General features: G+C 63.9%; 57 protein-coding genes and 3 pseudogenes (1 of these 60 only partly in view). 32 read left to right on the top strand and 28 right to left on the bottom strand.

Annotated elements, in window-relative coordinates:
- Positions 1 to 355 carry the 5' portion of a histidine phosphatase family protein gene (locus APH33_RS24750; protein ID WP_054887673.1) on the bottom strand. It extends 323 nt beyond the left edge of the window, so the window shows 355 of its 678 coding nt (coding positions 1–355); its start codon is at positions 353 to 355; its stop codon lies beyond the left edge, outside the window.
- A 177-nt stretch (positions 356 to 532) separates the two neighbouring features.
- On the opposite strand from APH33_RS24750, the gene APH33_RS24745 reads away from it, so the two are divergent.
- Together APH33_RS24745 and APH33_RS24740 are read left to right on the top strand one after the other, a co-directional pair.
- Entirely contained in the window at positions 533 to 733 is a 201-nt protein-coding gene (locus tag APH33_RS24745) for a DUF1289 domain-containing protein (RefSeq protein WP_054887672.1), read from the top strand.
- A gap of 53 nt (positions 734 to 786) precedes the next feature.
- Positions 787 to 1,434, top strand: a complete 648-nt coding sequence (locus tag APH33_RS24740) for a LysE family translocator (RefSeq protein ID WP_054887671.1) — start codon at positions 787 to 789, stop codon at positions 1,432 to 1,434.
- Between the two features lie 251 nt (positions 1,435 to 1,685).
- Here APH33_RS24740 and APH33_RS24735 read toward each other — a convergent pair whose 3' ends face one another.
- Both APH33_RS24735 and APH33_RS24730 read right to left on the bottom strand, forming a co-directional pair.
- On the bottom strand, positions 1,686 to 2,555 hold the full coding sequence (locus APH33_RS24735; RefSeq protein WP_054887670.1) for a GyrI-like domain-containing protein: 870 nt from the start codon (positions 2,553 to 2,555) through the stop codon (positions 1,686 to 1,688).
- A gap of 94 nt (positions 2,556 to 2,649) precedes the next feature.
- Complete coding sequence (locus APH33_RS24730; RefSeq protein WP_082433707.1) at positions 2,650 to 2,823, bottom strand: DUF2986 domain-containing protein; 174 nt, start codon at positions 2,821 to 2,823, stop codon at positions 2,650 to 2,652.
- A gap of 116 nt (positions 2,824 to 2,939) precedes the next feature.
- Between APH33_RS24730 and APH33_RS24725 the strand changes: the two genes are divergently transcribed.
- Positions 2,940 to 3,344 carry a tetratricopeptide repeat protein gene (locus tag APH33_RS24725; protein WP_054887668.1) on the top strand — a complete coding sequence of 135 codons (405 nt, stop codon included), beginning with the start codon at positions 2,940 to 2,942 and terminating at the stop codon, positions 3,342 to 3,344.
- Between the two features lie 58 nt (positions 3,345 to 3,402).
- Here the strand turns inward: APH33_RS24725 and APH33_RS24720 are convergent, their stop codons facing one another.
- The 4 genes from APH33_RS24720 to APH33_RS24705 form a co-directional block, all read right to left on the bottom strand.
- Positions 3,403 to 4,464 carry a ferritin-like protein gene (locus APH33_RS24720; RefSeq protein ID WP_054887667.1) on the bottom strand — a complete coding sequence of 354 codons (1,062 nt, stop codon included), beginning with the start codon at positions 4,462 to 4,464 and terminating at the stop codon, positions 3,403 to 3,405.
- A 15-nt stretch (positions 4,465 to 4,479) separates the two neighbouring features.
- Positions 4,480 to 6,111: a GMC oxidoreductase gene (locus tag APH33_RS24715; protein WP_054887666.1), complete on the bottom strand. Its 1,632-nt coding sequence runs from the start codon at positions 6,109 to 6,111 to the stop codon at positions 4,480 to 4,482.
- A complete protein-coding gene (locus APH33_RS24710; RefSeq protein WP_054887665.1) occupies positions 6,108 to 6,587 on the bottom strand; it encodes a hypothetical protein in 480 nt (159 codons plus the stop codon). The genes APH33_RS24715 and APH33_RS24710 overlap by 4 nt, the downstream gene beginning before the upstream one ends.
- A 166-nt stretch (positions 6,588 to 6,753) precedes the next feature.
- The gene (locus APH33_RS24705; protein WP_054887664.1) at positions 6,754 to 7,137 is read right to left on the bottom strand and encodes a hypothetical protein; all 384 of its coding nucleotides are present in this window, start codon (positions 7,135 to 7,137) and stop codon (positions 6,754 to 6,756) included.
- A gap of 257 nt (positions 7,138 to 7,394) precedes the next feature.
- Between APH33_RS24705 and APH33_RS24700 the strand changes: the two genes are divergently transcribed.
- Positions 7,395 to 8,585 (top strand): MFS transporter, encoded by a 1,191-nt coding sequence (locus APH33_RS24700; protein ID WP_054887663.1) that lies wholly within the window; start codon positions 7,395 to 7,397, stop codon positions 8,583 to 8,585.
- Positions 8,586 to 8,595: 10 nt separating this feature from the next.
- On the opposite strand, the gene APH33_RS24695 is transcribed toward APH33_RS24700, so the two are convergent.
- Positions 8,596 to 9,528, bottom strand: coding sequence for a LysR family transcriptional regulator (locus tag APH33_RS24695; RefSeq protein ID WP_054887662.1), 933 nt, complete (start codon positions 9,526 to 9,528; stop codon positions 8,596 to 8,598).
- A gap of 303 nt (positions 9,529 to 9,831) precedes the next feature.
- Here APH33_RS24695 and APH33_RS24690 point away from each other — a divergent pair, with 303 nt between their 5' ends.
- The 4 genes and pseudogenes from APH33_RS24690 (at position 9,832) to APH33_RS24675 (ending at position 13,600) form a co-directional block, all read left to right on the top strand.
- Complete coding sequence (locus tag APH33_RS24690; RefSeq protein ID WP_054887661.1) at positions 9,832 to 10,725, top strand: LysR substrate-binding domain-containing protein; 894 nt, start codon at positions 9,832 to 9,834, stop codon at positions 10,723 to 10,725.
- Positions 10,726 to 10,825: 100 nt separating this feature from the next.
- Positions 10,826 to 11,530: an SDR family oxidoreductase gene (locus APH33_RS24685; RefSeq protein WP_054887660.1), complete on the top strand. Its 705-nt coding sequence runs from the start codon at positions 10,826 to 10,828 to the stop codon at positions 11,528 to 11,530.
- Positions 11,531 to 11,646: 116 nt separating this feature from the next.
- Positions 11,647 to 11,838, top strand: a pseudogene (locus APH33_RS27300) (hypothetical protein); the annotation flags it as partial.
- 136 nt (positions 11,839 to 11,974) lie between these two features.
- On the top strand, positions 11,975 to 13,600 hold the full coding sequence (locus APH33_RS24675; RefSeq protein WP_054887658.1) for a methyl-accepting chemotaxis protein: 1,626 nt from the start codon (positions 11,975 to 11,977) through the stop codon (positions 13,598 to 13,600).
- A gap of 3 nt (positions 13,601 to 13,603) precedes the next feature.
- On the opposite strand, the gene APH33_RS24670 is transcribed toward APH33_RS24675, so the two are convergent.
- Positions 13,604 to 13,900, bottom strand: a complete 297-nt coding sequence (locus tag APH33_RS24670) for a DUF3144 domain-containing protein (protein ID WP_054887657.1) — start codon at positions 13,898 to 13,900, stop codon at positions 13,604 to 13,606.
- Positions 13,901 to 13,985: 85 nt separating this feature from the next.
- Entirely contained in the window at positions 13,986 to 14,837 is an 852-nt protein-coding gene (locus APH33_RS24665; RefSeq protein WP_054887656.1) for a GGDEF domain-containing protein, read from the bottom strand.
- A gap of 119 nt (positions 14,838 to 14,956) precedes the next feature.
- Here APH33_RS24665 and APH33_RS24660 point away from each other — a divergent pair, with 119 nt between their 5' ends.
- The 5 genes from APH33_RS24660 (at position 14,957) to APH33_RS24640 (ending at position 18,658) form a co-directional block, all read left to right on the top strand.
- The gene (locus tag APH33_RS24660; RefSeq protein WP_054887655.1) at positions 14,957 to 15,445 is read left to right on the top strand and encodes an isochorismatase family protein; all 489 of its coding nucleotides are present in this window, start codon (positions 14,957 to 14,959) and stop codon (positions 15,443 to 15,445) included.
- Between the two features lie 88 nt (positions 15,446 to 15,533).
- Positions 15,534 to 16,298, top strand: coding sequence for a hypothetical protein (locus APH33_RS24655; protein WP_054887795.1), 765 nt, complete (start codon positions 15,534 to 15,536; stop codon positions 16,296 to 16,298).
- Between the two features lie 204 nt (positions 16,299 to 16,502).
- Entirely contained in the window at positions 16,503 to 17,024 is a 522-nt protein-coding gene (locus APH33_RS24650; protein ID WP_054887654.1) for a hypothetical protein, read from the top strand.
- A gap of 64 nt (positions 17,025 to 17,088) precedes the next feature.
- Positions 17,089 to 17,934: a DUF692 domain-containing protein gene (locus tag APH33_RS24645; protein WP_054887653.1), complete on the top strand. Its 846-nt coding sequence runs from the start codon at positions 17,089 to 17,091 to the stop codon at positions 17,932 to 17,934.
- Positions 17,927 to 18,658 carry a DUF2063 domain-containing protein gene (locus APH33_RS24640; protein WP_054887652.1) on the top strand — a complete coding sequence of 244 codons (732 nt, stop codon included), beginning with the start codon at positions 17,927 to 17,929 and terminating at the stop codon, positions 18,656 to 18,658. Before APH33_RS24645 ends, APH33_RS24640 begins: the two co-directional genes overlap by 8 nt.
- An 18-nt stretch (positions 18,659 to 18,676) precedes the next feature.
- On the opposite strand, the gene APH33_RS27800 is transcribed toward APH33_RS24640, so the two are convergent.
- Positions 18,677 to 18,811, bottom strand: a complete 135-nt coding sequence (locus APH33_RS27800) for a hypothetical protein (RefSeq protein WP_256218744.1) — start codon at positions 18,809 to 18,811, stop codon at positions 18,677 to 18,679.
- 16 nt (positions 18,812 to 18,827) lie between these two features.
- Positions 18,828 to 19,253, bottom strand: coding sequence for a hypothetical protein (locus APH33_RS24635; protein ID WP_371263272.1), 426 nt, complete (start codon positions 19,251 to 19,253; stop codon positions 18,828 to 18,830).
- A gap of 127 nt (positions 19,254 to 19,380) precedes the next feature.
- Here APH33_RS24635 and APH33_RS24630 point away from each other — a divergent pair.
- Positions 19,381 to 19,560, top strand: a pseudogene (locus tag APH33_RS24630) (ATP-binding protein); the annotation flags it as partial.
- 19 nt (positions 19,561 to 19,579) lie between these two features.
- Here APH33_RS24630 and APH33_RS24625 read toward each other — a convergent pair.
- A complete protein-coding gene (locus APH33_RS24625; protein ID WP_054887650.1) occupies positions 19,580 to 20,281 on the bottom strand; it encodes a DUF3053 domain-containing protein in 702 nt (233 codons plus the stop codon).
- On the opposite strand from APH33_RS24625, the gene APH33_RS24620 reads away from it, so the two are divergent.
- Complete coding sequence (locus APH33_RS24620) at positions 20,280 to 20,483, top strand: hypothetical protein (protein ID WP_054887649.1); 204 nt, start codon at positions 20,280 to 20,282, stop codon at positions 20,481 to 20,483. The genes APH33_RS24625 and APH33_RS24620 overlap by 2 nt on opposite strands.
- A 169-nt stretch (positions 20,484 to 20,652) precedes the next feature.
- On the opposite strand, the gene APH33_RS24615 is transcribed toward APH33_RS24620, so the two are convergent.
- From APH33_RS24615 to APH33_RS24605, 3 genes are all read right to left on the bottom strand, one after another.
- The gene (locus tag APH33_RS24615; RefSeq protein WP_054887648.1) at positions 20,653 to 21,129 is read right to left on the bottom strand and encodes a YMGG-like glycine zipper-containing protein; all 477 of its coding nucleotides are present in this window, start codon (positions 21,127 to 21,129) and stop codon (positions 20,653 to 20,655) included.
- A 134-nt stretch (positions 21,130 to 21,263) separates the two neighbouring features.
- Positions 21,264 to 22,781, bottom strand: a complete 1,518-nt coding sequence (locus tag APH33_RS24610) for an MDR family MFS transporter (RefSeq protein WP_054887647.1) — start codon at positions 22,779 to 22,781, stop codon at positions 21,264 to 21,266.
- Between the two features lie 44 nt (positions 22,782 to 22,825).
- Positions 22,826 to 23,488 carry a TetR/AcrR family transcriptional regulator gene (locus APH33_RS24605; RefSeq protein WP_054887646.1) on the bottom strand — a complete coding sequence of 221 codons (663 nt, stop codon included), beginning with the start codon at positions 23,486 to 23,488 and terminating at the stop codon, positions 22,826 to 22,828.
- Positions 23,489 to 23,750: 262 nt separating this feature from the next.
- On the opposite strand from APH33_RS24605, the gene APH33_RS24600 reads away from it, so the two are divergent.
- The 7 genes from APH33_RS24600 to APH33_RS24570 all read left to right on the top strand — a co-directional run bounded on the left by APH33_RS24600 (position 23,751) and on the right by APH33_RS24570 (position 30,585).
- Positions 23,751 to 24,071 carry a hypothetical protein gene (locus APH33_RS24600; protein ID WP_054887645.1) on the top strand — a complete coding sequence of 107 codons (321 nt, stop codon included), beginning with the start codon at positions 23,751 to 23,753 and terminating at the stop codon, positions 24,069 to 24,071.
- 347 nt (positions 24,072 to 24,418) lie between these two features.
- Positions 24,419 to 25,015, top strand: coding sequence for a paraquat-inducible protein A (locus tag APH33_RS24595; protein ID WP_054887644.1), 597 nt, complete (start codon positions 24,419 to 24,421; stop codon positions 25,013 to 25,015).
- A complete protein-coding gene (locus tag APH33_RS24590) occupies positions 25,012 to 25,656 on the top strand; it encodes a paraquat-inducible protein A (protein WP_054887643.1) in 645 nt (214 codons plus the stop codon). Before APH33_RS24595 ends, APH33_RS24590 begins: the two co-directional genes overlap by 4 nt.
- Positions 25,640 to 27,280 (top strand): intermembrane transport protein PqiB, encoded by a 1,641-nt coding sequence (locus tag APH33_RS24585; protein ID WP_054887642.1) that lies wholly within the window; start codon positions 25,640 to 25,642, stop codon positions 27,278 to 27,280. Before APH33_RS24590 ends, APH33_RS24585 begins: the two co-directional genes overlap by 17 nt.
- Positions 27,281 to 27,308: 28 nt before the next feature.
- Entirely contained in the window at positions 27,309 to 27,845 is a 537-nt protein-coding gene (locus tag APH33_RS24580; protein WP_054887641.1) for a membrane integrity-associated transporter subunit PqiC, read from the top strand.
- 30 nt (positions 27,846 to 27,875) lie between these two features.
- Positions 27,876 to 29,750, top strand: a complete 1,875-nt coding sequence (locus APH33_RS24575) for a diguanylate cyclase domain-containing protein (protein ID WP_082433698.1) — start codon at positions 27,876 to 27,878, stop codon at positions 29,748 to 29,750.
- A 19-nt stretch (positions 29,751 to 29,769) separates the two neighbouring features.
- A complete protein-coding gene (locus tag APH33_RS24570) occupies positions 29,770 to 30,585 on the top strand; it encodes an ABC transporter substrate-binding protein (RefSeq protein ID WP_054887639.1) in 816 nt (271 codons plus the stop codon).
- A gap of 75 nt (positions 30,586 to 30,660) precedes the next feature.
- Here APH33_RS24570 and APH33_RS24565 read toward each other — a convergent pair whose 3' ends face one another.
- From APH33_RS24565 to APH33_RS24550, 4 genes are all read right to left on the bottom strand, one after another.
- Entirely contained in the window at positions 30,661 to 31,674 is a 1,014-nt protein-coding gene (locus APH33_RS24565; RefSeq protein WP_054887638.1) for an XdhC family protein, read from the bottom strand.
- 141 nt (positions 31,675 to 31,815) lie between these two features.
- Complete coding sequence (locus APH33_RS24560) at positions 31,816 to 33,162, bottom strand: cytochrome c (protein ID WP_054887637.1); 1,347 nt, start codon at positions 33,160 to 33,162, stop codon at positions 31,816 to 31,818.
- 18 nt (positions 33,163 to 33,180) lie between these two features.
- Entirely contained in the window at positions 33,181 to 35,430 is a 2,250-nt protein-coding gene (locus tag APH33_RS24555) for a xanthine dehydrogenase family protein molybdopterin-binding subunit (RefSeq protein ID WP_054887636.1), read from the bottom strand.
- A complete protein-coding gene (locus tag APH33_RS24550; protein ID WP_054887635.1) occupies positions 35,430 to 35,885 on the bottom strand; it encodes a (2Fe-2S)-binding protein in 456 nt (151 codons plus the stop codon). Before APH33_RS24550 ends, APH33_RS24555 begins: the two co-directional genes overlap by 1 nt.
- Before the next feature lie 257 nt (positions 35,886 to 36,142).
- Between APH33_RS24550 and APH33_RS24545 the strand changes: the two genes are divergently transcribed.
- Entirely contained in the window at positions 36,143 to 38,329 is a 2,187-nt protein-coding gene (locus APH33_RS24545) for an OsmC domain/YcaO domain-containing protein (RefSeq protein ID WP_054887634.1), read from the top strand.
- A gap of 102 nt (positions 38,330 to 38,431) precedes the next feature.
- Complete coding sequence (locus APH33_RS24540) at positions 38,432 to 39,217, top strand: hypothetical protein (RefSeq protein ID WP_054887633.1); 786 nt, start codon at positions 38,432 to 38,434, stop codon at positions 39,215 to 39,217.
- A 3-nt stretch (positions 39,218 to 39,220) separates the two neighbouring features.
- Here the strand turns inward: APH33_RS24540 and APH33_RS24535 are convergent, their stop codons facing one another.
- A complete protein-coding gene (locus APH33_RS24535; protein WP_054887632.1) occupies positions 39,221 to 39,520 on the bottom strand; it encodes a hypothetical protein in 300 nt (99 codons plus the stop codon).
- A 171-nt stretch (positions 39,521 to 39,691) separates the two neighbouring features.
- Between APH33_RS24535 and APH33_RS24530 the strand changes: the two genes are divergently transcribed.
- From APH33_RS24530 to APH33_RS24515, 4 genes are all read left to right on the top strand, one after another.
- Positions 39,692 to 40,120 (top strand): DUF2231 domain-containing protein, encoded by a 429-nt coding sequence (locus APH33_RS24530; RefSeq protein ID WP_054887631.1) that lies wholly within the window; start codon positions 39,692 to 39,694, stop codon positions 40,118 to 40,120.
- Positions 40,117 to 41,406, top strand: coding sequence for a sorbosone dehydrogenase family protein (locus APH33_RS24525; RefSeq protein ID WP_054887630.1), 1,290 nt, complete (start codon positions 40,117 to 40,119; stop codon positions 41,404 to 41,406). The genes APH33_RS24530 and APH33_RS24525 overlap by 4 nt, the downstream gene beginning before the upstream one ends.
- Positions 41,407 to 41,569: 163 nt before the next feature.
- On the top strand, positions 41,570 to 42,148 hold the full coding sequence (locus tag APH33_RS24520; protein ID WP_054887629.1) for a hypothetical protein: 579 nt from the start codon (positions 41,570 to 41,572) through the stop codon (positions 42,146 to 42,148).
- 141 nt (positions 42,149 to 42,289) lie between these two features.
- Positions 42,290 to 42,796 carry a DMT family transporter gene (locus APH33_RS24515; protein WP_054887628.1) on the top strand — a complete coding sequence of 169 codons (507 nt, stop codon included), beginning with the start codon at positions 42,290 to 42,292 and terminating at the stop codon, positions 42,794 to 42,796.
- On the opposite strand, the gene APH33_RS24510 is transcribed toward APH33_RS24515, so the two are convergent.
- Positions 42,797 to 43,705 carry a LysR family transcriptional regulator gene (locus APH33_RS24510; RefSeq protein ID WP_054887627.1) on the bottom strand — a complete coding sequence of 303 codons (909 nt, stop codon included), beginning with the start codon at positions 43,703 to 43,705 and terminating at the stop codon, positions 42,797 to 42,799. It lies immediately after the preceding gene.
- Positions 43,706 to 43,862: 157 nt separating this feature from the next.
- On the opposite strand from APH33_RS24510, the gene APH33_RS24505 reads away from it, so the two are divergent.
- The 3 genes and pseudogenes from APH33_RS24505 to APH33_RS24495 all read left to right on the top strand — a co-directional run.
- Entirely contained in the window at positions 43,863 to 45,077 is a 1,215-nt protein-coding gene (locus APH33_RS24505) for a YeeE/YedE family protein (protein WP_054887626.1), read from the top strand.
- Positions 45,078 to 45,109: 32 nt separating this feature from the next.
- Complete coding sequence (locus APH33_RS24500; protein ID WP_054887625.1) at positions 45,110 to 45,580, top strand: OsmC family protein; 471 nt, start codon at positions 45,110 to 45,112, stop codon at positions 45,578 to 45,580.
- A 120-nt stretch (positions 45,581 to 45,700) separates the two neighbouring features.
- Positions 45,701 to 46,000: pseudogene (locus tag APH33_RS24495) on the top strand (LysR substrate-binding domain-containing protein); the annotation flags it as partial.
- A gap of 54 nt (positions 46,001 to 46,054) precedes the next feature.
- On the opposite strand, the gene APH33_RS24490 reads toward APH33_RS24495, so the two are convergent.
- Both APH33_RS24490 and APH33_RS24485 read right to left on the bottom strand, forming a co-directional pair.
- Entirely contained in the window at positions 46,055 to 46,384 is a 330-nt protein-coding gene (locus tag APH33_RS24490) for a hypothetical protein (RefSeq protein WP_054887624.1), read from the bottom strand.
- Between the two features lie 74 nt (positions 46,385 to 46,458).
- Positions 46,459 to 47,109, bottom strand: coding sequence for a DUF998 domain-containing protein (locus APH33_RS24485; RefSeq protein ID WP_054887623.1), 651 nt, complete (start codon positions 47,107 to 47,109; stop codon positions 46,459 to 46,461).
- Between the two features lie 144 nt (positions 47,110 to 47,253).
- Here APH33_RS24485 and APH33_RS24480 point away from each other — a divergent pair, with 144 nt between their 5' ends.
- On the top strand, positions 47,254 to 48,003 hold the full coding sequence (locus tag APH33_RS24480) for a FadR/GntR family transcriptional regulator (RefSeq protein WP_054887622.1): 750 nt from the start codon (positions 47,254 to 47,256) through the stop codon (positions 48,001 to 48,003).
- A gap of 169 nt (positions 48,004 to 48,172) precedes the next feature.
- On the opposite strand, the gene APH33_RS24475 is transcribed toward APH33_RS24480, so the two are convergent.
- The 4 genes from APH33_RS24475 to kdgD all read right to left on the bottom strand — a co-directional run bounded on the left by APH33_RS24475 (position 48,173) and on the right by kdgD (position 53,951).
- On the bottom strand, positions 48,173 to 49,753 hold the full coding sequence (locus APH33_RS24475) for an aldehyde dehydrogenase (NADP(+)) (RefSeq protein WP_054887621.1): 1,581 nt from the start codon (positions 49,751 to 49,753) through the stop codon (positions 48,173 to 48,175).
- Positions 49,754 to 49,938: 185 nt separating this feature from the next.
- Complete coding sequence (gene garD, locus APH33_RS24470; RefSeq protein WP_054887620.1) at positions 49,939 to 51,492, bottom strand: galactarate dehydratase; 1,554 nt, start codon at positions 51,490 to 51,492, stop codon at positions 49,939 to 49,941.
- Between the two features lie 79 nt (positions 51,493 to 51,571).
- Complete coding sequence (locus tag APH33_RS24465) at positions 51,572 to 52,936, bottom strand: MFS transporter (protein ID WP_054887619.1); 1,365 nt, start codon at positions 52,934 to 52,936, stop codon at positions 51,572 to 51,574.
- A 103-nt stretch (positions 52,937 to 53,039) separates the two neighbouring features.
- Positions 53,040 to 53,951 (bottom strand): 5-dehydro-4-deoxyglucarate dehydratase, encoded by a 912-nt coding sequence (gene kdgD, locus APH33_RS24460; RefSeq protein ID WP_054887618.1) that lies wholly within the window; start codon positions 53,949 to 53,951, stop codon positions 53,040 to 53,042.
- Positions 53,952 to 54,108 lie beyond the last annotated feature (157 nt).

Below are 54,108 nucleotides of genomic sequence, written 5' to 3'. Positions count from 1 at the left end.
TGAGGATATCGGCGTCGGCCAGGCCCAGGTGGCGGATGCCCTCGCCAACGGCGGTCGCTGCCTGGTTGCCCTCCACGGTGATGCCGGCAGGGTCGCCAAGGCAGGCATGGTTGGAGCGGTCGCAGCGTTCGGCATGACGGATCAGGACAATCACCTGGTCGCTGTTCCAGGCGCTGTAGACGCCGTGCTCGCTCATCAGCTGCGCGCTGCCCAGGTTGCTGACATGTGGACGAAGCACATGCCACAGGCCGAACGCCGTGAAGGCCAGCACCACGGCCAGCAGCCAGGCTGCAGGCAGCTTACGGCCTTTGAGGTGCACAAGGCGCGGGTGCGTCGCAATTACATTTTCCAGCATGCTGCCACTCCGGGGACAAGGCTGGCTGCACCTTATCCTCGGCTTTGTGGCCCGTTGGTGAAGCGGATGTGAAAATTGTCTTAGCCCACAAGCTGGCCGACGCGGAGGATTTTTTCCGCAGGTTGCGGCAGTTTGTGATGCACACGGTATGATTCGCGCCCGCAACCGGAGCCCTCCATGGCCAAAGACATCGAAAACCCCTGCGTCGCGCTTTGCCAGCTCAACAGCGAGTTGTGCGTGAGCTGCGGCCGCACCCGTGAAGAAATCCGCAAGTGGCGCGGCATGAAGCGCCCGGAGAAGATGGCCACCGTGCAACGCGCGGCCACGCGAATGAAGGCCATCAGCAAGAAGAACGCCAAGCGCCAGGGCAACGACTGAAACCGCTGGACTTGTGTAAGATGCAGGCTTCGCAACGTTCGTGAGCTTGCCGTATGGATACCCACTCGCTTCTTGCCTTCACCCTGGTCGCTGCAATCGCCATCGCCAGCCCGGGGCCTGCCACGCTGATGGCCATCAACAACAGCATCAACCATGGCCAGCGCAGTACGCTCTGGTCGTCGCTGGGCAATGGCACCGGGCTGTTCTGCCTGTCGGCGGCGGCCATGCTCGGGCTCGGCGCTTTGTTGGCCAGTTCCGAAATGCTGTTCAACGCGGTCAAGCTGATCGGTGCTGGCTACCTGTTCTACCTCGGTGCCCGGCAGTTGCTCAAGAAGGGCCCGATGCTGGTCGACCAGGTGGCCGCGAAGGTGAGCAAGCCGACCCCGCTGAAGTTGTACAAGTCGGCGTTCCTGACTGCTGTTACCAACCCCAAGGCAACCATGTTCTTCACCGCGCTGTTCCCGCAGTTCATCGACCAGGGCGCGGCGTTGCTGCCGCAGTTCCTCACCCTGACCGGGATCTTCGTGGCGTTGTCGCTGATCTCGTTGACGCTGTATGCGGCGCTGGCGTCGCGGGCCAAGGGCGTGCTCATCCGGCCGGCGCTGTCGCGTTGGGTGAGCCGGGTAGTGGGTACGACCTTCATTGGCTTTGGTGCGGCGATTCTCGCCATGCGCCGCCAGGCCGCTTCGGCGCCACTCTAGTGCCTGCCTGTCGCTGCATGTCAGCGACACGGCTTCCCAGGCAGTGCATGTTCACTGATAGCAAAAGGATTTGTCTTTTACTCTGCATCTATGGCTTCCCTTCGCCTTGGCCTACCTGACGACAACCCTGTCCCCGGGCCCAAACATTCTGTTGGTGGTGCGTAACGCCCTTCGCCATGGCCCTTCGGCGATGGCCGTGACACTACTGGGCAACCTCGCCGCGCAGTTGCTTTTGACCAGCGGCAGGCTACCTACTTCAAAGGCACGTAGACATCCGTTTGCCACTGATCCAGCGGCGTCTCGGGGTAAACACTCAGGTAATGGAAAAACAACGGATGGTCGCGCAGTTCTTCGTTGCTGACGGGTAGCCAGTCGCGGTAAAGCGGGTAGAGGGTTTCGCCGATATGGTCAGGCGAGCCTGCATGGCGAATGACGGCACATCGTCCAGCAGGGATGACCCGCTCCTGCACGCCGAAGCTATTGGGCCTTACGGCTTCAGCTATCTCGCCACAGATTGCGAAGTGGAAATCGTCTTCGGGAACGGTGTCAGGGTTGTTGTATGGAATGCCAAAGGTGCGGCTCTGGGCCACCGGCGACTGACCGCTGTGCAGGCGCCATTGGCGAAAGTGTTCGACGCTTTCGCCAAGCAGGCCCGGTGAGCCATGGTGTTCGAGTGCCGCCACGCGGGTTTCGGCAAATTCCACGATTCGTATTTGCATGCTGATGCTCCTGGACAAGTGAGGAACCACGAATACCGCACTCCAGGCCTGCCAGTTCGGGGCTTTGGCAAACACACTGGGCGCCCTGCCGAAAGCCCGCTTGAACGCCCTGGAAAACGCCTCGGGGCTTTCGAAACCTGCTGCGAATGAGACTTCCAGCACAGGGGTCGCTGGCGAGGCGACCAGTTGATGTGCCGCGCGCCGAAGCCGAAGCAGCTGTACATACCGCGAAACAGGAATGCCTATGTACGCGGAGAACTGCCGATGAAAGTGATACGCCGAGAAGTTGGCGATCCGGCTCAAGGCGTTCACTGACAGGTCGCCTTCAAGATGACTGTCGATGTAGGCGAGCACGGCTTCGAACCGTCTGGCGTAGGCGGGGCTGGGCTGTATGTCAGTCAACGTACGGAGTCTCTGGAAGTGCGGTGAGCACTAGCATCACCCGATCAGCCCTTGTTGTGCCTAGCCGTGATTGCTCTATCGGCACTTGCCTGGTTCAGGCTTGCACGGCAGGGGTATCGACGCCGGCAGCGGCCTGTGCCTCGGCATCCAGCTTCAGCCGGTCGGCCTTGCTGATGTACCTGGGCTTGTTGCTCTTGGGCGCCAGCTTGGCATTGGCCTTCTTCTGGTGGGCCTTGAGCAGCTGTTTGATTTTCTTCTGGCGGTTCATGTCCATCTCTGATGTGCAGCGTAAGACGCGCATTGTACCTCGGGAACTTCAGGCTGCGGGCCCGGTCTGTAGCCTCTCGCCAAATTCACCTGACGCCTCTTCGAGTGCCCACCCCCATGCCAAGCCAGCGCCTGCTGTCAGCACTGTTCCTGTTGTTCAGCACCGTTGCCTGCCAAGGCGTGCAGGCAGGTTCATACTCGGCACCGGCACGCAGCAACAACGCCTCGACCCAGCTGATCGAGCGCGCTTCGCGGCAGTATGAAGAAGGCAAGCTGGACCAGGCCGCCGCCACGCTGGAGCGCGCCCTGCAGATCCAGCCGGGCAACCCGGCCACGCTGCACTATCTGGGCGTGCTGCGCCTGGAGCAGGGGCAGTATGACCAGGCCGAAGTGCTGGCGGTGCGTTCCAACCAGCGGGTTGGCGGCAACACCGCCCTGCGCAATCGCAACTACCAGTTGATCCAGGCCGCGCAGAAGGCTCGCCAGTCTGCAGCGGTGACGGTCGCAGGCAAGGCCCGCTGAGGCTCAGCTGAAAAGCGAGTGCCGCCCTCAAGGCGGCACTCCTGGTGTTGCGCGAGGCTTAAATCGCCGGCGGCACCCATTCGAAAGTGGGCGCACCATGGTGCCCGTCGGGGTCGTTGGCAATCGGCGTGGCGACCATCTGCAGGGCGGTGCCGGTCATGTCGTGCATGCTGTTGAGGATGGCCGTATACATGGCACCGGAGGCGCCGTTGAGCGCTTCGGCGATCTGATACAGCATCAGCGAGTAAAGGCGATTGAACTGCTCGTTGAGTGCCGCCATCTCCGGGTCGCCCAGATAGTCCGTCGCTTTTGGGTTGGCCTTGATTGGGTACACCTCAAGGTAGTCCACCTCGAATGCCGCGCCCGTGGGGGGCTGTCGTGGGTCGTCCCCAGGTCGGTAGTGGCGGGCGAACTGGATTTCGCGAAAGCGGAAGAAATGCGCGACTTCCTCGGGCTGACTGAAATAGCTGTCAACGTCATACACCGCGCCGCGAGTGCCTTCGCCCTGGGTGACGATCACCTCGATCGCTTCCCGAGCCAATGCCAGGCTGGTGATCACGATCGGCTTGCCGCCGCCGCCCCAATAGTAGTTCAGTCCCAGTTGGTGCTGTGGATTGCCGCTGAAGACGGCCCGTTCGCCGTAGACCTCGCACAGGGCTGCCAGCTTATGGGCCAGGGCATCATAGAACTCACCGATGGTGTAGCCGGGCACGTCGATTTCCTGCATGGCCTGCAGTTGCGGTGGCTGGCCCCAGCCTTCGGGCAGTTCGATCTCGGTGAAGACCTCGATGCTGGCTGCACTGAACGGGCCGAGGTTGGCCTCGAATTCACGTTCTCTGAACTGCTTGCCCTGGAACTTCAGGGTCAATGGGAACGATGGCACGTTCTGTTCGCTGAACTGCACGCGGCCACCGATGGCCGAGAGCAGGTTGCCGGCGAGCGACAGGTGCAGCATCTCTTCCATCATCACGCTGCGTATCAGGTTTGCTGCAACCCGGTTCCTGCCGGGCTTGATGCTGATCAGTGCCGTCATGTAGAGGGGGATGGTCGACAGTTCGATGCCCATGGCCGTGTGCAGCCATTGGCTCAGCTCGCTCTTTTCTTGTTCCAGCGTCTTCATGGGTGACCTCCATTGTCAGGGCTTGCGCGCCGCGGCCAGGTGTTCGCCCAGCCGCAGCGCAAGGGCGGTCAGGGTCAGCGTCGGGTTGACCGCGCCGGTGTTGGGGAACGCAGCGTTGGAGCAAACGTACAGGTTGTCGACACCGAACAGCTTGAGGTGCTTGTCGTTCACCCCGTCTTGCGCGCTGTCCGCCATGCGACAGGTGCAGGCTGAGTGGTCGGCTCGCCAGGAGATCGATGGCGGGCCGGCTGGCGTGGCACCCATGCCTTCGAAAATCTTGGCAATGTGGTCGCCAATCTCCTGGATGCGGGTGTTGAAGTCCGGCGACTGGGAGTAGTCGACGATGGTTTCCGGCAGGCCGATACGGTTGCGGATGTCGAGGTTGGTCACCCGGTTGTGGTATTCGCTGGGGATCTCGAGCATGCCGTGGATCTGCACTTGCGCAGGCCCGCGCACTGCAGCATCGATGTCGGCGCGGAGCATGCCGCTCTGCATCATCTGCGCGATGCTCAGGGTCTTGCCGTTGACGAGGCTGGTGTACGTGCTGGGCGGGTTGATCAGGATGAACTTGCCCTTGGCCTGCTCCTGCGGGCTGTCGAAATAGCGGCTGCACAGCGTCGGGAAGTCCATTTCCGGCTGCAGGCGCTGCGGGTTGTGGTCTACCGTGGCGGTGAAAATGAAGTAGGGGTGGGTGATGAAGTAGCGGCCAACCAGGTCGTGGTCATTGCCGACCCCGTTGGGCCAGTAAGCCGAGCGCGAGCGCAGCAGCAACTTGGGCGACTCGATGGCACCGCCGGCAACGATGACCGTGCAGGCATCGATGGTCAGCCGTTGGCCGCTCATCTTGTCCAGGCAGGCAACACCGCTGGCGCGCTGCTTCGAGGCCATCAGCACCTCTTCGACAACGCAGTTGTCGAGCACCCGCAGGTTGGGGAAGTTGCCCCAGTCGAGCATATCGTTCAGGTAGTTAGGGGCGGCATAGCGCGCGCCAAATGGGCAGTACTTGCACGTGCCAGTGGTCTTGCAGGGGGCATGGCGCGAGGTGGTGTCGGTACTGCCGTGGCGCGCGATCGGCACGTGAGCGGTGCTCATCCCCAGCGCCGTCATAGCCTGGTGGGCAGGCTGGTCTTCAAGGGTGTAGGGAAAGGCGGGGAAGGGGTAGTCCGCCGAGCGAGGCGGGTCCTGGTCGCTGGAATCGCCTGACACCCCGATGTAGCACTCGGCCTGGTGGTAGTAAGGTTCCAGTTCGGCGTAGTCCAGCGGCCAGTCGGCGCCCTGGCCGGTATTGCTTTTGAGCCTGAAGTCTTCGGCCTTGAGGCGAAACGACCAGCCGCCCCAGTGGATGGTCGATCCGCCGTAGGTCATCACTCTGGCACCGGCCAGTGGCACCACCGTCGCGCCGACATTGCGGTTTTCGCCGGGAGCATCGCGCTCCGGATAATCAAGATCGTTGTACTTGTAGTAAGGCAGTTTCGCGTAGGCGTTGCCCGAGACCATGAAGTCGTCCCACAGCGCCTGGTCCTGCATCTTGACCCGGGTACCGGCTTCGATGATCAGGATGTCGCGCTGCGGGTCATCCTGCAGCAGGCGGCTGGCCAGCGCGGCGGCGGCAACCCCCGACCCTATGATCAGTACGTCCGTGTTCATCGTGGCGACTCCTCGGTGGTTCTGTAGGGGGCGGGTTCACCGGGGATGAATGCGCCGGCGATGAAGCTCAGGTAATTCACTGCACCGGTGAAGGCTTTGAAGCCCCCTTGCGAGACCTGGAAGGCGATGAACTCGTTGGAGACCTTTTGCCTGGCCAAGGCCAGTGGTGTTTCCGGCGGGCTCTGGTTGGCAGCGGGGTCGGTGAACAGGGTCTTGTAGGCCTGCGCCTTGCCCACTTCGGCGATCAGCGCGTCCAGGGTCTGTCTGGCCTGGGTGTAGATGCTGCGGTACTCAGGGTGCAACCGGATGCGGTTGTCCATGAACACGAACAACCTGGACTTGTACTGCTGCGGGGCGGGCAGGTTGCCCCAGAAACTCGATATCTGCTCGAAGACTTCGAACATCGCCTCGTAAACCTCGGTAGCCAAGGGCTCGGCGCCAAGGTTGGCCGGATGGTTGACCTGTTGCTGGTACATGTGCGGATTCTCCCTGACAACATGCGAACGAACGCGCCGCAGTGCACGGCCGGCAAATGCCCGTGCACACGGAAACCGCGCCAGCGGGCGAGGGGCGTCAGCCCTTCAGGCCAGGTGACGTGCGTACTGTTGGCGCGTGGCTAGATCATCGGCGTGACCCGGGCGGTCACGTAGGCTTCTGCTGAAGGTTGCCGGCAAGGGACACGCTCAGCGTGTAGTCGTAGCGGTTCTCGCCACTCCCTTGCGGGCTGCCGATTTCACAGTTGAGGCCAGCAGCCTGAGCCACAACGATGTAAGGCTCCCAGGTGCCTGGCTGAGACCCGGAGTTGATCACGCAGTTGATCTCGGGGTTGTCCGTCAGGTAAAGGGTGAAGAACACATTGCCATCACTGTCCCACAGGCCAGTGGTGACAGGGCCGGCAGTGGCTGGGGTGAAGATACTGATCTGGCCACCGTAGCTGGCGCCGCCATTGTCGCTGGCGAACGAGACACCCAGGTCGAGGCTGCTGGAGATACTGAAATTGCACGTGAGGCTGGAGCTGGCGGGCATGATTCTCTCCTTGTAATCATCAGACGCTAAGGCCCTACATTATTCGTGGGCAAATGCAGTGTAGTAGCCATTTGCCAAATGCCAATGGCCAGCCATCTGCCCGCTTGTCGCCCTGGACCTGCGCCTCAGGTTGAGTGCAGCTTACTGGTCAGTCACTGCTCTATTGATGAATCTGATTCCATTTTCATGTGATCATTTGCCAGTAATTGATTATTTGGGAATGAATAAACTGGGAGGCCATTAACAGGAGCTTCCCAATGTCCGTTTACGAACCAACCGCACAGGTTGCTTCCACTTCCAGAAACGCAGGAATCAGCATCGCGATCCTGGCCTTTTCCGCCTTTCTCATCGTTACCACCGAATTCCTCATCGTAGGGCTGCTTCCCGCGCTGGCCAGGGACCTGAACATTTCGATTGCCGTGGCCGGGCAACTGGTGACGCTGTTCGCCTTCACAGTGATGGTGTCCGGTCCGCCGCTGACGGCGACGCTGTCACACCTGCCGCGGAAAAAACTGTTCATCGGCATCTTGCTGCTGTTCGCCGCGGCCAACGCGGTGGCCGCCGCTTCAAGCAGCTTCTGGCTGCTTGCCGTGGCCCGTGTCGTGCCTGCCTTGGCTTTGCCGGTGTTCTGGGGCACAGCCAGCGAGACAGCCGGGCAACTGGCCGGGCCGCAGCGGGCTGGGCAGGCTATTTCAAGGGTGTACCTGGGGATTTCGGCGGCCATGTTGCTGGGCATTCCGCTAGGTACCGTGGCGGCCAGTGCGGTCGGCTGGAGAGGGGCTTTCTGGCTGCTCGCCGGGCTGTCGTTGCTCATGGCTGTGGCCATGTGGATCTACATGCCGAGCGTGGCGCGCATGGCCAAGGTGGATTTCCTCCAGCAGGCACGGATTTTCAGGGAGCCGCGTTTCCTGGCCAACGTACTGCTTTCGGTGGTGGTGTTCAGTGCCATGTTCATCGCCTACACCTACCTGGCCGACATCCTCGAGCGTGTCGCGGGCGTGGCACCTGCCGATGTGGGCTGGTGGATGATGGGCTTTGGCGCCATTGGTCTGGTGGGTAACTGGATGGGTGGCAAGGCAGTCGACCAGTCGCCGATCAAAGCCACCCTCGGCTTTCTCGTGCTGCTTGCGCTGGGCATGGCCGCGGCCGTTCCGCTGGCTCAAGACGGCTGGCTGTTCTGTGTTGCGCTTGGGCTGTGGGGCATCGCCAACACGGCGCTTTACCCGGTCAGCCAGGTACGGGTCATGCGTTCGGTCAACCACGCACAGGCGCTGGCGGGCACCAGTAATGTCTCGGCGGCCAACGCCGGTATCGGTGTGGGGGCCATCGTCGGTGGCATGACCGTGGCGAACCTGGGTATTGGCTACCTCGGCTACGTGGCTGCTGCCGTTGCGGTGCTGGCGCTGTTGCTGGCGTTGGCCATTCGCAATCTGGCGCCTGAGCGCTAGGGCAGGGCAGTCAGCTGTCGCCGGCCCGGCTGCCGTGGGGCGTCAGCCGCGGCAGCAAGTAGTCCAGCAGTGCGCGGACCTTGGGCTGGTTCTCGCGGCTTTTCAGCCAGACCAGGTTCATGGGCAGGCCGTCCGTTGCCAGTTCTGGCAGCACCTCGACCAGCGTGCCTTGGTCGAGGTGCCGTTGGGTCAGCCAGGTCGGCAGCTGGCCAATGCCATGCCCGGCGAGCACAGCGGCCACTTCACCCTCGCCATCGCCGACTGCGATGCGTGCCTGCAGTGTACGCCGCTCCATCTCTCCCGGCTGCCGGCCTTTGAAAAACCACGGGCTGACCTGACCGTCGCCGTGCCCATAGCCGACGCAGTGATGCTGATCGAGATCACCTTCGCTTTGCGGGGTACCGTGCTGTACAAGGTAGCCGGGTGAGGCGCAAAAGATCAGGCGCTGGGCGCCGAAATACTGATGGCCAAGGCTGGCTGGCCAGGCATCCGCGCCGCCGATGCGCACGACGATGTCGATGCCTTCGTGCTGCGGGTCGATAAAGCGGTCGGTAAACGAGATGTGCGGTCGCAGCAACGGATGCTGGTGGATGAAATCCAGGATCAGCGGCAGCACATGCAACCGGCCATACGAGGCTGGCAAGTCTATCCGCACCTTGCCGTGAGGCTCGTCGCCCTCGGCGCTGAGCGCATGCTCGACCTGCTCCAGGTCGGCCAGGACCGACGTACAGGTGCGGTAGAACGTAATACCCGCCTCGGTCAGCGCCAAGGTGCGGGTGGTACGGTTGAACAGCCGTACCCCAAGGCGTTCCTCCAGGCGCGCGACACTCTTGCTCACAGCCGATCCGGTGAGGTTCAGCCGTTCGGCCGCGGCAGTGAAACTGCCCAGGTCAGCGACCGCGACAAAGACGTCGAGACCTTTCAGCCGTTCAGATGAAAACATTCGCATCTCCCGTTGAGCGCCATGGAACAGGAATTGCTGGCAATGCTTTAAAGCTGACCAGGCGGGGGATACGCCAATGCTCGTGGAAGACCACTGCTTCATGTTCCTCGTGGTGATGATCGTGCTGGCCGTGGATGCGGTGGCGCTCACCCTTTATTGGCGCAGCAAACCCTGACCCCAGCCTCGGGGGCAGGATACCCCCTGGTCGGGGCCTTTGCGATGAATGATCGACTGGCACCGCTTCCAAACCCGAGCTGACGGCGGTAGCCTCGGTAGACCTTCGCCGATAGAAATTCCATTCCCATGCCTGCTGGTTTTCCCGGGTTGCCGTCACTCAATGCGCTGCGTGTGTTCGAAGTGGTGGCGCGTCAGTTGAACTTCCGCCTCGCCGCCGAGGAGCTGGGCGTGACCCAGGCGGCTGTCGCCCAGCAGGTGCGCGGGTTGGAAGCCAGCCTGCAGGTACGCCTGTTCGAGCGCCTGCCACGGGGTGTCAGGCTGACCGATGCCGGGCGTGGCTATGCAGCGAGTATCCGCAGTGCCTTGGGCATGATCGACGAAGCCACCCGGCTGCTGCGCCCGGTGCCTTCCCAGCTCACGGTCAGCGTGACGCCTACCTTTGCTTCGAAGTGGCTGATTCCAAGGCTCGGCCACTTCGCCGAGGCCTACCCCGACATCGATCTGCGCCTGCTGGCCAGCGAACGCCTCGCACACTTCCATACCGATGGCGTCGACATCGCCGTGCGCTACGGGCAGCCGCCGTTCGCTGGCGGGCTGAACGCTGAGCTGCTGATGGAGCAGCGCATCGTCGCGGTGGCGAGCCCGGCACTGGTGGCTGAGATGGGCAGGCCAGACAGCTTTGCCGCCTTGCAGCGATATGTCGCGTTGCACGATGGGCACAACTTCTGGCCGCAGTTCACCGCCGCCTTGTTCCCTGCGCATCCGAAGCCGACGGCCAAGAGTGTGCGTTTCAACCAGACATCGCTGGCCATCGATGCTGCCATCGGCGGGCAGGGTGTAGCACTCGCCAGCCATGCCTTCGTCAAGGACGACATCGCTGCAGGCAGGCTGCAACAGGTGTTGGCTCTGCAGCTGCGGCTGGACAAGGCCTTCTACCTGGTCTGGCCACGCAAGGCGCAGGAGGCGCCAGCGCTGGGCTTTGTCAGAGCGTGGCTGAAAAGCCAGGTAGACGATAGTTAATCTACTGCATGCGCAAACCTTGGCTGCCTCCCTCGGCCAGTGGGTGACTGCTAGTGTAATGGACTCGCAACTGCACGGTTCCATCACCCCAGGAGGCAACATGTCTGTAGAAAAAGTGGCAATCATCACCGCCGGTGGCAGCGGCATGGGCGCAGCAGCGGCACGTCGTCTGGCCGCTGACGGGTTCAAGGTTGGCATTTTGTCCTCATCGGGCAAGGGCGAGGCGCTGGCCGCCGAGCTTGGCGGCATTGGCGTCACTGGCAGCAACCAGTCGGTCGAGGACCTGCAGCGCCTGGTAGAGGCCGTGGTCGAGCAATGGGGGCGCATCGACGTGCTGGTCAACAGCGCCGGCCACGGCCCGCGCGCTCCCATCCTGGAAATCAGCGACGAGGACTGGCACAAGGGCATGGACACCTACCTGCTCAATGTCATCCGCCCGACGCGGCTGGTGACGCCTCATATGCAAAAACAGCAGGGCGGGGTAATCATCAACATCTCCACCGCCTGGGCGTTCGAGCCGGTTGATCTGTTTCCTACATCGGCTGTGTTCCGTTCAGGCCTGGCCGCCTTCACCAAGATCTTCGCCGACCATTACGCCGGGGATAATGTGCGCATGAACAATGTGCTCCCCGGCTGGATCGACAGCCTGCCGGCCACCGAGCAGCGCCGCGACAGCGTACCGCTCAAGCGCTACGGTACCAGCGAGGAGATCGCCGCCACCATCGCCTTCCTCGCCAGCGATGGCGCTGCCTATATCACCGGGCAGAACATCAGGGTTGATGGTGGCGTGACGCGCAGCGTCTGAGCAGGTTGTTTTGGGGGCGGCCGGGAGGTGTTCGCCGTGGCAGTTCCGGCGCTCGATCACCTAAGCGCTGCACGCCTCGCGGCATACATCTGTAAGCCCTGATCGGCCTGAGTTGAACCTTGGCGATTGTGGTGGCCGCCGCGTTCGGCCTGCTGGGTGCAGCGGGTGCGATGATCGCCGCGCTGCTGCACAACCTCAGTATGCTGTTGGTGCTGACCAACGCCGGGCGCCTGTTGCGTCATGCCGAACGGCTCGGGCCTGGCAATGCGGTGCCGGCGGTGAAGCTCTCGGCCGAAGCGCACGGCACGCAACATCTGTTCGGTTACCGAACACAAGCCGTGTGGGCGCGCTCAAGCCTGCGGCGCAGACTCCGATAGCTGCTGACCCACCGTCGAAACCTCGACCAGAAGTGGCGTCAACCAGCACAAAAGGAGTACCGCACGCATGTTTGCCGACCTGAAGATCCGTACCGGAATGTTCTGGGTGCTGTTGTTGTTCAGCCTGACCTTGTTGTTCTCCACCGTCAGTGCCTGGCGGGCGGCGCTGGGCAGCGACGAGCAGATCACCGAACTGGATCAGACCGCGCACCAGTCGGACCGGCTGAACAATGCCCTGCTGATGGCGATCCGCTCCAGTGCCAACGTGTCTTCGGGCTTCATCGAGCAGCTGGGTGGCCACGACGAGAGTGCGAACAAACGCATGGCGATGTCGGTCGAGCTGAACGACAAGAGCCAGAAGCTGGTCGACGAGTTCGTCGAAAACACGCGCGAGCCGGCGCTGCACGCAGTGGCCAGCGAGCTGCAAGCCACCTTCGCTGAGTACGCCAAGGCGGTGGACGGGCAGCGCGAAGCCACGCGGCAACGCTCGCTGGAGCAGTATTTCAGGGTCAACACCGACGCCGGCAATGCCATGGGCCGGCTGCAGGCGCTGCGCCAGCAACTGGTTGCAGTCTTGACCGAACGCGGGCAGCAGATCATGCAGGAATCCGACCGTCGCCTGGAGCGTGCGCAACAGCTGAGCCTGGGGTTGCTGGCGGTGACATTGTTGCTTGCCGGCCTGTGCTGGGCCTTCATCGCCCAGCGTGTGCTGCACCCGTTGCGTGAAGCGGGCCAGCACTTCCAGCGCATTGCCAGTGGCGACCTGAGCGTGCCGGTGCAGGCTCAGCAACGCAACGAGATCGGCCAGCTGTTCAATGAACTGGAGCGTATGCAGCAGAGCCAGCGCGATACCTTGGGCAAGATCAGCAGTTGCACCCGGCAGCTGGCCGATGCGACGCAAGCGTTGAATGCCGTCACCGAGCAAAGCGCCAACAACCTGCGCCAGCAGGGCCAGGAGCTGGAACAGGCGGCCACCGCCGTCACCGAAATGACCACGGCCGTGGAAGAGGTCGCACGCAATGCCGTGACGACCTCCCAGGCGACCCATGAATCCAATCAGCTGGCGGAGAAAAGCCGTCAGCAGGTCAGCGACAACATCGATGGCACCCAGGCCATGACCCGCGAGATCCAGACCAGTAGCGGCCATCTCGAGCAGCTGGTGGGGCAGGTGCGCGATATCGGCAAGGTGCTCGAGGTGATCCGTTCGGTGTCCGAGCAGACCAACCTGCTGGCACTCAACGCAGCCATCGAGGCGGCCCGCGCCGGGGATGCCGGGCGCGGTTTTGCGGTGGTGGCCGATGAGGTGCGCACGCTCGCCTACCGTACCCAGGCCTCGACCCAGGAAATCGAGCAGATGATCGGCCGCGTGCAGCAGGGGACCGAGGCGGCGGTCGCCTCGATGCAGGCCAGCACCAGCCGGGCGCAGTCGACACTCGACGTCACCCTGGCTTCAGGCCAGGTGCTGGAGGGGATCTACAGTGCCATTGGCGAGATCAACGAGCGCAACCTGGTGATCGCCAGTGCGGCCGAAGAGCAGGCGCAGGTGGCGCGTGAGGTGGACCGCAACCTGCTGAACATCCGCGAGCTGTCGAGCCAGTCGGCGGCGGGTGCACAGCAGACCAGCGAGGCCAGCCAGGCGTTGTCAGGGCTGGTAGGGGAGATGACGGCGCTGGTGGGGCGGTTCAGGGTCTGAAGCTCAACTTTGCTTGCCCAGCACGTAACGGTCGAACTGCTCGATGTACTCGTCGACGTTGTCTTCCAGCATCATCCGGTATTGCTCGCTGAAGTACTTCAGGATTTCTTCGCGAGCGGCGGCCATTTCGGCGCCGGACTTGAAGTTGCGGGCGCTGAGCCAGGCACTGAAGCGGCTGGCGGCGAAGGTCATCGAAGCGCTGACCTTGCCGATATCGGCGAGCGTGTCGAGCTGCTGGTTGGCCAGGTCGATGTGCGCATCGGCGCGGTCGTAGAATGCCTGGTCGGTGGCTTGGGTCATGGCGGTATACCTGTGTGGGCCGGTCTTGCGGGGCGCAAAGGATGCCACAGCGGGCGCCTGGCCGGCAGCCATTACCGGCGCCGGCTCACCCGGTTACGGAGCGGCGCCGCTTGTTGCGGTACATGTCGTCATCGGCGCAGTTGAGCAGCGAGTCGATGTCTGCGCCGTCAGTGGGATAGCAGGCCACGCCGATGCTGCAGGACGGCATGGGCAGCTGCCGCTGGCCGCTGGTCAGCGGCACGGCCATGGCGGTGAGGATCTGCGCCATCTTTTCAGCTACCGCGCCCACTGCGCTCAGCCCGGTCAGCAGCACGGTGAATTCGTCGCCGCCCATGCGCGCCACCGTGTCCTGCGGGCCGACACAGTCCTCCAGGCGGCGTGCGACGGTGCACAGCACCTGGTCACCTATGGCATGCCCGTGCACATCATTGATGCCCTTGAAATCATTGATATCGAGGAACAGCAGCGCAAACGGGCGTTGCTGGCGCAGGGCGCTGGCCAGCCGCTCGTTGAACAGCGAGCGATTGCACACCCGGGTCAACGGGTCGTGGTGGGCGAGCCAGCGCAATTCCAGCTCGGCCTGGGTGAGCGCCGTAACGTTGCGTGCCACGCCGATGCGCGCGCCCACCTCTTCGGACCAGAAGGCCGACCAGAGGATGTGCACCACGCCACCGTCCTTGCGCAGGTAGCGGTTGCGGAAGTCACTGTGGGAGTGGCCATTCATCACCCGGATGATCGAAGCTCGCGTGGCTTCCAGGTCTTCGGGGTGCATATAGCGGGTGATCGGCGTGCCGATCAGCTCCTCGGCGCGGTAGCCGAGCAGCGCCTCACAGGCATTGCTGACGAACACGATGGTGTTGTCCCGGTCGACCACGAATACTGTGTCCAGCATCAGCTGGATCAGCTTGGGGTAAAGTGCTTGCAGGTCAACGGGCATAGGGGCGTCCGGTGCATCGGGCTCGGGCGTGGCCAGCATACACAGAGCAGGGTTGGTTCCACCAGCGGCCATTCAAACAGATATACTCCGCGGCCGTTTCGAGCATTCAGGAGTCGTTCATGCAGCAGGTTCTGCTCATCGTTGATGTCCAGTCCACCTTCAGCCCCCCCGAATGGCTGGTGGACGGGATTCGTCTGCTGTCAGCGAGGATTCCGTCGTTCGCCTCGGTCGAATTGCACGATGAGCAGGTAACGCCGTTCCAGCGCCAGCTCGGCTGGCACCCGGCAGCCGAGGACGAGTGCCTGATCGAGGTGGACCAGGTGTTCATCAAGCATGGCTATGGCCAGACTGCCGAGACCATCGCCCACCTCCGCCAACTGGGCGTGGAGCGCGTGCTGGTGTGCGGCATGCAGACCGAAACCTGCGTACTGGCAGCAGGCTTTGCGCTGTTCGATGCCGGGCTCTGCCCGACACTGGTGACTGACCTGACCGTCGGCTCATCACTGGACCGCTCTGGCAAACTGGGGACCGACCTCTGGAAGCACCACTTCGGCAACGTGACCACGCGGGCCGAGGTGATGGCCGAACTCGCGCAGTCGGTCGCCTGAGAAAACCGCGAAAAGCCAGCGCGCATCGTTTAGCATGGGGGCGCCGATGCACCTGGCCCCTTTTCTTGTCGACATGCTCTGGCTTGCCATGACTGCCTTCTACCTCAAGTTTCTCATCACCCCCACGCTCATGTTGGCCATCTCGCTGGCGGCCAAGCGCTGGGGCGCGCAAATCGGCGGGCTGCTGTCCGGGCTGCCGGTTACCTCAGCCTTGGTCGTGCTGTTCCTGAGCCTCGAGCAGGGCCCTGGTTTTGCCTTGCAGGCAGTGCCTGGAGCGTTGGCCGGCCTGGCGGCGGTGCAGGCGACGTACCTGTTCTACTACCAGGCGACGCGACGGATCGGTGCATTGCCCGGTTGCATCGCCGCGATGGCGGTTTACGCGGCCATGGCAGTCTTGATGAGCCACCTGGGTTGGCTCGCGCTGTCAGTGGTGGTGACCCTGGCACTGCTCACCCTGATCATCATCGTCACCTCGCAACCGGCGCCGGCCGGTGCTGCCAAGGTGGTGCAACTGCCGCGCTGGGTGATCCCGATGCGCATGCTCACGGCCACCGCGCTGCTGGTGGCGATCACCGCCAGCGCCGAATGGCTCGGGCCGGTGGCCAGCGGCCTGCTGGCGCCGATCCCGGTGATCGCCTGGCCGCTGGCGGTGTTCGCCCATGTTCAGGGCGGGCACCATGAATTGGGCGCGATCGTGCGCGGCAACGCCATTGGCGGCGTGGGCGTGTTGGGGTTCTACCTGACAGTGAACAGCTTCATCGAGCAGTGGGGCAGCGTGCCGGCCATTGCCGCCGCCGTGGTGCTGGCCGTGGCAGCCACCTTTGCCCTGGCCAGGCTGTTGGACCGCCGCTGACCTCTGCACCCAGGCAGGCGCTTGTATCGTTCTGTATCAAGGCGCCTGCCACGCCTACTTGCTTACAAATCCTTCGCTCTGCTGATACGCCCGGGATACATCCCTGGGGCCAAATGAACCAGCCCGAACGAACAAGCCCTACGGCTCGCGTTCCCTGGCTCTTCGCCCTTGAGGCATGACCGTACGACTATCAGGAGAAACACCATGTCCCGTATCCAGTTCCCCAACAAGACCCGCCTCGGCCTGCTGAGCATCGCCCTGGTGGGCGGAATCAACCTGGCTTCCTCGGCATTTGCCGTCGAGCCACTGGCGCAAGGCTACCAGCTGGCGGCTGCGGAAAAGGCCGGCGAGGGCAAGTGCGGCGAAGGCAAGTGCGGTGCCAGCGGCGCCAAGACCAAAGCCACCCAGGCCGAAGGCAAGTGCGGCGAGGGCAAGTGTGGCGCCAGCGGGGCCAAGGCTACCCAGGCTGAAGGCAAATGCGGTGAAGGCAAGTGCGGCGATGCTTCGTTCGCCCGCACTGACACCGACCATGACGGCCGCGTGTCCCGCGCCGAACTGCTGGCGGTCGCGCCGAAGGCCGGTGCTGAGTTCGATGCCATCGATGCCAACCACGACGGCTACCTTTCCGAAGCCGAGGTCTACCAGTTCCGCAAGCATCAGTTCGACGCCAACGGCAAACCCTTCCCGACCGACCTGTACAGCAAGCTGAGCCAGGCAAAGCACTGACCCGCAGCGGCATCCCTCCCCAGGCTGCCAGCCGGGGAGGGCGCTGCACCACAAGGAGCCTGCGATGAGCACTCATTCCAATCTGCAGGGCGCCGGCCTGGGCCTGCGCCGTGCACTGCTGCCAGAGCTGCTGAGCATGGACAGCACAGCCGTGGACTTTCTCGAATGCGCGCCAGACAACTGGATCGGCGTCGGCGGCGCCTTCGGCGAAGGCCTGGCGCAACTGGCCGAGCGCCATCCGCTGGCTTGTCATGGCCTATCGTTGTCGCTGGGCGGCCCGGCACCGCTGGATCATGGCTTCCTGCGCCAGATTCGAGCCTTTCTCGACCGTCACCAGGTGCCGCTGTTCAGCGAACACCTGAGCTACTGCGCCGATGACGGCCATCTGTACGACCTCATCCCCATGCCGTTCACCGAAGCAGCCGTGCGCCATACTGCCCAGCGCATTGCTGAAGTCCAGGATGCCCTGGGTCGGCGGATTGCCGTGGAGAATATCTCTTACTACGCCGCACCGTATCAGGCGATGAGCGAAATCGAGTTTCTGCAGGCGGTGTTGAGTGAAGCCGACTGCGACCTGCTGCTGGACATCAACAATATCGTGGTCAATGCCTGCAACCATCGCTACGACGCTGCCGGGTTCCTGGCCCAGGTGCCGGCCGAACGGGTGGTCTGCCTGCATGTGGCCGGGCACTACGACCAAGCGCCGGACCTGAAGATCGACACCCATGGTGCCAGCGTCAGGCCTGATGTCTGGGGCCTGCTGGCCAGTGCCTACCAGCACTTGGGGCCGGTGCCGACCTTGCTCGAGCGCGACTTCAACCTGCCACCGCTGGCCGAACTGCTGGTCGAGGTGGAGCACATTCGCAGCCTGCAATCTTCAGCGCAGGCCTTGGCGGTGCGCCATGGCTGATTCACTGCATGAACAGCTGCTGCGCATGGCTGGCCATATCCGCGATCCGCAGGCCAATCCGCCACCGCCTGGTATCGAAGCGCGGCGCCTGGCGGTGTATCGGCAGCTGTTCTTCGGCAATCTGCAGGCACTGCTGGCCGGCAGCTTTCCGGTGCTGCATGCCAGTCTCGCTGCCGAGCACTGGCAGGGGTTGTGCGAAGACTTCTACGCCAGCCATCGCTGCCACACGCCGCTGTTCACCGAAGTGGGCAGCGAATGGGTCGAGTACCTGCAAGGGCGAGGCGAGCAGCCCGGGTGGATCGCCGAACTTGCCCATTACGAGTGGATAGAGACGGCATTGTTGCTCAGTGATGCCGCCGAACCTGAGCATGCCCCGGAGGGTGATCTGCTGGTTGGCGTACCGGTGCTGTCCAGCCTGGCTGTGCCATTGGCTTATGCCTGGCCGGTCAGCCATATCGGGCCGGAACATCTGCCGGGCGAGGCGCCCGATGAGCCCACCTTGCTGCTGGCTCATCGAGGTAAAGAACACAAGGTGGTCTTTTCGCGCCTTGCGCCGCTGGCCCATGCGCTGTTGCAATCGTTGCAAGACCAGCCCGTGAGCGGGCGCGAACATCTGGCGGCATTGGCCGCAGCTACCGGCGTCGAACCCGCTGCCATCGCGGCACCTGGCCTGGCGTTGCTGCAAAGCCTGAAAGCCCAGGGCGTCGTGCTCGGCACCCGATAGGTGCGAGCGGTGAAGCATTTACTGATACTTGATCACGATCGCCTTGAGCTTGTGCCCCTCGACACTGCGGATATCACGGTCCCCCAATGGCCCTTCGACACAGGCTGCCAGTGGCTGGCTGCAATGAACGTAGTCGAAGGGACTGGAGCGCACAAATTGCCACTGAGGGTCAGCGGCGGTAGTAGCGATGGTCGGCATCGTAATGGTGGGCCCGCTCGTGTCGGCGCTCCCAGTCGCGGCGGCGCTCCGCCTCACGTCGCGCCTCTTCCCGGCGCCATTGGGCCCGGCGCCATTCTTCGCGGCGGCGGTCTTCGCTGTGGTAGTGCCAGCGGCCGTCGCGCCAGTAGCGGTCATCATCATGGGCGAGCAGTGGCCCTGGCTGGCCATCGGCGATGCGGGCCAGGTTCGGCCAAGGGCTCTGGGCCGGGTTGGCCGGCGACGGGGCGATGGTTTCAGTGGCCAGGACCGCATTCGACGCGTGGATCGGTGTCGCTGAGGCAGAGCCCATGGCTACCAAGGCGAACAGGCCGGCAAAGAGGATTCTCGGGATATGGCATTTCATCGGCGTAGGCAACCCCAGGTTGTCATTGAACATGCGATTGGGCAGCACCGTAAGGCGGCGCCCACCGCGAACGTGAGCATGTCCAGATAGACAAGTAATTGGGGAAAAGTTCTGTTCGTTCAGCGCCTTGGCTTCTGCACGTCGCTGGGCCAGAGCAATGGCCCGCCTGCAGAGCATCTTCGAGCCGTTCGTCCGGGGCGGGCAGAGCGGCACCGATGGCTTCGGCCTGGGCCTGGCCATCGCCCGCCGTGCCCTCGGGCTGCACCAGGGCAGTATCAGCGCGAAGGCGGGCGGCGCGGGGGGCTTGTGCGTGACAGTCCTGTTGCCACGCCTGGGTTGATGCGTCTGAGCGACTGGGGTCAGCGGCCGAGCATCACGGTCTGCAGTTGCGCCTGAGCCTGCTGTACGGTCTTCGCCTGAGCCGTCAGGTCTTGCAGCAAGGCATTCAGTTCAGCCTGCACCTTGGGGTCGTTGACCTTGACGATCGGCCCGTTGATCTCGATCTGGGCCTTGTGGGCGTCCACGTAGTCGGCGACTTTCAGGCTGCTGTCGAGGGTGCCGTTGATCTGTGGCAGCACCTGCAGGAAGGTCTCGGCCGGGACGCTGACGGTGCGGTCGTAGGCCTTGTCGTAGACCACCTTGAGGTCATCGGGCTGCTTGAGCTGGGCATGGGCGCTGTCGGCCTTGGCCTTCTGCTCCTGCAGCTGGACACCCATGTCGTTCAGGCCGGTCTGTACCGCCTTGATGTCGTCACGGCGACTGGTGATATCGTTCAGCGACCGCACCGCACCTTTCTGCAGCAGGCTGCCCAGCGGTTTCACCGCGCTATCCATGGCGCCGTTGAAATCGGTGATCACCGCGTAATGGTCGTTGTAGGGGCCAAACGTCTTGGACTCGTCGGCGCTCGGCTTGGGCACGTGAACGCCGGGCTTGTCGATGATACGGGTTTGCAGGAATTCGCTGAAGGCAGCGCGCTGCTTGGGTTCATTGTCGCCACAGGCGGCAAGGGCGAGGGGCAGGGCGAGGGCGAGTAACCAATTGCGGCGGAATGAGACGTTCATGTCGATGAAACTCCGTAGGGGGGTGAGGCGCGCCAGCGCTATGGCTCGCGCGGCGGGCAAGGGTAGCGCTTTTTCCGGTCTGGATCCAACTTGCGCTGTGGTGTTCGCCGCGATATTTGCAGCGAACACCCGCAAGCCATCACTCAACGCACCGGAATTAAATCACCCGAGCCTGATGCAAGGCTTCCAGCCAGTCGAATGAAGGGGGCGCAATCACTGTGGGAGCCGGTTGACCCATGCATGCCGCGCGGTAGATACCGACGCATTCGCGGGTGAACCTGCTCCCACAGGCTACATGGCTGGGCGCCTGGACTGTTTGCAGCTGTACTTTCTGTTGATCGGCTGTTGCCGTGCAGACAGTGCCAGGGGCTTCAAGGGTTGACCTGATAGCCACGCCCCTGCAGGCACCCGCTGTAAGCACTGGCGTGCGCCGAACTTTGCGCCTGGCCCTGGTTGCGCCGGTCTTCGCGGCGCTCCTGCCGTTGCCGCGAGGCACCTACCGCAGCGCCGGCAGCGGCCCCTTGGCTTGCACGGTTCTGCCGGTATTGCTCCTTGGCATTGTCGCCGACCCGGTCATACACCTCGTCGTGCTGGTTGCCCCGCACCTGGGCGCCAACCGCACCCGCTGCGGCACCGGCCGCCGCGCCCTTGACCCTGCCGCCGACATGGCTGCCAGTGGAACTGCTGCTGGCGCTGTTTGCGGCGTTGCTCGCCACGCTGTTGCATTCGTTGATGTCCAGCTGCATCTGTTGGCTACTCTGGCCCTTGAGCGGCACCACCGACTGGGCCTGGGCTGCAGACGCCGCGCACAGCAGCATCAGCCGGTAACTCCACTTGAACGCACGCATCGCACACCTCCAGCGGATGGGGATTGCATCTCACAGGATAGCCGGGGCTACGGTAGCTTGTGGTGTGCAACTGCCGGTTGATCAAGTACCGTTTGCCGGTACTGGCCTTTTTGCGGATACCGGCTGTGCAAGGCTCAATGGGCAGTACGCAGTGGCACCTCGCGCAACAGCCACGACAAGGCGAAGGCCACACAGGTAACGATCGCCGCCAGCAGAAATACCCCATGCATGGCTGCGCAGAACGCCTCGAGATAGGCCTGCTGCTGCGGTGCCGCCAAGGCGTGCACCGCCGTTGGCGAAAGGCTTGCGGCACCGCCACTGCTGGCCGCGAAATCACTCGGCAGGCCGTCGAGCAGGGCATGGGAAAACAACGCGCCAAACACCGAGACGCCCACCGAACCACCAATCGAACGGAACAGCGTGGCCCCTGATGTTGCCACCCCCATGTGCCGGCGTTCGACACTGTTCTGCACTGCCAGGATCAGCACCTGCATCACCATGCCCAGGCCTGCGCCAAGCAGCCCCATGTACAGGTTCATGCGCCACATCGACGTGTCCAGTTCCAGACGGCTGAGCAGCCCCAGCGCGACCACCTGCAGCAGCGTGCCGACGATCGGGAACACCCGGTAGCGCCCCCAGCGGCTGATCAACCGCCCGGTGATTGCCGACACCACCAGCAAGCCCCCCATCAAGGGCAGCATCTGCAAGCCGGCGCTGGTGGGCGAGGCGTTTTTCACCACCTGCATGTACAACGGCAAGAACGTCACCGAACCGAACAGCGACACGCCGACGATCAGCCCGATCAACCCGGCCAGCACGAAGGTGCGGTGGCGGAACAGGTGCAGCGGCATGATCGGTTCGGCCGCGCGGCGTTGTTCGAACACGAAACCGACCAGGCCGATGACCGCGAACAGTGCCAGGCACAGCACATCCAGCGAGGCCCACGGCAGTAGACTGCCGCCCAGGCTAGTGATCAGCACCAGCGCGCCCAGGGTAACGGTCAGGAAGAACGCGCCGATGTAGTCGACCACATGCTTGACCGGTGCCACAGGGGGACGGAACACGCTGCCGATCACCAGCACTGCCAACAGGCCCAGCGGCAGGTTGATGAAGAAGATCCAGTGCCATGACAGATGTTCGACCAGAAACCCCCCGATCAACGGGCCCACCACGGTGGCCAGGCCGAACACGCCGCCGAACAGGCCCTGGTAGCGGCCCCGTTCGGCGGGTGGAATGACGTCGCCGATGGCCGCCATGGCCACCACCATCAGGCCGCCGCCGCCCAAGCCCTGCAGCGTGCGGAACAGGATCAGCTGGGTCATGTCCTGGGCCAGCCCGCACAGCGCCGAGCCGAGCAGGAACAAGGCAATCGCAATCTGCAGGACGCGCTTGCGCCCGTAAAGGTCGCCGAACTTGCCATACAGCGGCACGACGACGGTGGAGGCCAGCAAATAGGCGGTGACCACCCAGGACAGCCAGCGTAGCCCGCCGAGGTCGCTGACGATGGTGGGCAGCGCGGTGGAGACAATGGTCTGGTCCAGTGCCGCGAGGAACATCACCAGCATCAGGGCGCCGAGCAGCAGCGGGATGGAGGCTTGAGTGCCGGGTTCGGCCTGTACGCAGGAGGGCGCGTCAGCAGATGTCGGTTGCATGCGGTTGCCTTGAGCCTGTGGATGCGATTGAACGTTCATGTGCGTCAGCAGCCTTTGCTCTGGGCATGCTGGCGGCCGGCTTCCTGCAGGCCGGCCAGGGCGAAGCTGAACAGCTGGGCAGAGACGTCTGCGGCTGGCATGCCGAGTATTTCGTGCAGGGTCCCGGTGGACCCGCGTGGGCCAATCAACAGCATCGCCCAAGGCGCGGTGACACAGAGGATGCAGCGGGTCAGTGCCGGGTCGCTCTGGGGAATGCCTGTGATTTCGCTGAACAGGCCCTTGAGCAGCGACAGCTTCAGCGGTGCCTCAGCCTGCAGGTGCGCCTGGCCGTGCGGGCTGGGGGCGAGGATTTCCGCCGCCAGCACGCGCAGGTGCCAGATGTCGCGGCGCTGCGTGGCCTTGCGTACGACCAGATCGACCAGCCCTCGCAGCTTCTCTGCTGCCGGTTGCTCGCCGAGGGTGATCCGCTGCAGGTCGCTGATGTCCAGAAAGCGCCGCCGCGCTTCATCGAGCACGGCCAGGTACAGGCCACTGCGGCTACCGAAGTGGTAGTTGATCGAGGCCAGGTCTACCTCGGCCTTGGCGGCGACGGCTTTGTTGCTGGCCTCGGCATAACCCACAGCGGCGAACAGCTCGCCGGCGGCCTGGAGGATGCGCGTGCGAGTCGCTTCGCCGTCCTTGCGCGGTTCGCGTTGAGTAATGGCCATGGGTGGGCTCTCGGATCGGTGGAATGGCAGTCAGCCTGATCCAGGCGGAATCTAAATTCAATTTAAATTTAATGATTGCCCCGGGCGGCCGACAGAAGGTGTCGCTGCACTGCGCCCGGATGGCGCACGCCACTAGGGAGAGCGCCCTCAGTTGTGGTACAACACGCTAGTTGACACCAGCTTCGCAGGCGCCCGGATGCGTCGCGGCTAGCTAGTGATTCCCTTGTCCCTGCTCCTTTTACTGTGAAACGGAGATTCGAAGATGACCGCCACCGACCGTCTGAGCCTGCTGCAGTACGAGCATCTGGGCCTGGACGATGTTGCCGCTGCCGAGTTCAAGGTGGCTCTGGAGGAGCTGCGTAAACTGGCGCTCGAAGACCGCTATGAACATCCCGCCGCCCTGCACCTGGGTGATATCGCTGACGCCGAGAACCGTCAGGAACTGGCTGAAACCAAAGGCTGGGGAATCGGTTTTCTGCAGGGGCTGACCTGCGCCAAGGCACTTACCCAAGAGCAACTGGAAGCACTGCGTCGGGTGTTCCAGGCCGCGGCGGAGCGGGCGATCAAGCGCATGTGCAGGTAACCACCGCTTTATCGAGCTTGCCGCTCTTCGCAATGAACAGCGGCAACCTGCCCATACATGACTCAAAGGTTAACGCTTTCTCGCTAATGCCTTATGTAATCGGCTAACTCCATGTTTTTCATGCGCTGTCGCGATCGCCTTCAGAACCGCGCAAGAAACGCTTCAGGGTCAACCAGATAGGCCGCCCAGGCCGAACTTTCGAAACAGGCTTTTCCCTTCCGGTGAAGACGAGCGCATCCGCCGTTTATCGACTTTACTGGTGAGGCGCTGCTGTCAGATCTTCATGTATCAAGCGCGTTGAGTATTGGCTTTGAGTGACGGAGTGACGCGGGCCTTTGGGGTAGACCATGAGCCAGAGCCAGACACTGATCATCTGTGAATATTGCGACGCGGTGTATCAACGTATGCCAGTGCACAAACATCAACGTGCATTGTGCGTGCGTTGTGGCGGCGTGCTGTATCGCCATGCAAGTCTGACCCTCCAGCAGCGCCTGGCACTGAGTGTTACCGGCGCGATTTTGCTGGTATTGGCCAATGCCTATCCGGTCATGACCATTGGCATGCAGGGGCTGACCAACTCTGCGACGCTCTGGGATTCGGTGCTGATCCTCAGCAGCGGTAGCATTACCTTCATTGCCCTGGTCATGGCCTTGGCCATCATCTTCGCGCCAGTGCTGCAGATCGCCTTGCTTTGCTGGGTGCTGAGCTTCGCCGTGGCCGGGCAGCGGGCGCCTGGCTTTGCCATGTGCATGCGCTGCCTGGAAGGGCTGCGGCCCTGGAGCATGCTGGAAGTCGGCCTGCTGGGCGCGCTGGTGGCGGTGATCAAGCTGGCCGGCCTGCTCGATGTGATCCCGGGCATCGGCCTGATCGCACTGGCAGCGCTGAGCATGCTGATCATCTACATTGCCGGGCGTGATATCCGCGACCTTTGGGACGCGCTATGAGTTCGCCCGCGCTGGCAGACGAACTGGGCCTGTGCCTGTGCCATGGCTGCGGGTATGCCTGCGAGCAGGAGGGTCATGTGCACACCTGCGCGCGCTGCGGCGCGCCCCTGCACCGGCGCAAGACCAATGCCATCGCCCGTGGCTGGGCCTTCCTGGTGGCCGCGCTGGTGTTCTACGTGCCCGCCAACCTGCTGCCGGTGATGCATACCGAAATGCTGGGCAGTGGCAGCGACAGCACCATTGGGGGCGGCGTGGTGGAGTTCTGGGAACACGGTGCCTGGGACATCGCCCTGATCATCTTCATCGCCAGCATGGGCGTACCGGCCATCAAGTTCTTCTCCCTCGGCTTGCTGCTGTACACCGCCCAGCGGCGTTCGGGCTGGGCTTGCCGGCAGCGCTCGCAACTGTATCGCGGCGTCGAGTTGATCGGTTACTGGTCGATGCTCGATGTCATCGTGGTCGCACTGGTGGCCGCGTTGGTGCAGTTGCGCGGGCTGGGCACCATCGAGCCGCGCCCGGGCATCCTGTTTTTCGGCATGGTCGTGGTGCTGACCATGTTTTCGGCAATGAGCTTCGACCCGCGCTTGATCTGGGATCACCCTGGCAAAGATGGAGGCCGCACCGATGGCGCAAGCGAGTGACGCGCGAAATGGGGCCGGGCAGGCAGAGGTACGCACCCGGCGCTGGAATGTTTCACTGGTGTGGATCGTGCCGATCCTGGCGATCCTGGTCGGGGCATCGCTGGTGGTACGCAACTGGATGCAGCAAGGGCCGGTCATTTCGATATCCTTTCGTTCCGGTGAAGGCCTGGTGGCGCACAAGACTCAGGTCAAGTACCGCAGCGTGGTGATTGGCGAAGTGACCACCGTGGACCTTGCCGAGGACCACAACAGCGTCATCGTCAAGGTGCAGCTGTCCAATGACGCTCGCTCGTTCGCCACCCAGGGCGCGCGCTACTGGGTAGTCCGCCCGCGGATCGGCGCGGGCGGGGTATCCGGGGTCGATACCTTGCTCTCTGGCAGCTTCATCGGTGCCGATGCCGGTGAATCGAAAGCCGCTGAAAAGGACTTTACTGGCCTGGAGCTGCCACCGGCGATCACCTATGGCGAGAAGGGCAAGCGTTTTCTCCTCAGCGCCGATGACCTCGGTTCGCTGGATATCGGCGCCTCCATCTATTACCGCAAGATCCCGGTGGGTGAGGTGGTGTCCTATGCGTTGCAGGATGATGGCAAGGGCGTGGATATAGGCATATTCGTACAAGCGCCCTACGACAACTTTGTCACTGGCGATACCCGGTTCTGGAATGCCAGCGGCGTCGACATGCAGATCGGCGCCAATGGCCTGAAGGTCGATACCGAGTCGCTGTCGTCCATTCTGGTCGGCGGGCTGGCATTCGGTTCTCCGGACTTCAGCGCCGATGCTCAGCCGGCCGCAGACCAGGCGCGCTTTCAACTGTTCGCCGACCGCGACGCTGCCCTGGCACCGCCTTTCGGCAAGGGTCAGTACCTGCAGCTGCGCTTCGACCAGTCCATGCGCGGTCTGTCGGTGGGGGCCCCGGTGGAGTTCAAGGGCGTCGAGTTTGGCCGGGTCACGGCGATCAAGCTGGATTACGACCCGGTGAAGCAGATATTCCCGGTGGTGGTGGATGCAGTGGTCTACCCGCAACGCCTGGGCCCTGTGCATAAGCAGATGCTTGCAGTGTTCAAGCACACCGAGGGTGACCTCGATGGTGCCCGGCAGTTGATTGGTACCTTCGTCGAGCATGGCCTGCGGGCGCAGGCGCGCAGCGGCAACCTGATCACCGGGCAGATGTTCGTCTCTCTGGACTTCTACCCGAACGCCCCCAAGGTCGCGTTCGACCGGGAGGCCAACCCTATCGTCATCCCGACGATGCCCGGCAGCCTGGAGATGCTGCAGGAGCAGTTGCAGCATTTCGTCGAGCGCATCGGCAAATTGCCGTTGGAAAGCATTGCCAGCAACCTCGATGGCACCCTGCGTGACCTGCGCGCCAACCTCAAGACATTCAACAGCCAGACGCTGCCTGGGGTGAAAGCCACCCTCGACGATATGCAGCAAACCCTGAAGGCGGCCAACGCGACCATTGCCGACAACTCACCGGAGCGCGAACGGCTGGGTGAAACACTGGATGAGCTGGAGCGCATGTCGCGTTCGCTGCGCGACCTGACCGACTACCTAGGGCGCCACCCCGAGTCGCTCATTCAAGGCCGGCCGAAGGCGGCCGGGGCGCAAGACTTGAGACCTTGAAAGTGGAAGGCCAAAGGAGTGTCAGCTGATGCATCGAGTGCGCAACCTGTGTAGGGCCAGCCTGCTGATCTGGCTGGGCGGCTGCAGCAGTACCCCGAACAACTACCACACCCTGGTCCCGGCCCAGCCGGTGCAAGGGGGTAGCCAGCATGTGCTGGTAAGCCGGGTCAGCCTGCCGCCGCAAGTGGACCGTCCGCAGCTGGTGGTGCGCCAGGGCAGCAGCGGCCTGGCCATCCTGGAAACGGAGTGGTGGGGCGCCAACCTGGTGGATGAGTTTCGCAGTGCCCTGCAGGACATGCTGGGCGGCCCGGTGTCTGGCCCCAGCACTGTGTTGAGGGTCGAGGTGCAGCGCTTCGACAGCGTGCCCGGCCAATACGCCTCGCTCGATACCTTGTGGCGCCTGAAACGGCCAGGCGAGCCCGCAATCACCTGTCGGACGTCGGTGCAGACCGCTGCCGACAACAGCATCAACAACCTGGTCAACGCCCACCAGGCCAACCTGCGCAAGCTGGCCGACGCGGTGCGCGCAACGGCGGCGCCAGGCAGGCCCTGCCCAACCACCTGATGCAGATGAACAAGGGTACGGGGAGCCCGCATGAAGTTACGCACGAGATTGCTCTGGCTGTTCGTACCGCCGTTGCTGCTGGTGTTGTCGCTTGTCTACTTCGCAGCCCAGGGCATGCTGCTGGCACGGCTGGACAAGCAGGACGAGCGGCTGCTGGTGGCCGAGGCCGAGCGCCTGCGTGCGTTGCTGGGCAACAGCTTCGAGCGCGACGCCAACCGCCTGCGGCAATGGGCCCAGGCGATGCCGGGTACGGTGCCGTCGGCTTTTCCGCTCGATGCCGCCACGCTGGGCCGCAGTGGTTTCGACTTCATCCTTTACTTTGCCAATGGTGAGCAGCGGGTGAGCTGGCGTCCGCTGGACCTCGCAGCGCTTGAGCGCCCGGCCGGCGCGCCGGCACTGAACCTGAAGGCGCTGCATGAGGGCGTTGCCCGGCAACTGGCGCGCCTGCTGCAGTCTCAGGATGTGGCGCCGCCTGCGCAACTGCTGGCCGTGCTCCGGGTGCCGCTGATTCTGGTCGCCGTGGATACCGCGCGCAGCGGCGACAGGGCCAGCGGTGTGCTGCTGGCGGGCACCTTCCTGGACAGCAAGCGCATCGCCATGCTGCAGCAACAGCTGGGCGGAGAGCTTACCTGGTTGCCGTCGACCGCTGGGCAGGAACGGCCCGTGCTGCAGGCTGAACTGATGAGCATCGGCAACCGTCGCGTGGTCGATGCCCGTCATCAGAGTATCGACCTGCTGTTCCAGGACAGCCTGGGCGAGCCTCAGCTGCGCCTGCAACTGACCCGCGAGCGCCATCTGTTCCTGGAAGGCGAACAGCAGCTCGATGTATTCCTCGGCGTGACCGGCGGGCTCATCGGCCTGGCCTGGCTGCTGATCTACCTCGCCCTGGACGTCACCTTGCTGCGGCGCATTGCCCGCTTGCATCACGAGCTTCTGGCCATTGGCCCGGCTGCGGCAGGGCGGCGCCTGACCGACGACGGCCGCGATGAGCTGGGCCAGCTGGCGCGTGAGGCGAACCGTGCGCTGGACCGCCTGGAGCAGAGCGAAACGCGCGACCGGGCGATCCTCGATGCCATGGAAGACGGCTACTTCGAACTCGACGATCAGGCCAGGATCGACTCGGTCAACCCGGCTTTCTGCAGGCTGCTGGGGTATTCGACGGCGCAGGTGCTGGGTCGCACCTTTGCATCGCTGCAGGAACAACCAGAGCCCACCCCGACGACAGAACCGGTGATCGCCGAAACCGAGCCCGGCGCGCCACTTTCGGCTCGCCTACGGCGTGCCGACGGTAGCATCGGTCACTTCGAGACGCAGATATCCAGGCGCCACAACGCCGGAGGGCGGCTGATCGGCTACCGTGGCATCCTGCATGACGTCAGCGAGCATGTGCTGCATCAACAGCAACTGTTTGACCTGGCCTATCAGGATGCCCTGACCGGGTTGGGCAATCGCAAGGCGTTTCATGAGGACCTCGCCCGGTACATGCACAGCGCCAGCATGCCGCTGGCGCTGATCTTTCTAGATCTGGACCGCTTCAAGCAAGTCAATGACCGCTTTGGCCACGACGTCGGTGATGCCTTGCTGGCGTGCATGGCCGAGCGTCTTCGCAATGCGCTGCGTCAACCGAGCAAGGCCTATCGTTTGGGTGGAGACGAGTTCACCGTGATTGTCCCGGCACCCGGGTTCCAAGGGGCCAGCGCGCTGGCCCAGCGCTTGCTCAAGGTGTTGGGCGAGCCGGTCAGCGTCAGCGGAGTGAGCATCGACTTCGTCACGCCAAGCATCGGCGTTGCCTTCGCGCCTGCCCATGCCAGCGAGGTGGATGCCCTGATCAAGGCAGCCGATCAGGCGATGTACGAGGCCAAGCGTGAGCGCGGGCGGGTCTGCGTGTACCAGCCAGCCGAGTGATCAGCCCAGGAGGGTATCGATGGTCGAGCGTTGTCGTTGCCAGTCTTGGCTGTTGCCGCTGTTGATGCTCCTGCTGCCCGACCTCGCGGTGGCAGAGCCGTCGTGCGGCCAGCTCACTGCAACTGGCAATCCGGAATACCCGCCATATCTCTGGCGTGACCCGAGCAACCCTGAGCAACTGATCGGGGCCAATGCCGACTTGCTAAAGGACGCCGGCAAGGCACTGGGGCTGGAGGTGAAGGTGGTCTATGGCGGGCCTTGGTCAAGGGCTCAGGAAGAGGTGCGTACCGGGCGTATCGACCTGATGGCGGGGTACTTCATGACCCAGGAGCGCCAGCAGCGGATGGACTTCATCAGCCCGCCGTTCCTGTGGACCCGCAGTGTCGTCTGGGTCCGCCAGGACGCTGCATTTGCCTATCAGGGTTGGGCGGACCTCAAGGGCCGCAACGGCGGTACGCTGGTCGGTAACAGTCACGGCCAGCAGTTCGACGATTACGCCAGGACCAACCTCCAGCTTGAAGCGGTGCCCAGCGCCAGGCAGGCGTTCGAAAAACTGTTGCTCAGGCGCAATGATTACCTGATCTACGAGCTGCATCCCGGCATGGCCCTGGCGCGGACGCAGGTTTGGGATACGCAGCTGAAGGTGCTCGACCCGCCAGTGTCCAGCGAGGGGTTGTACCTGGCGCTGTCACGTCAATCGAAGTGCAATCGACAGGAGCTGCGCGAGCGGTTGGCGCAGGCGATGAAAGCGCTGGTTGCCGGGCCGGTGCCGGAGCAACTGGTTGAAAAGAATCTGGAACTATGGAGGCAACAGCAGGCAGTGGGGCAGCCTTAGCGCCTGCGGGACCTAGCGCCGCGCCGGTGGCGCTCGATGTCACAGGCGCAAAAACCTCAAAGCGAACCCGCCAGCTTACCCATCAACCTCCAGCGCCCGCTTGGCCTCGCTCACGGTGACCTCCCCGGGCAAGGCGACGCCGTTCTTGGTCGCCAGGATCTCGGCCATCACACTGACGGCAATCTCTGCCGGCGTCTTGCTGCCGATATAGATACCGATCGGCCCGTGCAAGCGTTGTAACGAGGCCTCGCTTACCCCGAAGTGCTCGATCAGGCGTTCCCGGCGCGACTGGTTATTGCGCCGCGAACCGATCACCCCGATGTAGAACGCCGGGCTGTGCAAGGCTTCGAGCAGGGCCAGGTCGTCCAGCTTGGGGTCGTGGCTGAGGCCGATGATGCAGCTGCGCAGGTCCGGGGCGAACGCACGCACCACGTCATCCGGCATGCCAACGATTTTCTCCACGCCCGACACGTTCCAGCCATCCATGTATTCGGGGCGCGGGTCGCAGACTGCCACCTTGAAGCCATTGAACAGGGCCATGGTCGCCAGGTACTCGGCCAGCACCCCGGCGCCGATAAGCAGCATGCGATAACCCGGGCCCAGGGTATTGAGCATGTGCCGGCCATCGAAACCGAATTGCTCCGGTGCGCCGGTGGTGGTCAGGTGAACCTGACCGTTGTCCAGGTCCAGTTCGCGGCGCACCAGGTTGCCGCTGTCCAGCAAGGGCAGCAGTTGCTCCAGGCTTGCCAGCGCCGGTTCGAATTCGAGGATCAGCTCGAGGGTGCCGCCGCAGGGCAGGCCGAAGCGCTGCGCTTCATCGGCGCTGACGCCATATTGCACCACTTGCGGCAGGCCATGCGGCATGCCGCCGCCCTGATAGGCCGTGGTGTAGCGGTGGATGAGGTCGTCCTCGATGCAGCCGCCGGAGACGCTGCCGACCACCCGGCCGTCGCCGCGCAGGGCCATCATCGAACCCACGGGCCGCGGCGATGAACCCCAGGTACGGGCTACGGTGGCCAGCAGAACCCGTTGCCCGGCCGAGAGCCAGTCACGGGCGGTGCGCAAGACCAAAAGATCAATGCTTTCCATGGGACCTCTTCAAAAGTAAATACCTGTACCGGCCTCTTCGCGGCTAAAGCCGCTCCCACAGGGTCATCACAATGCTCAAGGGCTGCGCATTACCTGTGGGAGCGGCTTTAGCCGCGAAGAGGCCGGTTCAGGCAACATCCTCTATCGCATGTGCAAGATGATCGGGCTGCTGCTGGCCGGGTCGGTGTGCCCGCGCAGCTTGCCGACCGCTTGCGCATCTACCTTACCGCCCGAGTTACCCCAGGTGCTGCGCACGAAACTCAGCACATCTGCGATTTCCTGGTCCGACAGCTGTTCGCGGAACGCTGGCATGCGGTAGGCATCCGGCATACCGGCGGCGACGACGCGTTGCGAACCATTGAGGGTAATGTTGATCGCCGAGGCGTCTTCCCTGGCCAACGCCGAGGTGGCACCGGCCAGCGGTGGCATCCACTCGGCCTGGCCCTTGCCGTCCAGGCCGTGGCAACTGGCGCAGCGGGTGACGTAGATATGAGCGCCAGTGCTGTCCAGGCGCGTGGCCGCGGAAACCGGCTGATACTGCCAGGGCGCACCGTCACGCTGTGGATCTCCGGGCAGCGACTTGAGGTAACGGGCAATGGCGCTCAGGTCTTCATCGCTCATGAACTGCGTGGAGTTGTTGAAGGCCTCGGTCATCGACCCATACACCACGGCGTGCTGGTTGCGCCCGGTCTTGAGGAACTGGACGATCTCGGCCTCGCTCCAGCGGCCAAGCCCGGTGTTGTGGTCATTGCGCAGGCTGGGCGCGTACCAGCCATCGAGCAGGGCACCGGCGAGGAATGGCGTACCCGCTTCATCGAGTGCCTTCTCGTTGAAGGCCAAGCCCCGTGGCGTATGGCAGCTGCCGCAGTGGCCAGGGCCCTGGACGATATAGGCGCCGCGGTTCCACAGCGCGTCTTGCCCGGTCTTGGCCGCGTAAGGCGTGTCGGCGGCGAACACGCCGTTCCACAAGGCGATGGGCCAGCGCAGGTTCAACGGCCAGGGAATATCGCTGGGGATGTTCGGCTGTTGTGCCGGCTGCACACCCTTCATGAAGAAGGCGTACAGCGCCTTCACATCGTCATCGCTGAGCTTGGCGTACGAAGGGTAGGGCATTGCCGGGTACAAGCGCCGGCCACCCGGCGCGACGCCATGGCGTACGGCGCGGTCGAAGTCGGCCAGGCTGTAGTTGCCGATGCCGGTCTCGCGGTCGGGTGTGACGTTGGTGGCGTGGATCGTTCCCAGCGGCGTGGCCATCTGCAGGCCACCCGCGAACGGCTTGCCGTCGGGCAGGCTGTGGCAGGCTACGCAGTCGCTGAGGCGGGCGACATATTCGCCCCGGCTGACCACTGCGGGGTCAAAGCTGGGGGGCTGTCCGGCAGCAAATGGCGAGGCGGGTTCGCGGGTCACGTACCAGGCCAGCAGGCCGGCCGCGACCAGGCACGGCACGGCCAGCCAGCCCGCAGTGCGGGCAAAACGGCTGTGGGTCATGGGGCAGTCCTTGTCCGGTCAGCTGAAGGTGTGGCGGCTAAGCGGCAGGCTACGCACGCGCTGGCCGGTGAGCTGCGCCACGGCATTGGCCACGGCAGGCGCTACCGCGGGCAACGGAGGCTCGCCAATACCGCCCATCTTCGCCCCGCTCTCGACAATGCGCACATGCACCCGGGCCATGCGCGAGGGCGGCAGGATCGGGTACAGGTCATAGTTGCGCGCGCGCGGCTTGCCGTCGATGAACACCGCTTCTTCCACCAACGTCTGCGACAGGCCCAGGGCTACCGCACCGTTGACCTGATGCTCGATGATCGCCGGGTTGACGATGCTGCCAGGATCGATCGCCTGCCAGATGTCGTGCACTTTGACCTGGCCATTGTCGATCGACACTTCGGCGATTGCCGCGGCCTCGGAGCCGAACGGTGAGGCCATGGCAATGCCCCGGGCACGCTTGCTGCCGTCTTCTGCGGTGAACGGCCCACGCTTCCAGCCGCCAGACAATTCGGCGACCGCATGCAGCAGGTTGGTCAGGCGCTGATTGTCACGCAGCAGGTGCAGGCGCAGTTCGTAGGGGTCCTTGCCACCCTTGTCGGCCAGCTCGTCAAGGAACGACTCATAGAAGAAGTCGTTCAGCGAATTGCCTACCGAGCGCCAGTAGCCAAGCATGGCCGGGCCTTTGACGTAGATCTGGGCGATGCGTTTGTTGGCAATGGCGTAGGACTTGCCCGACAGCCCTTCGAGCGCCGTGGGGTCGATCTTGTCGCCTTGCTTGCCGGCCAGGGCTTCGGTCGGGCCTTCGGTGGCGCTTACCGCTTCGATGGCCACCGGCAGGCCGTCGGCATCGAGCCCTGCGCGGAACTTGACCACCGCGACGGGGCGCAGCACGTCGCGCAGGAACTCCTCCTCGCGGCTCCAGATCAGCTTGACCGGGCGGCCGACGGCCTTGGCCAGGGCGATGGCCTGGGGATACGGATTGGCCGAGTCATAGAGGAAATGGCGGCCGAAGAAGCCGCCGAGCAGCGGCGAGTGCAGGGTGATTTGCGTGGCATCCAGGCCGGTGCGCTTGGCGATGTCGTCGCGGAACATGTCTGGCGCCTGGTTGGGCAGCCAGACCTCCAGGGTGCCGTCCGGGTTGAAGCGAGCGAGGGCAGACGGCGGCTCCAGCTGGGCATGGTTGAGGTACTGGTTGTGGTAGCTGGCCTCGACCTTGGTCTTGGCATTGGCCAGGGCACCGGCGATGTCGCCTTGGTTTTCTTCGTCGCGGGCCGGCCCCTCAACGCTGGCCAGGTGCTCGCGCCAGCCGTCGCTGGAAAAATCTGCCGGCATCGGCCGGACCTTGCTGTCGGCGCCCGGTTCTTTCCAGTCCACCTGGATCGCTTCCACTGCGCGCTTGGCGTGCCACCAGCGTTCGGCTACCACGGCCACCGCGCCCGGCAACTGATGCACCGAGTGCACCCCTTTCATGCCCTTGACCTGCTCCTCGTTGCGCAGGCTGCCCACGGTCATGCCCAGGCGGGGCGCGTGCTGCACGGCGGCGTGGAGCATGCCGTCGACCTTGAGGTCGATGCAGTATTGGGCCCTGCCGGTGGATTTGTCATAGGCGTCCAGGCGCCGCACCGGTTTGCCGATCCAGCGGAACTGGCTGGGGTCGCGCAGCTTGATGCTGGCAGGGTCCGGTACTGGCAGGTCCATGGCACGGCTGGCCAGCTCGCCATAGGCCAGCGAACGGCCCGAGGCAGCGTGAATGACCTTGCCAGGCTCGGTGGACAGCTCACCGACCGGTACCCCCCATTGTTCGGCCGCTGCCTGCAGCAACATGGCACGGGCCAGGCCGCCGAGGCGGCGCATGGTCGGGTAGCTCATGCGCACCGACATGCTGCCACCGGTAATGCGCATGCCGTTCTCCATCACCACGTAGGCTTCACCGGGCGGCGCGCTTTCCACCAGGAAGCTGGCCGGGTCGAAGTCGAGTTCTTCACCGACGATCTGGGCCATGGCCGTGAACGGGCCTTGGCCACCTTCCATGAACGGGCTGAGCAGGCGCACCGTGCCGTCCGGGCGGATCTCCAGGAATGCCGGCACCTGGGTGCCGCGCTCAGGGGTGGCTGCCGCCGCTGCCTGCGCGCGGGGCGCGCCCATCGGCAGGCCGAAACCCAGCACCAGGGCACCGACCGCGGTGCTGGCAAGAAAGCGTCGGCGCGACAGGTTGACGGTTTCGCCCAGTTGCAGCCTGAGCAGTTCTGCGGGGGTGTCGACGGGCGTGTTCATCAGGCCTGCTCCCCTTGGGCCAGCGCATGCACGGCGGCGTGGATGGCGTTGTAGGTGCCGCAGCGGCAGAGGTTGACCATCGCCGCGCTGATCTGTTCGTCGCTGGGCTTGGGGGTGTGCTTGAGCAGCGCCGTGGCCGCCATCACCTGGCCGGACTGGCAGTAGCCGCACTGGGCCACCTGGTGCTCGACCCAGGCCGCCACCACGCGCTTGCCCACCGCGTCGGCCTCGACCGCTTCGATGGTGGTGACCTCCCGCCCGACCACGCCGGCCACCGGAGTGACGCAGGCGCGTACGACGTTGCCATCCACCAGCACCGAGCAGGCGCCACACTGGGCCAGGCCACAGCCATACTTGGTGCCGGTCATGCCCAGGTCGTCACGCAGCACCCATAGCAGGGGCGTGTCGGCATCGGCGTCGACCTGATAGGTCTTCTGGTTGATATGAAGTTCCATGGCTCACCTGCTGATCATCGGTTGACGGCGTTCATTGTCTGCTGGGGAGTCCGTTGTTCCCCAATCCAGAAACGCTAGCACAGTGATACGACCACTGGTCCGGTGGCGGGCACAGGTTCAGAGGATCAGGCAAGTAATTCGGTGGAATGCGCAATATCCAGGCTGGCGCCGACTTTGCGAGAGAGGACTTGCGCGGCGAAAACCCGGATAATGCCGGCCAATTTCGTTTTGCACGCTTAAATCACGGTAATCCCCGCATGGAAATCAAGGTCAATTTTCTCGATAACCTTCGTCTGGAAGCCAAGTTCGACGACTTCACGGTGATCGCCGACCAGCCGATCCGCTACAAGGGCGACGGTTCGGCCCCGGGCCCGTTCGACTATTTTCTGGCCTCGTCAGCCCTGTGCGCGGCGTACTTCGTCAAGCTGTACTGCCAGACCCGCGATATCCCCACCGAGAATATCCGCCTGTCGCAGAACAACATCGTCGACCCGGAGAACCGCTACAACCAGATCTTCAAGATCCAGGTCGAACTGCCCGAGGATATTTCCGAGAAAGACCGCCAGGGCATCCTGCGCTCCATCGACCGCTGCACCGTGAAAAAAGTGGTGCAGACCGGCCCCGAGTTCATCATCGAGGAAGTCGACAACCTCGACGCCGATGCCCAGGGCCTGCTGATGCCGGTGGCCGACACCACCACCTACATCCCCGGCAAGGACCTGCCGCTGGAGCAGACCATCGCCAACATGTCCGGCATCCTTGCCGGCCTGGGCATGAAGATCGAGATCGCCTCGTGGCGCAACATCGTGCCCAACGTCTGGTCGCTGCACGTGCGCGACGCGCAGTCGCCCATGTGCTTCACCAACGGCAAGGGTTCGACCAAGGAAGCGGCACTGGCCTCGGCGCTGGGTGAGTTCATCGAGCGCCTGAACTGCAACTTCTTCTACAACGACCAGTTCTGGGGCGAAGACATCGCCAACGCGCCGTTCGTACATTACCCGAACGAGCAGTGGTTCAAGCCAGGGCCGAAGGACGAACTGCCGGCCGAAATCCTCGACCAACACTGCCTGGCGATCTACAACGCGGACGGCGAGCTGCGCGGTTCGCACCTGTACGACACCAACTCGGGCAACACCGGGCGCGGCATCTGCTCGCTGCCGTTCGTGCGTCAGTCCGATGGCCAAGAGGTGTACTTCCCGTCCAACCTGATCGAGAACCTGTTCCTCAGCAACGGCATGAGCGCCGGCAATACCCTGGCCGAAGCCCAGGTGCAGTGCCTGTCGGAAATCTTCGAGCGCGCGGTGAAACGCGAAATCCTCGAAGGCGAGCTGGCCCTGCCGGATGTCCCCCAGGAGGTGCTGGCCAAGTACCCAGGCATTCTCGCCGGCATCCAGGGCCTGGAAGAGCAGGGCTTTCCGGTGCTGGTCAAGGACGCCTCGCTGGGTGGTGAGTTCCCGGTGATGTGCGTGACCTTGATGAACCCGCGCACGGGTGGCGTGTTCGCCTCGTTCGGCGCGCACCCAAGCTTTGAAGTGGCGCTGGAACGCAGCCTCACCGAACTGCTGCAAGGCCGCAGCTTCGAAGGCCTCAACGACCTGCCGCAACCGACCTTCGAAAGCCATGCGCTGACCGAGCCGAACAACTTCGTCGAGCACTTCATCGACTCCAGCGGCGTGGTGTCGTGGCGTTTCTTCAGTGCCAAGGCCGATTTCGAGTTCGTCGAATGGGACTTCTCCGGCCAGGGTGAGGACTCCAATACGCAAGAAGCCGCGACCCTGTTCGGCATCCTCGAAGACCTTGGCAAAGAGGTGTACATGGCCGTGTACGACAACCTTGGCGCCACGGCCTGCCGCATCCTGGTGCCGGGTTACTCCGAAATCTATCCGGTCGAAGACCTGATCTGGGACAACACCAACCGCGCCCTGGAGTTCCGTGCCGACATCCTCAACCTGCACAGCCTGGATGACCGCGCCCTGCGCGCGCTGCGCCGGCGCCTGGATAAATGCGAGGTGGATGACTACACCACCATCACCACCTTGATCGGCGTCGAGTTCGACGAGAACACGGTGTGGGGCCAGCTGACCATCCTTGAGCTGAAACTGCTGATCTGCCTGGCGCTCAAGCGCTTCGAAGATGCCAAGGAACTGGTCGAGGCGTTTTTGCAGTTCAACGACAACACCGTCGAGCGCGGCCTGTTCTACCAGGCGCTGAACGTGGTGCTGGAGGTGCAGCTGGATGAGGAGCTGGAAATGGCCGACTACGAGGCCAACTTCCGCCGCATGTTCGGCAACCCGCGGATGGACGCGGTGCTGGGTTCGGTCGACGGTAGCGTGCGCTTCCATGGGCTGACCCCGACCAGCATGAAGCTGGAAGGGCTGGACCGCCATCTGCGGCTGATCGAGAGCTACAAGAAGCTGCATGCAGCGCGGGCGAAGTTTGCCTGACCCATTTTGGGGCTGCAAAGCAGCCCCAGATAGCCTGACGTTCTTGCTTCTATCTGCTGGGGTAGGATGGCGGGCGTCCGTACACGCACAAGGAAGTCATTGGTGATCAACCTTTCCCACCTGCCGCGCAACAGAAGGGCGCCCGAACCACTCGACCTGCCGCCGCCGCAGTGCCCGGAGCTGGGCCTGGCCGGCCAATCACTGCAACAGCGTTACGCGGCCTTTATCGCGCAGGCCGCGGAAACACTGCCGCCGGTGCAGGCTGCTGCACTGCGCGAGGTAGGCCAGCCGCTGGCCAGGGAGCTGCTGTCAAAGGCGTTCGACCTGGGCAGCAGCAAGGGCCACGAACTGTCGGATGAGATCTACTGGCTGGTGCAGTGTGCGGCGATTGTCTCGTTGTATGCCGACGGCCCGCTGTCTGCGGCGTTCGCCGGGTACAGGAAGCATGTCGATTATTACCAGGACATGGGGCGCTTCGGTGCCCAGGTCGAGGCATTCCAGCACTATGTTGCCGCCAATGGCTTGCCCGCAGACGAGGTGGAGATTCAGTCGCGCTCGGCAGACGACCGCTACCGGCTGCTGGTCAACCCGTGGGAGGCGGGAAACACACACTGGGTCTATCGGCCGCGGATCATCGATACCCGGCAGGGGACCCGCCTGCTGGCGTTCGAAGACAGGCGCTGGTCGGCGGACAGCAGCACCTGGCTCAGTGCCTGGCAGGTCGAGCTGACGCTGCGCAAATACCCGGGGAACCAGGCACGTCGGAGCGTGCAGGTAGTCATCGACTGTGACCAGCGCCTCGCGCAAGCGGGGGCGCAGACGGAAATCGAGCTCTCGGAGCTCGAAAGCGTTGTTGACGCGCTGCTCAACGGCGCAGACCCGACCTAGGGGTCAGTTCTTGCACTTGGCCAGCACCACCTGGCAGGTGTCTGGCGTGCCGCCTGAGCGGCCGGCATAGCGGATGCAGTTGTTCAGCGACTTCTGCTTGGCAATGCCCAGTGTGTTGCCCCAGGCCAGGCCGCCTTCGCCGGTGCTCGGAAGCGCCTTGGCGTAACAGTTGGAGCCCGGGGCGGCGGCGTAGTAGCGCGCCTTGCTGCTTTTGCTCGAACAGCCGGCATTGAGTGCCAGGCTGATGGCCAGCAAGGCATGCGCGGTCCAGTACGCGTAAGGTCGTGTGCTGCAGATGCTCATGGTATCCCTCATTCCGACGCGCAAAGTCTTTCAGGATATTTCTATCAAGCCAAGCGGTGAACTATCCGAACGTCAAGGTGATCCCTTCTTAAGCGCACCCTGCGCACGCCTGATGGACCAGGCCCTGTGCCAGTCCTTCAGCCCCGGGTCACCGACTGATAAGGAGGCGCCGTGACCGCTACTGAGCAAACCCTCTACCGATGCACGCCCGGCCCGCTTCACGGGATACTGCTGGCCGGCACGGTTCCGCTGTTTCTCGGCGCGCTGCTGAGCGACATTGCCTACTTCAAGAGCTACCAGATCCAGTGGAGCAACTTCGCTGCCTGGCTGATTGCCGGAGGCTCGCTGTTCTGCGGGCTGGCGCTGCTGTTTGCCCTGGCCAACCTGATCCGCGCCCCGCGCAAGGGCGGGCGGCCGACGCTGTACTTGCTGCTGTTGCTGGCGACCTGGGTGTTGGGGCTGATCAACGCCTTCGAACATGCCAAGGACGCCTGGGCGGTCATGCCGGCGGGCCTGGTGCTGTCGGTGATCGTCACCGTGCTGGCCTGCGTGGCGGCATGGCTGGGCATGAGTAACCTGGGTTCGGGAGGTGAGGCATGAAGCCATTGCATGGAATGTCGCTGCTGAGCGTGGCACTGCTTCTGGCCGCCTGTGGCGGTGACGGTGAGCCGACCCAGGCGCTGGGCCCCGACCCGAAACTGCCGGCCCCGGAGCGCGGCCTGCTGCCGAGCATGAAGATCGCGCAACCGGCGCAGTGGGGCGAGCGCAAGCCCACCGTGCCCGAGGGCTACAGCATCACGGCCATCGCCACTGACCTGAAGATCCCGCGCCAGAGCCTGGTGCTGCCCAATGGCGATATCCTGGTCGCCGAAGGGCGCGGCGGCAGCGCCGCCAAGCTCAAGCCCAAGGACGTGATTGCCAGCCAGATCAAGGCCAAGGGCAATACCCAGGTCAAGGGTGGCAACCGCCTGACCCTGCTGCGCGATGCCGATGGCGATGGCACGTATGAGCTACAGACGGTCTTTGCCGAAGGCCTCAATGCGCCCTACGGCCTGGCCTTTGCCGACGGCAAGCTGTACGTGGCCAACCAGGATGCGCTGGTACGTTTCGACTACCAGGACGGTCAGACCAAGGCGGGTGGCCCGCCGACCAAAGTCACCGACCTGCCGGCCGAGATCAATCACCACTGGACCAAGGCACTGACCATCAGCCCTGATGGCCGCTACCTGTACGTGGGCATCGGCTCGAACAGCAACATCACCGAGCGTGGCATGGAGGTGGAAATCGACCGCGCCATGGTCTGGCAGATCGACGCCGTGACGGGGGCGCACAAGCCTTACGCCACCGGTTTGCGCAACCCGACGGCGCTGACCATTCAGCCGGATACCGGGCAGTTGTGGACGGTGGTCAACGAACGTGACGAACTGGGGCCGGACCTGGTGCCGGACTACCTCACCTCGGTGCGAGAGGCCGGCTTCTATGGCTGGCCGTACAGCTACTGGGGGCAGAACGTCGATGAACGGGTGAAACCGCAGAACCCGGAAAAGGTGGCGGCCGCGATCAAGCCGGATTACAGCCTGGGGTCGCACGTTGCCGCGCTGGGCGTGGACTTCTCCATCCCGGCCATGGGTGAACGGTTTGCCGACGGGGTGTTCGTGGGCGAGCACGGTAGCTGGAATCGCCCGAACCCGGTGGGTTACAAGGTGATCTTCGTGCCGTTCAAGGCGGGCAAACCGGCGGGTGAGCCGATTGACTTTGCCACCGGGTTCCGCGGGGAAGATGGCAAGACCCGAGGCCGGCCTGTGGGCGTGACGGTGGACCCACGCGGGGCGTTGATCATTGCCGATGACCTGGCCAACACCGTCTGGCGTGTGACGCGTAACTGACGGCCCTACGCGGCTCCGACGGTGATCGCGCCTATTGACGCCAAGGGGTTGAAATGTGCAGCAGTGCGGGCGTTTGCCTGCAGAGTGGCGGGCAATGGCTATGCTTCTTTGCGCGTAAACATTTCACGCGCAAACCCGGTCTTGAACACATGGAAGCAGGCCTATGAATCCTATTAGCACGCTCGCTCGCGCTGTTGCCCTCGCCACGCTGATGTCCGCTGCCACCTTCACGGTGCAGGCTGCCGAGATTCCGATTGGCAGTGAGGCGCTGGAAAGCCACGTCAAAACCCAGGTCACTGCCATCGACCTGGCCAACCGCCAAGTCACGGTAAAAGGGCCGAACGACAAGGATGTCACCCTGCAACTGACGGAAAAGGCCAAGGCACTGCCCAACCTGAAGGTCGGTGACAACGTCGATATCTATGTCACCCGGGCAATCGCCTACGTGCTCAACAGCAATGTGGGCGGCGCGCCTAAAGCGAGTGAGGAATCCGGCACCATTCGCGCCACCAAGGACAATCCCAACCCGGGCGGCGAAGCGTTCCGTCAGGTTCGAGTAACCTCGCAGATCAAGAAAATCGACCTGAAGACACATGAAGTGACCCTGTTGCCGCCAGAAGGCAAGCTGCAGGTGGTCAAGGTCGAGAACCCGGACCTGCAGAAGCGGATGAAGAACCTCAAGGTCGGCCAGACCGTCGATGCGATCTACACCGAAGTGCTGCGGGTCGATACCTGGCGTTGAGGTCTGACTGCGGGAACGCTTCGGCAGGCCCGCATTCGCCAGCATGCGTGTGACGAATACATCATGTGCACCCTTTCGATTTCCATAAACACTGTCGATTTGCCGATCATGGTCTCATCCTGACTTCAGATGAGACTTATCATGTCCTTCAAGACCCTGCTGCTTGCATTCCTTCCCGTGATGATGGCCCTGCTTGCGGGCTTCGTACTGCCGTATCAGGCCGCCAGCAACGCTGCCGTCGGCCGTGCGCTGGGGCACTGGTTGTGGGGCGCCTTCACCTCGTTGACGGTCAGTTCGGTGGTGATCATCACGGCGTTGCTGATCCTGCGGGTGCCCATGCCTGACCTGAGCAAAGCGCTGCAGGGCCCATGGTGGCTCTGGATCGGTGGTGTGCTGGGCGCCCTCTATGTGGCGGGTGCCGCAGCCTTGACACCTAAGCTGGGTACGGCGGGTTTCCTGGTGCTGGTGGTGGCAGGGCAGATCCTGACCTCGGTGATCGTCGATCACTTCGGGCTGATGGGCGTTGCCAGCAAGCCAGTGAACCTGGCCAGGGTTGCCGGCGTGCTACTGATCCTGGGTGGCGTGTTGCTGGTGCAGGGCGGCTGGACCTCGACCCCGTCGTCCGGCCAGGCCGTGATCGAGCGCTGATCAGTGCCCGGGCTGGCTGCACGCCCAGACCGCCTCACGCAGCCAGCGATGGCCGGGGTCGCTGTCCTTTCGCCCATGCCAAGCCTGTTGATAGGCGAGGGCAGGCACCGGCAGTGGCGGCGTGAACTCGCGCAGTGACGGATGCTGGCGCATCGGGCCTACCGCACGGCGGGCAACGGTGAGGACCAGGTCGGTGCCCGCGAGCACCTCGACGGCAGCGCTCCAGTGCGGCAGCGCCAGGGCAATATGCCGGCGCAGGCCTTGCTCGGCCAAGGCCCGCTCGATCTCATCGTGGGCATCCGGGTGCATGGCCATGAGCACGTGCGGGCGTGCCAGCCAGTCATCCAGCGTAAGCCCGCCCTTGGCCGGTAGCACCTGGCGATCGGCGACGCTGATGAAGCGGTCTTCGAACAAGGTCTGGGCGGTGATGTCGGCAGGCAGTTCCGGGAAGATGCCCAAGGCCAGGTCGAGTTCGCCATCGAGCAACTGCGCGAGCATGGTTTCGCGGCTGGCCTGACTGATGGCCAGATCGACGCCGGATGCGACCTGGCGCAGGTGGCGCACCAGCGGCGGCAGGATGATGCGCGAGGAGTAGTCGGACAGCGACAGCCTGAAGCGGCGCCGGGCTTGGGCAGGGTCGAATTGTGGCGCGGCCAGCAGGCCGTTCAGGCTGCCGAGGGCATCCTGCAGCGGTTTGGCCAGGGACTGGGCGCGGGCGGTCAGGGCCATCTGGCCGTGCTGGCGGATCAGCAACGGGTCGTCGAAGTGTGCACGCAGCTGCGCCAGGGCATGACTGACGGCGGGTTGGCTGCGGTGCAGGCGCAGGGCGGCGCGGGTCACGTGCTTTTCGCTGAGCAGGGCGTGCAGGGTGAGCAGCAGGTTGAGGTCGATCTTGCGCAGTTCATCCATGGGGCGAATGCTTTTGATGGCTTTGACAGGTGACTATCAGCCTAACAGATGTACCGGCCCCTTCGCGGGCTTGCCCGCGAAGAGGCCGGTACAGGCCACACAAAGCACCTGACGGGGTTATACTCGCCCCCCGTTTCACTGTAATCCGAGTATTTCAATGGGTCTTTCCGCAACCGCCACACCCGAACCGCGCCGCCTCGGTGCGCCCTTGATCGCCCTGGCCCTGCTGCTGGCCGGCGCCTGGTTCCTCAACCTCAACGCCGGCTTCAAGCAGGTGCTGCTGCTGATGGTCGGCGCCGCCCTGGGCCTGACGCTCTATCACGCTGCCTTTGGCTTCACCTCGGCCTGGCGCGTGTTCATCAACGAGCGCCGGGGCGCCGGCCTGCGTGCGCAGATGGTCATGCTGACCCTGGCCGTGCTGTTGTTCTTCCCGGCGCTGTCGGCCGGCAGCCTGTTCGGCATCCCGGTTACCGGCCTGGTCGCGCCCGCTGGCGTATCGGTGGTGTTCGGCGCGTTCATCTTCGGCATCGGCATGCAACTGGGGGGCGGCTGTGCCTCGGGCACGTTGTTCACGGTCGGCGGCGGCAATGCGCGGATGCTGGTGACCCTGCTTTTCTTCATCATCGGCTCGGTCAGCGCCACCCAGCATGCCGACTGGTGGTTCGCGCTGCCGTCGTTCCCGGCCACTTCGATTGTCCAGGCCTGGGGCGTGGTGCCTGCGCTGCTGGTCAGCGTGGCCGTGTTCGCGCTGATCGCCTGGGCCACGGTGGTGCTGGAAAAGCGTCGTCATGGCACCCTGGAAGCACCACCGAGCAGCGAGCATCACGGCCTGCGCCGCTTCCTGCGCGGCCCTTGGCCGCTGTTGTGGGGCGCGATTGCCCTGGCCTTGCTCAACTACGCCACCCTGGCTCTGGCCGGGCGCCCGTGGGGTATCACTTCGGCCTTTGCGCTGTGGGGCGCCAAGACCCTTTCCAGCTTCGGCGTGGACGTCGGCAGCTGGGTTTTCTGGCAGGCGCCTGCCAATGCCAAGGCGCTGGCTGCGCCGCTGTGGCAAGACATCACCACGGTGATGGACATCGGCATCGTGCTCGGCGCACTGATGGCGGCAGGCATGGCAGGCCGCTTTGCGCCCAGCCTGAAAATCCCGCTGCCATCGCTGATCGCCGCGGTGATCGGTGGCCTGCTGCTGGGCTATGGTTCGCGGCTGGCCTACGGCTGTAATATCGGCGCCTACTTCAGCGGTATCGCGTCGGGTAGCGTGCATGGCTGGCTGTGGCTGATTGCGGCTTACGCCGGCAACCTGATCGGCGTGCGCCTGCGGCCGATGTTCTTCGCCGGCGAACGCCGCCCAGTGGCGCTCAGCGGCTGCTGAAATCAATCGATCAATTGAACAAGGAGGTTCGAATGGCGCAATACACCGCTCATGTGGCTTGGGCTCGCGAAGGCCAGGATTTTCTCGGTAACCAGTACAGCCGCCGGCACCTGTGGCGCTTCGACGGCGGCATCGAGGTGCCCGGGTCGTCGTCGCCCCATTTAGTGCCGTTGCCCATGTCCGATGCCTCGGCCGTGGACCCGGAAGAGGCCTTCATTGCCGCGCTGTCCAGCTGCCACATGCTGTGGTTCCTGTCGCTGGCGGCCAAGCAACGCTTTTGCGTCGAGCACTATGCCGACGACGCCGAAGGGGTGATGGCGCGCAATGAAGCCGGGCGCATGGCAATGACCGTGGTCACCCTGCGACCGCGGGTCGAGTTCTCCGGGGAGCGCCAGCCGACGGCGGAGCAGCTCGATCAGCTGCATCATCTGGCCCACGACGCCTGTTTCATCGCCAACTCGGTGAAGACCGAAGTGCGCTGCGAACCGGTCTATCCCGGCTGAGCATTGCTTCACCAGGTGCTGCAATCATCTGCACCTGGTCCGATTGTTCGAATTCCGCCTGCCGACCATAACTGTTTCTAATTCAGTGACTTACGATCATTTCCTAAATGGCGGCTTAACAGTGGAAAGCAGGAGGTGAGCGTGCGGGTCAGCGGCTCGTTACGCGGCAACGACAACGAGGCACTGCTTGAGGCCGCGCGGCGTGGCGTGGGCATTTTTGCAGGTGGCGACTGGCTGATGGGCGAGGACCTCGCGGCCGGGCGTCTGGTGCGGGTGCTGCCGCAATGGCAGCTGGACGTGGCAGCGGGTATCTACCAGGTGCACCCCTCGGCGCGGCTGAACAGCGCCGCCATGGGGGCGTGCAAGGCCTGGATCGAGGAACACTTCAAGGACGGCCCGCCCTGGCGGAACCAGGGCTGACTGATTCTCGAAAATACATTATTAAGATATTTCAACTAATTGAAATATATAGATTTATCGTTTGGCCATTGCGTGCTGAACGCATTGCTCGTAATACGTCTGCTTGATCGCTGCCGGCTTCAGCTTCGAACGGCTGTTGTAGGTCTGTTCGGTGATGCCGAAGGCGGTCATGCGCATCCATGGCTTGTCGAAACGGCGCACCTGCAGCTTCTTGCGCGTGGCATATAGGGTGACCCCGGAGAGCTTGGCCTGCTGGGCCTCGGCGGCGATCTGCGAACCCCAGCCACAGACGCTGCGATCGTTCTGGCTCAGCGCCTTGGCCTGGGCGCCGAAGCCGACAGTGGCCAGTAGGCAGCCGGCCAACGTTGCTAGAATTGTTCGCATGTTGCTGTCCTAAGCATATGAAGATGAACGGAGTTTGCCTTCACTGGCGATGCCTGGGGGCCAGCATTTTCCTATCACGTAGTGGCGATGGAAAAGCGATTTGCCAGTGCGGGGCGCAGGCTGCTCCACGCCAGGCCGGCAACCCACGTGACCGACACGCCGTAGTTCAGCCGTTGGTACAGGCCAAACAGCTGGCCGCTTTGTGCGGCCTGGGCCATGAGGACGACGCTGACCAGCGCAGCAATCAGGCACCCCAGAGAAAACCAGCCCAAGGCCTTTGAGCCGGCCAGGCGCTTGCCGAGCCAGGCCCATAGCGCGCTGGCAAGCGTCAACGACAAAAACATCAGCAAACCGCTGAGGTTATGCAGTTGCTGCGAGGTGGACGGCTCGGCGGGCGCACAGCCCTGGTCGCAGGGAAACAGGCCGGTGCCGAGGCTGCCAAGGCCATGCAGCAGGACCAGCGCAGCACTCAGCAGCGCCAGTTTCGAGGCACGCCAGCGCCGCGCCAGGCCCAGGGCGAACAAGGCAAAGAGCAAAGCCAGGGGGAAGTTGTTCAGCAGCGGTGACCAGTGTTGCGTCGGGGCACCTGTGGCGCCAAGTTGGCTCATGGCCTGTTGCAGGTGGTCATAGCCGGGGTAGGCCTGGGCGGTGAACCAGACACCTAGCAGCAGCCAGAAAGGGATCAGCAGGCCGCAGGCGAGCAAGGTACGGTCGAGCGGTTTCATACAGGGCTTTCCTTCCATGGAAAAGGCTTACTGTACCTGAATTCACGGCTGCTGGCCCTGGCAAGAAATACCGCGTCGGGTGTATGTGATCGTACAACTGCTTGCGTTATGATGACGGCTGTCTTTCAAGGTGAAATACAGGGCATGACAGAGCAGCAGGTACAGGCTAGGACCCGGCGCAAGCCGCGCAGTCTGGCCCAGGAACTGGTCACGGTGCTGACCGAGCGCATTCGCAGCGGCCAGCTCAAGCGCGGCGACAAGCTACCGACCGAGTCGCAGATCATGGCCGAGGAGGGTGTCAGCCGTACCGTGGTGCGTGAGGCGATCTCCCGGCTGCAGGCGGCCGGGCAGGTCGAGACGCGCCATGGCATCGGCACCTTCGTGCTGGATGCGCCGGCGACCGGGGGTTTCCGTATCGACCCGGCGACCGTGGTGACCTTGCGCGAGGTGCTGGCGGTGCTGGAGCTGCGCATCGCCCTGGAAATCGAGTCGGCAGGCCTGGCGGCACAACGGCGCAGCGATGAAGAGCTGGCTGGCATGCGTGCGGCGCTGGACGAGCTCAACGAAGGCGCGGCGCATGCCACCGATGCAGTATCGGCGGACTTCCAGTTCCACCTGCGCATTGCCCAGGCCAGCGGCAACCATTATTTCGCCGATATCATCAACCACCTGGGGACCAGCATCATTCCGCGTACCCGGTTGAACTCGGCGCGCTTGGCCCATGATGACCAGGCGCATTACATGAGCCGCCTGATGCACGAGCACGAAGCCATCTACGAAGCCATCGCCCGGCGCGACAGCGAAGGGGCGAAGATGGCCATGCGCATGCACCTTAGCAACAGCCGCGAGCGCTTGCGCCAGGCCCATGAAGCAGCCGAGGCGCAGGGGGCCTGAGGCCTCCATGACTTGTGCCGGCCTCTTCGCGGGCGCGCCCGCTCCCACAGGGATATCACCAAGCCTGAGGGCGGCGCCGAACCTGTGGGAGCGGGCATGCCCGCGAAGAGGCCGGGACAGGCGATAAAGAAAAGCCCCGCTGATGCGGGGCTTTCTTGCTTCAGGGTACTCAGACCGTCCCTTCACTCCACTGCCCGTTGACCAGGCGACGCAGCCCCAGCGGGTTGCCGTCACGCAATGCCTCCGGCAACAGCGCCTGCGGGTAGTTCTGGTAGCACACCGGGCGCAGGAAGCGGTCGATGGCCAAGGTGCCGACCGAGGTGCCACGCGCGTCGGAAGTGGCCGGATACGGGCCGCCGTGGACCATCGCGTCACACACTTCCACACCGGTCGGGTAGCCGTTGACCAGAATACGGCCGACTTTCTCTTCCAGCAGCGGCACCAGCCAGGCGAAGGCCTCGAAGTCCTCCGGCTCGCCGATCAGCGTCGCGGTCAGCTGGCCGCGCAGGCCGAGCAGGGCGTCACGCAGTTGCGCATTGTCCTTGACCTCGACCGCCACGGTGGTCGGGCCGAACACTTCTTCCTGCAGCAGCGGGTCGGCCTCCACCAGCAGGCGGGCATCGGCCTTGAACAGCTGGGCACGGGCCTGGCTGCCTTCCTGGGCCTGGCCGGCCAGATGCTCGATACCGGCGTGGGCGCGCAAGTGCTCCAGGCCGCCAACGTAGCTGCGCAGGCCACCCGCATTGAGCATGGTCTGCCCGGCCTGCTGGTCCAGGTGCTGGCCAAGGTCGCTGAGCAGCTGGCTGTACTGCGCTGACTGCAGGCCGATCACCAGGCCCGGGTTGGTGCAGAACTGCCCGGCACCCATGCACACGGAGCCGGCCAGCTCGCGGGCGATGGCCTCGCCACGCTTGGCCAGGGCACCTGGGAGGATGATCACCGGGTTGATGCTGGACATCTCGGCGAACACCGGAATCGGTTGCGCGCGCTCGGCCGCCATGCGGCACAGGGCGTCACCGCCCTTCAGCGAACCGGTGAAGCCGACGGCCTGAATGGCCGGGTGCTTGACCAGCGGTTCGCCGACGCCAGCGCCAAACACCATGTTGAACACACCTTTGGGCATGCCGGTGCGCTCGGCGGCGCGCTGGATGGCACAGCCGACCAGGTCAGCGGTGGCCATGTGGCCGCTGTGCGCCTTGAACACTACCGGGCAACCGGCGGCCAGGGCTGCGGCGGTGTCACCACCGGCAGTCGAAAAGGCCAGCGGGAAGTTGCTGGCACCGAACACGGCGACCGGGCCGACGCCGATGCGCATCTGGCGCAGGTCTACCCGCGGCAGCGGTTGGCGCTCGGGCAGCGCCAGGTCGATGCGCGCACCGAGGAAATCGCCCCGGCGCAGCACCTGGGCGAACAGGCGCATCTGGCCGCTGGTGCGACCGCGCTCGCCCTGGATACGGGCGGCGGGCAGGGCGGTTTCGCGGCAGACGATGGCGACGAAGGCGTCGTCCAGTTCGTCCAGTTCGGCAGCGATGGCCTCGAGGAATTCGGCGCGGCGGGCCGGTTTCAGGTTGCGAAATTCGACAAACGCGGCTGCAGCGGCGGTGGCTGCCTGGTCCACTTCGGCCTCGGTGGCCTGGACGAAGCTGTAGGGCAGGGCCTCGCCGGTGGTGGCGTCCAGGCTCTGCAGGCGTTGCGAACCAGCGGCGCTGCGCTGGCCGGCGATGAAGTTGTGGCCGAGGATCTCAGGCATGGGGTGCTCCTGTTGAAGTAGCTGAAGGAATAAGGCAATTCAGGCCGGTCGGCTTGCCCCTATGGGAGCGGGTTTACCCGCGAACACCGGCGAAGCCGGTGCCATGCACCGAGTCGCCTGCTTCGCGGGTAAACCCGCTCCCACAGGGATCGCGACACATGGGGGTTGCGAGCCAGCCCGATTCATCAGGTGATCGGTGCCGGATTGAACAGGGTGATGTCGTTGTGCAGGCGGTGCTGTTCGGCCCAGGTCTGTTTGCGGCCGCTGGCCACGTCCAGGTAGTAATGGAACAGCTCCCAGCCCAGTTCTTCGATGGTCGAGCGGCCACTGGCGATGCGCCCGGCGTCGATGTCGATCAGGTCCGGCCAGCGCTGGGCCAGCTCGGTACGGGTGCAGACCTTGACCACGGGGGCCATGGCCAGGCCGTAGGGCGTGCCGCGGCCAGTGGTGAATACATGCAAGTTCATGCCAGCGGCCAGCTGCAGGGTGCCGCAGACGAAGTCGCTGGCCGGGGTGGCGCAGAAGATCAGGCCCTTGCGCTTGACCCGCTCGCCCGGGCCGAGCACGCCCTGAATGGCGCCGCTGCCGGACTTGACGATCGAACCGAGGGACTTCTCGACGATGTTCGACAGGCCGCCTTTCTTGTTGCCCGGCGTGGTGTTGGCGCTGCGGTCCGCCGCGCCTTGCTGCAGGTAGCGGTCGTACCAGTCCATCTCGCGCACCAGGGCATCGGCGACTTCCTGGTTTTCGGCGCGCGAGGTGAGCATGTAGATGGCATCGCGTACTTCGGTCACTTCCGAGAACAGCACGGTGGCGCCAGCGCGCACTAGCAGGTCGGCGGCAAAGCCGAGCGCCGGGTTGGCGGTGATGCCGGAGAAGGCATCACTGCCGCCGCACTGCATGCCAAGGATCAGCTCGCTGGCCGGCACGGTTTCGCGGCGGCGCTGATCAAGCTTCTTCAGGCGTGTTTCAGCAAGGCCCATGATCTGTTCGATCATTTCGCCGAAGCCGAGGCTGGCGTCCTGCAGGCGATACAGCCAAGGCTCGCTGAGGTCGACCGACGGGTCGTTGTCGTGCATCACCTGGCCGGCCTGGAGCTTTTCGCAACCCAGGCTGATCACCAGCGCTTCGCCACCGAGGTTGGGGTTGCGCGCCAGGTTGCGCACGGTGCGGATCGGGATGTAGGCATCGCGGGCATTGATCGCCACGCCGCAGCCGTAGCTGTGGGTCAGGGCGACCACGTCATCGACGTTGGGGTATTTGGGCAGCAATTCGGCGCGGATGCGTTTGACTGCGTGCTCCAGCACGCCGGTCACGCACTGCACGGTGGTGGTGATGCCGAGGATGTTGCGGGTGCCGACGGTGCCGTCGGCGTTGCGGTAGCCTTCGAAGGTGAAACCGTCCAGCGCTGGCAGGGCATCCGGGACTGCGTCGCAGCGCGGCAGGCTGTCCAGCTCGGGGGCGGCCGGCATGGCCAGCTGGCTTTCCTGCACCCAGCTGCCCTGGCGCAGGTCTTCCAGCGCATACCCGATGATCTGCCCGTAGCGGCGCACCGGCTCGCCCTTGGCAATCGGCACGGTGGCAACCTTGTGGCTCTGGGGCACGCCTTCGACCAGGGTCAGGCCATCGGCGAAGCGGGCGCCTTCGCCCAGGCCGCCGTCGTTGACCACCACCACGACGTTGTCGTCGTCGTGCAGGCGGACGTAGCGGGGCGAGTCGGAATGTTCGATCAACTGCATGTTTGGGCCCTACTTGTCAGGTTCTCAGGCTTTTTGTACGTCCGCCCGCGCAGGCTTCGGCCGGCGCGGGCGTGTTCACTCAGTGCCGCGAGCTGGCCAGTTCGCCGTTGGCGACCGGCTCAGGCTGTGGCTTTGGGGCATCCTCGCGCAACTCGATACGCTTGATCGGGCCGACGATCACCAGGTAGCTGAACACCGCCACCAGGGCGTTGGCGCCGACGTACACCAGGGCCCACTTGAACGAGCCGGTGGCGCTGATGATGTAGCCGATGACGATCGGGGTGGTGATCGAGGCGATGTTGCCAAAGGTGTTGAACAGGCCACCGGACAGCCCGGCGATCTGCTTGGGCGAGGTGTCGGCCACCACCGCCCAGCCCAATGCACCGATGCCTTTGCCAAAGAAAGCCAGGGTCATGAAACCGACCACCATCCACTCGGCGTCGACATAGTTGCAGAAGACCATGGTGGTCGACAGCAACAGGCCGCAGACGATCGGCAGCTTGCGCGAGAAGGTCAGCGAGTTGCCGCGGCGGAGCAGCCAGTCCGAGATCACCCCACCCAGCACGCCACCAATGAAGCCGCATACCGCCGGCAGCGAGGCGATGAAGCCGGCCTTGAGGATGGTCATGCCGCGTTCCTGCACCAGGTACACCGGGAACCAGGTGAGGAAGAAGTAGGTGATCGCGTTGATGCAGTACTGGCCCAGGTACACGCCCAGCAGCATGCGGCTGGTCAGCAGTTGCTTGATATAGCCCCATTTCGGGCCGTCGTTGCCGCGCTTCTGATCCATGTCGACCAGGCCGCCGTTCTGCTCGATATGCTCGAGTTCGCTCTGGCTGATGCGGGGGTGCTGGCGCGGGTTGTAGATGGTCTTCAGCCACACCATGGAGAACACGATGCCCAGCGCGCCCATGACCACGAACACGTGCTCCCAGCCGAAGCTGAACACGATCCAGCCCATGATCGGGGCGAACAGTGCGGTGGCGAAGTACTGAGCCGAGTTGAAGATTGCCGACGCGGTGCCGCGTTCCTGGGTCGGGAACCAGGCCGCGACGATACGGGCATTACCCGGGAACGACGGGGCTTCGGCGAAACCGACGAGGAAGCGCAGGGTGAACAGGGTCACCACCGCCCAGGCCACCGGCAGGCCGCCGACAAAGCCCTGCAGCAGGGTGAACAGCGACCAGGTGAAAATGCTGAAGGCATAGACATTCTTCGAGCCGAAGCGGTCCAGCAGCCAGCCACCGGGGATCTGCCCGGCCACGTAAGCCCAGCCGAAGGCGGAGAAAATATAACCAAGGGTAACGGCGTCGATGCCGAGGTTTTTCTGCAGGCTGGAGCCTGCGATAGCGATGGTTGCTCGGTCTGCGTAGTTGATCGTGGTCACCAGGAACAGCATGAACAGGATCAGGTAGCGCACATGCGTCTTTTTAGTCGCTTGCATGCTGTAAACACTCCCACTAGTTATTTTTGTGCGGGCTCACGAGTTGTAGCCGGAGTGGGGCAGGCCCACTCCGGTGGCGGCATTGGCAGGCCGCGGGGCGCGCTTATTGCGGGCCCATCTTGTCCATCAGTGCTGCGAGCATTTCGTACTCTTCGGCGGTCAGGTCGGTCAGCGGGGTACGCACCGGGCCTGCGTCGTAACCGGCGATCCTGGCGCCGGCCTTGACGATGCTCACGGCGTAGCCGGCCTTGCGGTTACGGATGTCCAGGTACGGCAGGAAGAAGTCGTCGATGATCTTGGCCACGGTGGCGTGATCGTCGCGGGCGATGGCGTGGTAGAAGTCCATCGCGGTCTTCGGAATGAAGTTGAACACTGCCGAAGAGTACACCGGCACACCCAATGCCTTGTAGGCCGCTGCATACACTTCGGCAGTCGGCAGGCCACCCAGGTAGCTGAAACGATCACCCAGGCGGCGACGGATCGACACCATCAGTTCGATATCGCCCAGGCCGTCCTTGTAGCCGATCAGGTTCGGGCAGCGCTCGGCCAGTTGTTCCAGCAGGTTGGCGTTCAGGCGGCAGACGTTGCGGTTGTACACCACCACACCGATGTTGACCGATTTGCACACCGCTTCGACGTGGGCGGCAACGCCGTCCTGGCTGGCTTCGGTGAGGTAGTGCGGCAGCAGCAGCAGGCCCTTGGCGCCCAGGCGCTCGGCTTCTTGTGCGTATTCGATGGCCTGGCGGGTGGAACCACCGACGCCGGCGAGGATTGGCACCGACCTGGCGCAGGTGTCGACCGCCGTCTTGATCACTTGGCTGTATTCGCTGGCGGCCAGGGAGAAGAACTCACCGGTGCCACCGGCGGCGAACAGGGCGCTGGCGCCGTAAGGGGCGAGCCACTCCAGGCGCTTGATGTAGCCAGCCTGGTTGAAGTCGCCCTGGGCATTGAAGTCGGTGACCGGGAAAGACAGCAGGCCGTGGGAGAGGATGGATTTCAGTTCTTGTGGGGTCATTGTTGTAGGCATCCTGTGGCGCTTGGGGTGTAGGGTGTTGTTCTGCGTTAGAGGTAAGTTATCGTACAACTAAGGCGATGACTAGTCCCCTTGCATAAATTTTTGTGTGGGCGTCTAGGTGATCGGTTCGAGGTGTGTGTGGGGGCGGATATCGAGC

The sequence above is a fragment of the Pseudomonas sp. NBRC 111130 genome, from assembly GCF_001320485.1.
In the GTDB taxonomy this organism is placed as follows: Bacteria; Pseudomonadota; Gammaproteobacteria; order Pseudomonadales; family Pseudomonadaceae; genus Aquipseudomonas; species Aquipseudomonas vlassakiae.
Note: the sequence above shows the minus strand (reverse complement) of the source record. Positions and strands in the feature narration are given on the sequence as shown.

What these genes read in the sequence shown, in the direction of transcription:
- APH33_RS24570 (WP_054887639.1), top strand. Translation starts at nt 29,770, where the DNA reads ATGGTCGAGCGTTGTCGTTGCCAGTCTTGGCTGTTGCCGCTGTTGATG.
- APH33_RS24505 (WP_054887626.1), top strand. Translation starts at nt 43,863, where the DNA reads ATGGGTCTTTCCGCAACCGCCACACCCGAACCGCGCCGCCTCGGTGCG.
- garD (WP_054887620.1), bottom strand. Translation starts at nt 51,492, where the DNA reads ATGCAGTTGATCGAACATTCCGACTCGCCCCGCTACGTCCGCCTGCAC.
- APH33_RS24520 (WP_054887629.1), top strand. Translation starts at nt 41,570, where the DNA reads ATGAATCCTATTAGCACGCTCGCTCGCGCTGTTGCCCTCGCCACGCTG.
- APH33_RS24465 (WP_054887619.1), bottom strand. Translation starts at nt 52,936, where the DNA reads ATGCAAGCGACTAAAAAGACGCATGTGCGCTACCTGATCCTGTTCATG.
- APH33_RS24550 (WP_054887635.1), bottom strand. Translation starts at nt 35,885, where the DNA reads ATGGAACTTCATATCAACCAGAAGACCTATCAGGTCGACGCCGATGCC.
- APH33_RS24645 (WP_054887653.1), top strand. Translation starts at nt 17,089, where the DNA reads ATGAGCACTCATTCCAATCTGCAGGGCGCCGGCCTGGGCCTGCGCCGT.
- APH33_RS24730 (WP_082433707.1), bottom strand. Translation starts at nt 2,823, where the DNA reads ATGAACCGCCAGAAGAAAATCAAACAGCTGCTCAAGGCCCACCAGAAG.
- APH33_RS24610 (WP_054887647.1), bottom strand. Translation starts at nt 22,781, where the DNA reads ATGCAACCGACATCTGCTGACGCGCCCTCCTGCGTACAGGCCGAACCC.
- APH33_RS24720 (WP_054887667.1), bottom strand. Translation starts at nt 4,464, where the DNA reads ATGAAGACGCTGGAACAAGAAAAGAGCGAGCTGAGCCAATGGCTGCAC.
- APH33_RS24620 (WP_054887649.1), top strand. Translation starts at nt 20,280, where the DNA reads ATGTCGATGAAACTCCGTAGGGGGGTGAGGCGCGCCAGCGCTATGGCT.
- APH33_RS24510 (WP_054887627.1), bottom strand. Translation starts at nt 43,705, where the DNA reads ATGGATGAACTGCGCAAGATCGACCTCAACCTGCTGCTCACCCTGCAC.
- APH33_RS24655 (WP_054887795.1), top strand. Translation starts at nt 15,534, where the DNA reads ATGACTGCCTTCTACCTCAAGTTTCTCATCACCCCCACGCTCATGTTG.
- APH33_RS24740 (WP_054887671.1), top strand. Translation starts at nt 787, where the DNA reads ATGGATACCCACTCGCTTCTTGCCTTCACCCTGGTCGCTGCAATCGCC.
- APH33_RS24535 (WP_054887632.1), bottom strand. Translation starts at nt 39,520, where the DNA reads ATGAGCATCTGCAGCACACGACCTTACGCGTACTGGACCGCGCATGCC.
- APH33_RS24675 (WP_054887658.1), top strand. Translation starts at nt 11,975, where the DNA reads ATGTTTGCCGACCTGAAGATCCGTACCGGAATGTTCTGGGTGCTGTTG.
- APH33_RS24575 (WP_082433698.1), top strand. Translation starts at nt 27,876, where the DNA reads ATGAAGTTACGCACGAGATTGCTCTGGCTGTTCGTACCGCCGTTGCTG.
- APH33_RS24695 (WP_054887662.1), bottom strand. Translation starts at nt 9,528, where the DNA reads ATGTTTTCATCTGAACGGCTGAAAGGTCTCGACGTCTTTGTCGCGGTC.
- APH33_RS24475 (WP_054887621.1), bottom strand. Translation starts at nt 49,753, where the DNA reads ATGCCTGAGATCCTCGGCCACAACTTCATCGCCGGCCAGCGCAGCGCC.
- APH33_RS24580 (WP_054887641.1), top strand. Translation starts at nt 27,309, where the DNA reads ATGCATCGAGTGCGCAACCTGTGTAGGGCCAGCCTGCTGATCTGGCTG.
- APH33_RS24585 (WP_054887642.1), top strand. Translation starts at nt 25,640, where the DNA reads ATGGCGCAAGCGAGTGACGCGCGAAATGGGGCCGGGCAGGCAGAGGTA.
- APH33_RS24595 (WP_054887644.1), top strand. Translation starts at nt 24,419, where the DNA reads ATGAGCCAGAGCCAGACACTGATCATCTGTGAATATTGCGACGCGGTG.
- APH33_RS24725 (WP_054887668.1), top strand. Translation starts at nt 2,940, where the DNA reads ATGCCAAGCCAGCGCCTGCTGTCAGCACTGTTCCTGTTGTTCAGCACC.
- APH33_RS24525 (WP_054887630.1), top strand. Translation starts at nt 40,117, where the DNA reads ATGAAGCCATTGCATGGAATGTCGCTGCTGAGCGTGGCACTGCTTCTG.
- APH33_RS24635 (WP_371263272.1), bottom strand. Translation starts at nt 19,253, where the DNA reads ATGTTCAATGACAACCTGGGGTTGCCTACGCCGATGAAATGCCATATC.
- APH33_RS24690 (WP_054887661.1), top strand. Translation starts at nt 9,832, where the DNA reads ATGCCTGCTGGTTTTCCCGGGTTGCCGTCACTCAATGCGCTGCGTGTG.
- APH33_RS24665 (WP_054887656.1), bottom strand. Translation starts at nt 14,837, where the DNA reads ATGCCCGTTGACCTGCAAGCACTTTACCCCAAGCTGATCCAGCTGATG.
- APH33_RS24560 (WP_054887637.1), bottom strand. Translation starts at nt 33,162, where the DNA reads ATGACCCACAGCCGTTTTGCCCGCACTGCGGGCTGGCTGGCCGTGCCG.
- APH33_RS24685 (WP_054887660.1), top strand. Translation starts at nt 10,826, where the DNA reads ATGTCTGTAGAAAAAGTGGCAATCATCACCGCCGGTGGCAGCGGCATG.
- APH33_RS24480 (WP_054887622.1), top strand. Translation starts at nt 47,254, where the DNA reads ATGACAGAGCAGCAGGTACAGGCTAGGACCCGGCGCAAGCCGCGCAGT.
- APH33_RS24660 (WP_054887655.1), top strand. Translation starts at nt 14,957, where the DNA reads ATGCAGCAGGTTCTGCTCATCGTTGATGTCCAGTCCACCTTCAGCCCC.
- APH33_RS24600 (WP_054887645.1), top strand. Translation starts at nt 23,751, where the DNA reads ATGACCGCCACCGACCGTCTGAGCCTGCTGCAGTACGAGCATCTGGGC.
- APH33_RS24545 (WP_054887634.1), top strand. Translation starts at nt 36,143, where the DNA reads ATGGAAATCAAGGTCAATTTTCTCGATAACCTTCGTCTGGAAGCCAAG.
- APH33_RS24640 (WP_054887652.1), top strand. Translation starts at nt 17,927, where the DNA reads ATGGCTGATTCACTGCATGAACAGCTGCTGCGCATGGCTGGCCATATC.
- APH33_RS24485 (WP_054887623.1), bottom strand. Translation starts at nt 47,109, where the DNA reads ATGAAACCGCTCGACCGTACCTTGCTCGCCTGCGGCCTGCTGATCCCT.
- APH33_RS24715 (WP_054887666.1), bottom strand. Translation starts at nt 6,111, where the DNA reads ATGAACACGGACGTACTGATCATAGGGTCGGGGGTTGCCGCCGCCGCG.
- APH33_RS24590 (WP_054887643.1), top strand. Translation starts at nt 25,012, where the DNA reads ATGAGTTCGCCCGCGCTGGCAGACGAACTGGGCCTGTGCCTGTGCCAT.
- APH33_RS24615 (WP_054887648.1), bottom strand. Translation starts at nt 21,129, where the DNA reads ATGCGTGCGTTCAAGTGGAGTTACCGGCTGATGCTGCTGTGCGCGGCG.
- APH33_RS24650 (WP_054887654.1), top strand. Translation starts at nt 16,503, where the DNA reads ATGTCCCGTATCCAGTTCCCCAACAAGACCCGCCTCGGCCTGCTGAGC.
- APH33_RS24515 (WP_054887628.1), top strand. Translation starts at nt 42,290, where the DNA reads ATGTCCTTCAAGACCCTGCTGCTTGCATTCCTTCCCGTGATGATGGCC.
- APH33_RS24555 (WP_054887636.1), bottom strand. Translation starts at nt 35,430, where the DNA reads ATGAACACGCCCGTCGACACCCCCGCAGAACTGCTCAGGCTGCAACTG.
- APH33_RS24745 (WP_054887672.1), top strand. Translation starts at nt 533, where the DNA reads ATGGCCAAAGACATCGAAAACCCCTGCGTCGCGCTTTGCCAGCTCAAC.
- APH33_RS24625 (WP_054887650.1), bottom strand. Translation starts at nt 20,281, where the DNA reads ATGAACGTCTCATTCCGCCGCAATTGGTTACTCGCCCTCGCCCTGCCC.
- kdgD (WP_054887618.1), bottom strand. Translation starts at nt 53,951, where the DNA reads ATGACCCCACAAGAACTGAAATCCATCCTCTCCCACGGCCTGCTGTCT.
- APH33_RS24565 (WP_054887638.1), bottom strand. Translation starts at nt 31,674, where the DNA reads ATGGAAAGCATTGATCTTTTGGTCTTGCGCACCGCCCGTGACTGGCTC.
- APH33_RS24500 (WP_054887625.1), top strand. Translation starts at nt 45,110, where the DNA reads ATGGCGCAATACACCGCTCATGTGGCTTGGGCTCGCGAAGGCCAGGAT.
- APH33_RS24710 (WP_054887665.1), bottom strand. Translation starts at nt 6,587, where the DNA reads ATGTACCAGCAACAGGTCAACCATCCGGCCAACCTTGGCGCCGAGCCC.
- APH33_RS24705 (WP_054887664.1), bottom strand. Translation starts at nt 7,137, where the DNA reads ATGCCCGCCAGCTCCAGCCTCACGTGCAATTTCAGTATCTCCAGCAGC.
- APH33_RS24605 (WP_054887646.1), bottom strand. Translation starts at nt 23,488, where the DNA reads ATGGCCATTACTCAACGCGAACCGCGCAAGGACGGCGAAGCGACTCGC.
- APH33_RS24490 (WP_054887624.1), bottom strand. Translation starts at nt 46,384, where the DNA reads ATGCGAACAATTCTAGCAACGTTGGCCGGCTGCCTACTGGCCACTGTC.
- APH33_RS24700 (WP_054887663.1), top strand. Translation starts at nt 7,395, where the DNA reads ATGTCCGTTTACGAACCAACCGCACAGGTTGCTTCCACTTCCAGAAAC.
- APH33_RS24670 (WP_054887657.1), bottom strand. Translation starts at nt 13,900, where the DNA reads ATGACCCAAGCCACCGACCAGGCATTCTACGACCGCGCCGATGCGCAC.